This window comes from Mesorhizobium sp. M7A.F.Ca.MR.148.00.0.0, assembly GCF_003997735.1.
Lineage (GTDB): Bacteria > Pseudomonadota > Alphaproteobacteria > Rhizobiales > Rhizobiaceae > Mesorhizobium.
The window spans coordinates 1-46745 of record NZ_RZTB01000041.1 but is presented as its reverse complement, the minus strand read 5'-3'; the positions used below and the strand labels follow the sequence as shown (position 1 = coordinate 46745).

General features: G+C 63.4%; 45 protein-coding genes and 1 pseudogene. 17 read left to right on the top strand and 29 right to left on the bottom strand.

From position 1 onward, the window contains the following. Positions 1-924, top strand: a 924-nt coding sequence (locus EOB49_RS17185) for a glutamate synthase subunit beta (RefSeq protein ID WP_164781709.1), incomplete at its 5' end; no start/stop codon positions are given. 21 nt (positions 925-945) lie between these two features. On the opposite strand, the gene EOB49_RS17180 is transcribed toward EOB49_RS17185, so the two are convergent. Beyond that, on the bottom strand, positions 946-2154 hold the full coding sequence (locus EOB49_RS17180) for a DUF459 domain-containing protein (RefSeq protein WP_127381664.1): 1209 nt from the start codon (positions 2152-2154) through the stop codon (positions 946-948). A gap of 98 nt (positions 2155-2252) precedes the next feature. After that, on the bottom strand, positions 2253-3473 hold the full coding sequence (locus EOB49_RS17175) for a lytic murein transglycosylase (protein ID WP_127381663.1): 1221 nt from the start codon (positions 3471-3473) through the stop codon (positions 2253-2255). 209 nt (positions 3474-3682) lie between these two features. Here EOB49_RS17175 and galU point away from each other — a divergent pair, with 209 nt between their 5' ends. Beyond that, positions 3683-4588 carry a UTP--glucose-1-phosphate uridylyltransferase GalU gene (gene galU, locus EOB49_RS17170; protein ID WP_127270261.1) on the top strand — a complete coding sequence of 302 codons (906 nt, stop codon included), beginning with the start codon at positions 3683-3685 and terminating at the stop codon, positions 4586-4588. 71 nt (positions 4589-4659) lie between these two features. Here galU and EOB49_RS17165 read toward each other — a convergent pair whose 3' ends face one another. Further along, positions 4660-6438, bottom strand: coding sequence for an outer membrane beta-barrel protein (locus EOB49_RS17165; protein ID WP_164781708.1), 1779 nt, complete (start codon positions 6436-6438; stop codon positions 4660-4662). 249 nt (positions 6439-6687) lie between these two features. Between EOB49_RS17165 and EOB49_RS17160 the strand changes: the two genes are divergently transcribed. After that, positions 6688-7689, top strand: a complete 1002-nt coding sequence (locus tag EOB49_RS17160; protein WP_127381661.1) for a KpsF/GutQ family sugar-phosphate isomerase — start codon at positions 6688-6690, stop codon at positions 7687-7689. A 166-nt stretch (positions 7690-7855) separates the two neighbouring features. Here the strand turns inward: EOB49_RS17160 and EOB49_RS17155 are convergent, their stop codons facing one another. The 8 genes and pseudogenes from EOB49_RS17155 to EOB49_RS17120 all read right to left on the bottom strand — a co-directional run bounded on the left by EOB49_RS17155 (position 7856) and on the right by EOB49_RS17120 (position 17443). Next, a complete protein-coding gene (locus tag EOB49_RS17155) occupies positions 7856-8320 on the bottom strand; it encodes an NfeD family protein (protein WP_127269754.1) in 465 nt (154 codons plus the stop codon). Positions 8321-8331: 11 nt separating this feature from the next. Next, positions 8332-9282: an SPFH domain-containing protein gene (locus EOB49_RS17150; RefSeq protein WP_127269753.1), complete on the bottom strand. Its 951-nt coding sequence runs from the start codon at positions 9280-9282 to the stop codon at positions 8332-8334. Between the two features lie 121 nt (positions 9283-9403). After that, positions 9404-10562, bottom strand: a pseudogene (locus tag EOB49_RS17145) (FAD-binding oxidoreductase). Positions 10563-10613: 51 nt separating this feature from the next. Further along, complete coding sequence (gene hemH, locus EOB49_RS17140; protein ID WP_127381660.1) at positions 10614-11678, bottom strand: ferrochelatase; 1065 nt, start codon at positions 11676-11678, stop codon at positions 10614-10616. Between the two features lie 234 nt (positions 11679-11912). Beyond that, a complete protein-coding gene (locus tag EOB49_RS17135; RefSeq protein ID WP_127381659.1) occupies positions 11913-13985 on the bottom strand; it encodes a bifunctional metallophosphatase/5'-nucleotidase in 2073 nt (690 codons plus the stop codon). 187 nt (positions 13986-14172) lie between these two features. Further along, complete coding sequence (locus tag EOB49_RS17130) at positions 14173-14550, bottom strand: hypothetical protein (protein WP_127259982.1); 378 nt, start codon at positions 14548-14550, stop codon at positions 14173-14175. Between the two features lie 183 nt (positions 14551-14733). Continuing rightward, on the bottom strand, positions 14734-16179 hold the full coding sequence (locus tag EOB49_RS17125; RefSeq protein ID WP_127381658.1) for a homospermidine synthase: 1446 nt from the start codon (positions 16177-16179) through the stop codon (positions 14734-14736). A 232-nt stretch (positions 16180-16411) separates the two neighbouring features. Further along, positions 16412-17443 (bottom strand): substrate-binding domain-containing protein, encoded by a 1032-nt coding sequence (locus EOB49_RS17120; protein WP_164761990.1) that lies wholly within the window; start codon positions 17441-17443, stop codon positions 16412-16414. Positions 17444-17758: 315 nt separating this feature from the next. Here EOB49_RS17120 and EOB49_RS17115 point away from each other — a divergent pair, with 315 nt between their 5' ends. Together EOB49_RS17115 and EOB49_RS17110 are read left to right on the top strand one after the other, a co-directional pair. Further along, positions 17759-17980, top strand: coding sequence for a hypothetical protein (locus tag EOB49_RS17115; protein WP_127381657.1), 222 nt, complete (start codon positions 17759-17761; stop codon positions 17978-17980). 128 nt (positions 17981-18108) lie between these two features. Continuing rightward, on the top strand, positions 18109-18552 hold the full coding sequence (locus EOB49_RS17110; RefSeq protein ID WP_127268297.1) for a hypothetical protein: 444 nt from the start codon (positions 18109-18111) through the stop codon (positions 18550-18552). Here the strand turns inward: EOB49_RS17110 and EOB49_RS17105 are convergent. The 5 genes from EOB49_RS17105 to EOB49_RS17085 all read right to left on the bottom strand — a co-directional run bounded on the left by EOB49_RS17105 (position 18549) and on the right by EOB49_RS17085 (position 24432). Further along, the gene (locus tag EOB49_RS17105; protein WP_127381656.1) at positions 18549-19490 is read right to left on the bottom strand and encodes a DUF3445 domain-containing protein; all 942 of its coding nucleotides are present in this window, start codon (positions 19488-19490) and stop codon (positions 18549-18551) included. The genes EOB49_RS17110 and EOB49_RS17105 overlap by 4 nt on opposite strands. A gap of 12 nt (positions 19491-19502) precedes the next feature. Next, complete coding sequence (locus EOB49_RS17100; protein WP_127381655.1) at positions 19503-20165, bottom strand: aminotransferase class IV family protein; 663 nt, start codon at positions 20163-20165, stop codon at positions 19503-19505. After that, a complete protein-coding gene (locus EOB49_RS17095; RefSeq protein WP_127326647.1) occupies positions 20114-21259 on the bottom strand; it encodes an aminodeoxychorismate synthase component I in 1146 nt (381 codons plus the stop codon). The genes EOB49_RS17100 and EOB49_RS17095 overlap by 52 nt, the downstream gene beginning before the upstream one ends. Positions 21260-21440: 181 nt before the next feature. Then, complete coding sequence (locus tag EOB49_RS17090; protein ID WP_127381654.1) at positions 21441-22238, bottom strand: proton-conducting membrane transporter; 798 nt, start codon at positions 22236-22238, stop codon at positions 21441-21443. Between the two features lie 361 nt (positions 22239-22599). Beyond that, a complete protein-coding gene (locus tag EOB49_RS17085; protein WP_127381665.1) occupies positions 22600-24432 on the bottom strand; it encodes a M3 family oligoendopeptidase in 1833 nt (610 codons plus the stop codon). Positions 24433-24609: 177 nt separating this feature from the next. Between EOB49_RS17085 and EOB49_RS17080 the strand changes: the two genes are divergently transcribed. The 3 genes from EOB49_RS17080 (at position 24610) to EOB49_RS17070 (ending at position 28743) form a co-directional block, all read left to right on the top strand. Beyond that, positions 24610-26145 carry a sigma-54 dependent transcriptional regulator gene (locus EOB49_RS17080; protein ID WP_127322720.1) on the top strand — a complete coding sequence of 512 codons (1536 nt, stop codon included), beginning with the start codon at positions 24610-24612 and terminating at the stop codon, positions 26143-26145. A 399-nt stretch (positions 26146-26544) separates the two neighbouring features. After that, entirely contained in the window at positions 26545-28386 is a 1842-nt protein-coding gene (locus tag EOB49_RS17075; protein ID WP_127381653.1) for a DUF882 domain-containing protein, read from the top strand. A 165-nt stretch (positions 28387-28551) separates the two neighbouring features. After that, a complete protein-coding gene (locus tag EOB49_RS17070; protein ID WP_127381652.1) occupies positions 28552-28743 on the top strand; it encodes a hypothetical protein in 192 nt (63 codons plus the stop codon). A 73-nt stretch (positions 28744-28816) separates the two neighbouring features. Here the strand turns inward: EOB49_RS17070 and EOB49_RS17065 are convergent, their stop codons facing one another. After that, a complete protein-coding gene (locus EOB49_RS17065) occupies positions 28817-29455 on the bottom strand; it encodes a 2-dehydro-3-deoxy-phosphogluconate aldolase (RefSeq protein WP_127320189.1) in 639 nt (212 codons plus the stop codon). A gap of 311 nt (positions 29456-29766) precedes the next feature. Here EOB49_RS17065 and EOB49_RS17060 point away from each other — a divergent pair, with 311 nt between their 5' ends. The 3 genes from EOB49_RS17060 (at position 29767) to EOB49_RS17050 (ending at position 32556) form a co-directional block, all read left to right on the top strand. Then, positions 29767-30687, top strand: a complete 921-nt coding sequence (locus tag EOB49_RS17060) for a rhodanese-related sulfurtransferase (protein WP_127381651.1) — start codon at positions 29767-29769, stop codon at positions 30685-30687. A gap of 117 nt (positions 30688-30804) precedes the next feature. Continuing rightward, the gene (locus EOB49_RS17055; RefSeq protein WP_127381650.1) at positions 30805-31542 is read left to right on the top strand and encodes a tellurite resistance TerB family protein; all 738 of its coding nucleotides are present in this window, start codon (positions 30805-30807) and stop codon (positions 31540-31542) included. A gap of 258 nt (positions 31543-31800) precedes the next feature. Next, positions 31801-32556 (top strand): SDR family oxidoreductase, encoded by a 756-nt coding sequence (locus EOB49_RS17050; RefSeq protein WP_127381649.1) that lies wholly within the window; start codon positions 31801-31803, stop codon positions 32554-32556. On the opposite strand, the gene EOB49_RS17045 is transcribed toward EOB49_RS17050, so the two are convergent. Then, positions 32557-32922 carry a YciI family protein gene (locus EOB49_RS17045; RefSeq protein ID WP_127320181.1) on the bottom strand — a complete coding sequence of 122 codons (366 nt, stop codon included), beginning with the start codon at positions 32920-32922 and terminating at the stop codon, positions 32557-32559. 151 nt (positions 32923-33073) lie between these two features. Then, entirely contained in the window at positions 33074-34258 is a 1185-nt protein-coding gene (locus EOB49_RS17040) for a pyridoxal phosphate-dependent aminotransferase (protein WP_127381648.1), read from the bottom strand. An 83-nt stretch (positions 34259-34341) separates the two neighbouring features. Between EOB49_RS17040 and EOB49_RS17035 the strand changes: the two genes are divergently transcribed. The 4 genes from EOB49_RS17035 to denD all read left to right on the top strand — a co-directional run bounded on the left by EOB49_RS17035 (position 34342) and on the right by denD (position 37318). After that, complete coding sequence (locus EOB49_RS17035) at positions 34342-35028, top strand: GNAT family protein (protein WP_127381647.1); 687 nt, start codon at positions 34342-34344, stop codon at positions 35026-35028. Between the two features lie 10 nt (positions 35029-35038). After that, positions 35039-36022 carry a cation diffusion facilitator family transporter gene (locus tag EOB49_RS17030; protein WP_127381646.1) on the top strand — a complete coding sequence of 328 codons (984 nt, stop codon included), beginning with the start codon at positions 35039-35041 and terminating at the stop codon, positions 36020-36022. Positions 36023-36111: 89 nt separating this feature from the next. Further along, complete coding sequence (locus tag EOB49_RS17025) at positions 36112-36324, top strand: hypothetical protein (protein WP_126071175.1); 213 nt, start codon at positions 36112-36114, stop codon at positions 36322-36324. Between the two features lie 16 nt (positions 36325-36340). Further along, on the top strand, positions 36341-37318 hold the full coding sequence (denD, locus tag EOB49_RS17020) for a D-erythronate dehydrogenase (protein WP_127381645.1): 978 nt from the start codon (positions 36341-36343) through the stop codon (positions 37316-37318). A 23-nt stretch (positions 37319-37341) separates the two neighbouring features. Here the strand turns inward: denD and EOB49_RS17015 are convergent, their stop codons facing one another. From EOB49_RS17015 to EOB49_RS17000, 4 genes are all read right to left on the bottom strand, one after another. Further along, positions 37342-38520, bottom strand: coding sequence for a nickel/cobalt transporter (locus EOB49_RS17015; RefSeq protein WP_127381644.1), 1179 nt, complete (start codon positions 38518-38520; stop codon positions 37342-37344). Then, positions 38517-39185: a DUF1007 family protein gene (locus tag EOB49_RS17010; RefSeq protein ID WP_127381643.1), complete on the bottom strand. Its 669-nt coding sequence runs from the start codon at positions 39183-39185 to the stop codon at positions 38517-38519. Before EOB49_RS17010 ends, EOB49_RS17015 begins: the two co-directional genes overlap by 4 nt. Before the next feature lie 89 nt (positions 39186-39274). Beyond that, positions 39275-40174: a LysR family transcriptional regulator gene (locus tag EOB49_RS17005; protein ID WP_023810038.1), complete on the bottom strand. Its 900-nt coding sequence runs from the start codon at positions 40172-40174 to the stop codon at positions 39275-39277. Positions 40175-40176: 2 nt separating this feature from the next. Beyond that, on the bottom strand, positions 40177-41373 hold the full coding sequence (locus tag EOB49_RS17000) for an amidase (RefSeq protein WP_127381642.1): 1197 nt from the start codon (positions 41371-41373) through the stop codon (positions 40177-40179). A 540-nt stretch (positions 41374-41913) separates the two neighbouring features. On the opposite strand from EOB49_RS17000, the gene odc2 reads away from it, so the two are divergent. Continuing rightward, complete coding sequence (gene odc2, locus EOB49_RS16995) at positions 41914-43047, top strand: ornithine/lysine decarboxylase (protein ID WP_127381641.1); 1134 nt, start codon at positions 41914-41916, stop codon at positions 43045-43047. Between the two features lie 171 nt (positions 43048-43218). Then, a complete protein-coding gene (locus tag EOB49_RS16990) occupies positions 43219-43788 on the top strand; it encodes an N-acetyltransferase (protein ID WP_127381640.1) in 570 nt (189 codons plus the stop codon). 94 nt (positions 43789-43882) lie between these two features. Here EOB49_RS16990 and EOB49_RS16985 read toward each other — a convergent pair whose 3' ends face one another. The 6 genes from EOB49_RS16985 to EOB49_RS16965 all read right to left on the bottom strand — a co-directional run. Next, positions 43883-44167 carry an SCP2 sterol-binding domain-containing protein gene (locus EOB49_RS16985; RefSeq protein WP_013529756.1) on the bottom strand — a complete coding sequence of 95 codons (285 nt, stop codon included), beginning with the start codon at positions 44165-44167 and terminating at the stop codon, positions 43883-43885. A 198-nt stretch (positions 44168-44365) separates the two neighbouring features. Then, the gene (locus EOB49_RS16980; RefSeq protein WP_127270032.1) at positions 44366-44881 is read right to left on the bottom strand and encodes a hypothetical protein; all 516 of its coding nucleotides are present in this window, start codon (positions 44879-44881) and stop codon (positions 44366-44368) included. 97 nt (positions 44882-44978) lie between these two features. Continuing rightward, entirely contained in the window at positions 44979-45404 is a 426-nt protein-coding gene (locus tag EOB49_RS16975; RefSeq protein ID WP_127270030.1) for a hypothetical protein, read from the bottom strand. Between the two features lie 13 nt (positions 45405-45417). Next, positions 45418-46029 carry a rod-binding protein gene (locus tag EOB49_RS16970; protein WP_164748967.1) on the bottom strand — a complete coding sequence of 204 codons (612 nt, stop codon included), beginning with the start codon at positions 46027-46029 and terminating at the stop codon, positions 45418-45420. Continuing rightward, positions 46017-46172: a hypothetical protein gene (locus tag EOB49_RS36505; RefSeq protein ID WP_164748966.1), complete on the bottom strand. Its 156-nt coding sequence runs from the start codon at positions 46170-46172 to the stop codon at positions 46017-46019. The genes EOB49_RS16970 and EOB49_RS36505 overlap by 13 nt, the downstream gene beginning before the upstream one ends. Before the next feature lie 46 nt (positions 46173-46218). Continuing rightward, positions 46219-46745 (bottom strand): carbohydrate ABC transporter permease (locus EOB49_RS16965; RefSeq protein ID WP_164781707.1); only part of this gene is annotated, 527 nt, incomplete at its 5' end.

The following is a 46745-nucleotide window of genomic DNA, read 5'->3' as shown; positions in this document are numbered from 1 at the left end:
AGCCGGCCCGGCGGGCTGATGCGCTACGGCATTCCCGACTTCAAGATCGAGAAGCACTATATCGACCGGCGCATCGAGCAGATGCAGGGTGAGGGCGTGACCTTCCATTGCGGCGTCAATGTCGGCGTCGACAAGCCGGTTGCCGAGCTGCTCGCCGAACATGATGCCGTGCTCTATTGCGGCGGCTCGGAAACGCCGCGCGCGGCCGGCATTCCCGGCGACGATCTCGGCGGCGTGCATGACGCGATGCCCTATCTGGTGCAGCAGAACCGGCGTGTCGGCGGCGAACCGATTCAGTCGGTGGCATGGCCGTCGCATCCGATCATCGCCGGCGGCCAGCATGTCGTCGTCGTCGGCGGCGGCGATACCGCCTCCGACTGTGTCGGCACTGCTTTTCGCCAGGGTGCGGTGCGCGTCACCCAGCTCGACATCCGTCCGCAGCCGCCGGAGAAGGAAGACAAGCTTTCGGTCTGGCCCTATTGGGCGACCAAGATGCGCACCTCGTCCTCGCAGGCCGAAGGCGCGGAGCGCGAATTCCAGGTGGCGACACTCGAATTCATCGGCGAGGAAGGCCAGCTGACCGGCGTCAGGTGCTGCGAGGTCGACGACAAGCGCAAGCCGATCGCCGGCACCGAATTCGTCATTCGTGCCGATCTCGCCTTCATCGCCATCGGCTTTGCCGGGCCGGCCGCGGCCGGTGTGGCGAGAGAATTGGACGGGCAGATGAAGATCGCCACCGACAGCCGCCGCTCCAGGAATGTCGAGGCCAATGACCGCGACTACAAGACCAGCGTGGACAGGCTCTATGCGGCCGGCGACGTGCGTCGTGGCCAGTCGCTGGTCGTCTGGGCGATCCGCGAGGGCCGCCAGGCGGCACGCTCGATCGACGAGGCACTGATGGGGTCAAGCGTTCTCCCGCGCTGAGCCCAGGAGCGTGCGGCGATACTAACGATTGATCGCGGTCGTGGTATCGGTCGCGGCCTTTGGCGGCCATGAGAAATCGTCGGCGCGGCCGGGCGATGCAATCGGTGCCTTGCCCTCGACCACAAGCTTTTCACCGGGCAAGTCCGGATTGGCCTTCGCCGGCGGTGCCGCGCCCAGCAATTCGGAGCCACCGTCGAGTGCCGGATCGCTGAGCAGCATCGGCGCGGTGCGGTCGATAACGATGGGGGCCGCGGCCGGCGCCGGCGCCTCGACAGGTGCGCCCGCCGGAGCGGACGGTGTAATCACGCTTCCAGGCGCGGTCAGGCCGAGGATCTTCAGCAGCGGTTTTTCGGTGTAGAAGGCGAGTTTGCGCTTGCCCGCCCTCGAGACGTTGATGCCGTCATCGGCGCGCAGCCGAACCGGCTGGCCGTTGATGTCGGGGCCGCTGGTGACGAAAGCACCGTTCTCATCGACGAAGCCGTCCCAGACGTCGACGAATTCACCGCCATGGCTTTCAGCGGCCTGATGATAGATGTCGTTGAAGGCCAGCATATCGGAGGTCATCTTCGACACCCGGAACGCCGGCATGCCGACCCAGAGGAAGGGTACCTTTGCCTCCGCGACAGCTTTGCCGAACGCCTCGGTCCGGCGCTCATATTCCTTGGTCCAGGTTTCAGAGCGGGGCTGCTCGCGCACGTCACCCACCTTCATCTGCTGGCGGTCGTTGGAACCCAGCATGACGATCACGGCGGCAGGTTTTTCGGTCTCGATCAGCAATTTGATCTGTTCGGGCCAGTTGTAGAAGTCGTCGCGTACGAAGCCGGACGAGCCATTGCTGCGAACGACGATCCTGACGCCGGCATTCTCGGCAAAGGCGGTGTCGAGGCCTTCGGCGAGGCCGGCCGCCATGAAGTCTCCGACCACCAGCACGGTGCGAGCGTCCGGTGCCTTGTCGACCACCGGGATTTCCGGTTCCGCGGGCGGGCGCGGGGCGCGGGGTTTTTTCGCCTTGGGCCTGGGCCTCGGCTTCTGGATGTCCTGCGGCGGCTCGATGCGCTCGCTGCGGCGCGGGAACAGAAGGTCTCGCAGCGACCAGCCGCGGTTTTGCTGCTCCTGCGCCATGGCCGGCGCATGGAAGGCGCCAGCCACACCGACGGCGAGCACGATCACGGCCAGGATGAGCACCGGCATGCGACGAACAAGCCCTGCGATGCGCGCAGCCGAAGCCAATCGTTTCCTCCATCCCTTGGCGCAGCAAATGCCGCGCCAACCAGATTGCTACAGTGTCCTTTGCGCGCCCGAAAGGCCGCGCGGCACCGCAGGCGGCTCTATTTCTGCCGGAGCCACTTCAACACTTCCATGCTCGGGTAACCGTCCTGGGTCAAGCCGGCCTTGGCCTGGAAGGCCAAGATGGCTGATTTCGAGCCGTCGCCGATCTTGCCGTCGAACTTGCCGTCATAAAGGCCATGTTGGGAAAGCCGCTGCTGCAGCTCCTGCCTTTCCTCGAAAGTGAGCTTGGTGAAAGGCCGCTTCCAGTCCTGCACGAGACCGCTGGAGCCGGCGATTTCGTCGGCAAGAAGGCCGACGGCCAGCGCATATTTGTCGGCGTTATTGTAGGCTTTGATGACCGTGAAATTCTTGATCATCAGGAAGGCCGGCCCGTTGCGGCCGTCCGGCACCTTCAGCGTCGCCTTGTCGGAGCCGTTCTTGAACGGCTTGCCGTTGGCCCTGACCACGCCGAGCGCCTGCCATTGCGACAGTGTTTTCGAGCCGCCGGGAAGCTTTCCAGCGGGCAAAGCAACCTCATAGCCCCAGGTCTTGCCGGCCTGCCAGCCATTCTTCTTCAACAAATTGGCTGATGTCGCCAGCGCATCGGGGATCGAATTCCAGATGTCGCGTTTGCCATTGCCGTCCATGTCGACGGCATAGTGCAGATAGCTGGTCGGGATGAACTGGGTATGGCCCATGGCGCCGGCCCAGGATCCGCTCAGATGGCTTTCGTCGATGTCGCCGGTCTGCAGGATCTTCAGCGCGGCGACCAGCTGGGTGCGGGCGAATTTCGCCCGCTTCGGATCGGCATAGGCCAAGGTCGCCAGCGAGCGCACGACATTGCGCATGACGTCGTCGCGCTTGAGGATCTCGCCATAGTTCGATTCCATCGACCAGATGGCCAGCAGGATGTAGCGGTTGACACCGAACCTGGCCTCGATCCGGTCCAGCCACGGCTTCCATTTCCTGGCCATCTGCTGGCCGACGGCGACCGACTGGTCATGGACGCGGTTGTCGAAATAGTCCCAGGCAGGGGCCGTGAATTCAGGCTGCGTACGCGCCTTCTCCAGCACCACCGGATCGATATCCCTGATGTTCCTGAAGGCCTGGTCGTAGAGGGCGCCGGAAACGCCGCTCTGCACGGCGGTGGCGCGGAAGCCGGCGACCCACTGCCGGAAACCGGCATCGGCGAAAGCGGGGCCAGGCATCAGCAGAGCGAGCGATAGGCTGGCTGCCGCCATGACGCTGGTAAAAATTTTTGCGGCATTGCGAACGGACATCTTTTCCTCCTTCTCTGTCTCAGGAAAGACCATTCATCGCCGAACCAGGTTAGGAATTAGTTTACCATAGGCGCCACCGGGAACGAAAAGACGCTTCGAAGCTTTACCGGTGGACATTCCTCTCAGTTGCCCAGTAGTCCCGAATTCCGGCGTGAAAATGTCTTGGAACGGGGATTGCGGAGCTGGCCCTCAAACGGATAATTGAAAGCATGAAGAGAGTTCGCAAGGCAGTCTTCCCGGTCGCCGGTCTCGGCACACGGTTTCTCCCGGCCACCAAGGCTGTCCCCAAGGAAATGCTGACCGTCGTCGACCGGCCGGTGATCCAGTATGTGGTGGATGAGGCACGCGAGGCCGGCATCGAGCATTTCATCTTCGTCACCGGCCGCAACAAGGCCGTCATCGAGGACCATTTCGACATCCAGTTCGAACTCTATGACACGCTGGCCCAGCGCGGCAAGGACGACCAGCTCGCCCGCCTGCAACGGCTGCAGCCGGCGCCGGGGCAGACCAGTTTCACACGCCAGCAGGTGCCGATGGGACTTGGCCATGCCGTCTGGTGCGCCCGCGAGCTCGTCGGCGACGAGCCCTTCGCGCTGTTGCTGCCCGACATGATCATGCAGTCGGAGAAGAGCTGCACGAAGGCAATGGTCGAACTCTACGAGGAGACCGGCAACAACATCATCGCGGTGCAGGAATGCGCTCCCGCCGAAACCCACAAATACGGCATCGTCGGCCGCGGCGAGGACACGCATCACGGTTTCCGCATCACCGAGATGGTGGAAAAGCCGAAGGCCGGCACCGCGCCGTCCAATCTTTACATCAACGGCCGCTACATCCTGCAGCCGGAGATCTTCAAGATCCTTGAAGGCCAGGAAAAAGGCGCCGGCAACGAGATCCAGCTCACCGACGCCATGCTGAAGCTGGAAAAGCAGCAGCCTTTCTACGGCTACCACTATCGAGGCCGCACGTTCGACTGCGGATCGCCGGAAGGCTTCGTCGAGGCCAACGTCGCCTTCGCGCTGTGGCGCAGCGACATGAACGAGAACATGGCCGGTGTGATCCGCACGCTTCTCGATGAGATGAAGCCATCCGAGCGCCGCGGCGCCGCATCTTAAGTCGATGTCGATGTTCAGCCGGTCTGCGGAAGGGCCGGTCTGATCTCAACGCACGTTTGGCACGCAAGTCCTCAGCGCTGGACTTTCACGCCGAGGAAGATGCTGTTGGCGGTGTAGTCCCGGCCCGGCAGATTGCTGGTCAGCTTCTCGGTCCTCACCCTTGTGGTGAGGCCGGCGTAGCGGTTCAGCCACCAGGTCAGTCCGGCCTCGGCGCTCAACACCCTGTCATGGCCATCGATGCCGATGTAGTCACGCCAGTCGAGGCCCAGAGCCGCATTGGCGGTGAGGTTGGCGCGAATCTGGCGTTCGCCGGTCAGGCGACCGGAATAGAGGATGTCGCCGCTTTCGCCCGATGTGGTCGTGGGCTCGACGGTGGTCCGCCCGGTCAGGCCGATCGTGGTGCCGCGCTCCGGTGACCATTTGAGGTCGGCGTTGACGGTGGCGCCCGAGATCGCATCAAGGTTTTTGTCGTCGATCGCTTCCCTGAGCCAGCCGGCCGAGAATTCGCCCGACAGCTTCTCGCCCATGTCGAGTGCAAGGCCAGCGCGGGCGCCGAGCCGCGTCGACGAGCGCTCGAAGCCTTCATTGTCGATGCGTTGATCATAGGTCCGGCGGCCGACCTCGATTTCAGTGAACGGGGTCAGGGCAGGGGAGATCTCGTAGCCGGTGCGCAACGTCGCTGTGTAGAGTGTGGAGTCCTGATCCTTCTGCGACAGCGAGGTGCCGTCCGAGAGCTTGGCGTCGCCGTAAAAATCGTGCGAGACCGCGCCGGTTAGCGTGTACTGCATCTTGCCGAGATGCTTTTCGACGGCGAGGCTGCCATCGATGGTCTGCCGCAGCGGTTGCTTGCTGACGCCGGCAATGGCGTCCGGTGATGATGCCGATTCCGGCACGGCCTCGTAGCCGAGCTTGGCGATGGCGCGCAACTCATTGTCGAGGTCGACATTGAGCTGGCCTTCGATGCGCCCTTGCGCGTCGTGAACCGGGTAACCGGAGACGGTCTCGCGAAAAAGGCCATAGCCGTCGATCGTGGCTGAGTTCTCGCGCCAGTCGGAGGCGGCGGAAAAGCGCAGCGCTGTCTCGGACAGCAGCGCCGACGTGCCGGCACTGCTCGAATCGCCATTCGAGGTGGCGGTCAGGCCCTGTTCGATCGTCGGCCGGATGACGAAGGAGCCCCATTTCACGCCGGTGGCGGCAAACGGATCATCCTCCGGTTTCTTCTTCTGGCCTTCGATGGCGTCCGTGCGCTCCGCGCCTGGGTCGAGCTTCTGCCTGTCGGCACTGTCGATGGTGAGGGCGCGGCGGTTGGCCGTGTCCGCATCGGTGTCTTCACCATCGGTGGCGTCCGTCGTGGAGGCGGTGATGTCGGAGGTGTCGGCCGTCGATTTCTTCTTCTTTTTCGACTTGTCGGCAGCCTTGTCCTTGGCCTGGCCAGCAGCATTCTGCCCGGCAGTTGATGAGCGGCGGCGAGGCTTGGGCGGCGCCGCGATGTCGGCGGACGTGTCGTCAGTGGCTGCCGGCTGGTCGAAGAGGCTGCCGGTCGCGATGGCATCGCCGGTATCCGTATCGTCAGGCACAGCACCGGCGCTGGCCGGCAGATAGGTGCGGGCCGGCGCATTGTCCTGCGCGGCATTGGCCGGCTGTTGACCCTGCGCTGCCAGGGCCAGCTGTCTCGCCTTGCGCTGCTGGTCGGACAGGATCGCCGATTCCGAAACCTCGCCGCGCAGTTCGGTTTCCTGGGCATGGAGCGCAGTCGGGCGCAGCAAGGCAAACATGCTGGTTGCCAGCAGCAAGGCGCAGACCGCCTTGCCCTTTCTTCCTGTCGAATTTTCTGGCTGGGCCCCGGACATCGCCACCACTGCTTGCGCGGCGCACGCGCGCCATACTTACCGAACCGTAAATGGGGATGGTTAACGGAGGGTTGAGGCGGCGGCCCGTCAACCAGCTGAAGCGCTGATTTCCGAAGGGATTCATATCGCCTGCGTCAAGCTTTTGGTTTTGGCGCCTGCCGTCGTCAAAACCACCGCGCACGTTCGGGCAACATGCCTTGGGCCATTTCTGTTGGACAGCGCGCCGGCAAAGCGCTAATCGCATCAGCCATGCATGCGGGATCCCTGGATAAGAAGCCTTCGGACAGGCAAGCCTCGATCGCTTCGGCGCTGAGGACGGTGGCAACCGAACAGGCTGGGGTTGCAGCCCTTGCCGAGGCCTTGGAGAACGGATTGGCCGCGCCTTTCGCGCAGGCGGTCGAGATGATCTCCGGGATTGAAGGCCGGCTCATCGTCACCGGTGTCGGCAAAAGCGGCCATATCGGTTCGAAGATCGCCGCGACGCTGGCCTCGACCGGCACGCCGGCTTTCTTTGTCCATCCCGCCGAAGCCAACCACGGCGATCTCGGCATGATCGCCAGGGACGACGCCATCATCGCTATGTCGTGGTCGGGAGAAAGCAAGGAACTGATGGGCATCGTCGCCTATTCCAGGCGCTTCTCCATTCCGCTGATCGCCATCACCGCCGGAGAGACATCGGCGCTGGCGCGGGCCGCCGACGTCGTGCTGCTGCTGCCGCGCACGCCCGAGGCCTGCCCGCATGGCCTGGCGCCAACGACATCGACGCTGCTGCAACTGGTGATGGGCGACGCGCTGGCGATCGCGCTGCTCGAAGCACGCGGCTTCACGCCGGATCATTTCCGCACCTTTCACCCGGGCGGCCAGCTCGGCGCCAACCTGACGCAGATCCGCGAGATCATGCATGTCGGCGACAGGCTGCCGCTGGTGGTTGCGGGCACCGGCATGCAGGACGCGATCCTGGAACTGTCGCGCAAGGGATTTGGCTGCGTCGCGATCACCGACGTCGAGGGTGCGCTGGTCGGCATCATCACCGATGGCGACATCCGCCGTCACATCGGCAGCAACCTGCTGGCGATGACGGTGGATCAGGTGATGACAAAAGGCCCGAAGACCGCGACGCCGGAGACGCTGGTGGCAACGGCGCTGCAGACCATCAACAATTCAGCCATCACCAGCCTGATGGTGGTGGAGGGCCGGAAACCAGTCGGCCTCATCCACCTGCACGACCTGCTGCGTATCGGCGCCGCCTAAGGTGTGCTGATCTTAAGGTGATGCCGGCCTGCAAACGACGGTTTCCTGCGCTTCCGGTGCTCACGTACCCAAAGTACGCTCCGCTCCGGTTCTCGGAACCCACCGTTTTCGACTCGGCCTGACCTGAATCTCAACACACCTTGTCCAAGCGGTGGGTTTCAAGAATTCAGACAGCCTCGACGGTCAATTCCAGATCCGTATCGGCCGCGCCCGTCACGCGCACTTGCGTGCCGGCCGGCAAATCCGGGCCGGAGACACGCCACAGCGTATCGCCCAGCTTGATGCGCCCGCGTCCGTCCCGGATCGGCTCGGCAAGTGTCGCCATCCTGCCGACCATTTGCGCGCCGCGCCGGTTGAGCAGCGGCTGGTCGGTCGGGTCGTTGCGGCTGCCGACCAGCTTCTTGCCGACATAGGCCGAGACCAGCGACAGCGCCAGGAAGGCGAGGACCTGGACCTGCCAGGTCCAGAAGCCGGCGTCCCAGACCAGCAGCGACACGGCGCCGATGATCAGCGCGGCGATGCCGATCCACAGCATGAAGATACCCGGCGCGATGACTTCCATCACCAGCAGGATGAAACCGAGTACCATCCAGTTCCACGGGCCGAGTTCGGAAACGATGCGGTCGATCATTGGTTTCGACCTCAGTTGTCGGTTGGGCGAACGACCGGCGGGCGCGCGGCCTGCCTCTGCGAGCCGGTCGTGCCTTCGCTGCGGAAGACTTCCTTGGCGATTTCGCCAATGCCGCCGAGCGACCCGATCAGCGACGATGCCTCGAAGGGCATCAGCACGATCTTGCTGTTGGTGGCCGTGCCGATCCTGCCAAGCGCTTCAGTGTATTTCAGCGCTACGAAGTAGTTCAGCGCCTGCACATCGCCTTTGGAGATCGCTTCCGACACCACCTGGGTGGCGCGGGCTTCCGCCTCGGCCGAACGTTCGCGCGCCTCGGCATCGCGGAAGGCGGCTTCCTTGCGGCCCTCGGCCTCGAGGATCTGCGACTGCTTGAGGCCTTCGGCGGCAAGGATCTGGGCACGCTTGTTGCGTTCCGCGGTCATCTGCCGGCCCATCGATTCGATAAGGTTGGCCGGCGGGTTGATGTCCTTGATTTCGACGCGGGTGATCTTGATGCCCCACGGGTGGGCTGCCTCATCGACGACACGCAGCAGGCGCTCGTTGATGGCGTCGCGGTTCGACAGGAGTTCATCGAGATCCATCGAACCCATGACGGTACGGATGTTGGTCATCGTCAGATTGAGGATGGCGTTCTGCAGGCCGGAAACCTGGTAGGCGGCCTGCGCCGCGTTGAGGATCTGGAAAAAGGCGATGCCGTCGACACCGACAATGGCGTTGTCGCGGGTGATGATTTCCTGGCTCGGAACGTCAAGCACCTGCTCCATCATGTTCATCTTGGCGCCGATACGGTCGATGAACGGGAAAATGAAATTGAGGCCTGGGCTCAGTGTCTTGGTGTAACGGCCAAAGCGCTCCACCGTATAATTGTAACCTTGCGGGATTGTCCTGATGCCTTTGATCAGCAGCACCAATACCAGAAGTGCAAGTGCACCAATCGCAATATCGAAACCACTGAAATCCATTTGGCTCTCCCTCAGACGAAGGCCGCACAAGCCATTCTCGCGCCGCCGACTTCACCAAAGACTTAAGTGTATTTCAGATGCGTTACAATCAGGTGATGATGGATTGTTTATAGGGTTGCACTCAGCGGTTGAAGGCGAACAATCTTGCATCCATGTCATCCAGCCCGTTGATCGAAGCCGGGACAATCTCGGAAGCGACCTGCGAGAAGGTGATGCCGTTGCCGCCGTAGCCCATCACCGCATGGATGCGCGGGTGGCGGGGAATGGCGCCGATATAGGGCAGGCCGGTGGTCGTGGTGCCGAACGAGCCGGTCCAGGCAAAATCGGGCCTGGTGTCGAGATGCGGAACTATCAGGCCGAGCTTCTCGGCGATGCGTGTGCTCTTGTCGGCGATCAGCGCGTCGCGCCGCGCTTCGTCGATAAAATCCTCGTCCTCGCCGCCGCAAATGACCCGGCCGTCGACCGTCGTGCGCATTTCGCGGTTGCGGGCGTGTCGCAATCGCCCATGTCGAGATGATCCGGTGGGCGGTGGCCGGCACGATGTCGACAAGTTCGTAGCCGGTGGCCAGAACAACATGTCGTGCGGTTATGGTCGGGCCATCCCTGGTCCCGACGACAACAGCTTCGGCGCTGTCCTCGATCATTGTGGCTTCGACGGGGGCATAGAAGCGTGCCTTGCGCTCCAGGGATTTCAGCAGCAGCCCAGCCGTCAGCTTCCGTGGGTCGAGGGCGATATTGCCGTGGCCGAGAATGGCGCCTTCGCGGTCGATGCCGAATTTCTCGGCTAGCTGTTGTCGGGTTAAGCAGATGGCGCCGATGCCGGCCAGCCGACGTGCCTCGGCCTCGTCGCGCAGTTCCGGCGGACCAAGCATCGTGCCGGCCAGATAGAGTGACGGCATGCGGCTTAGGCCACAGTTGATGCCGAGTTCGGCAATGCGTCCGGCGAGATTGGAAACGGCGAGCCGCGAGCGTCGCCAGGCCTGCTGGGCCGAAGCTCTGCCGACCATCTTCGAGAGCGTGGAGAGAGGCTGGTCTATTTCGAATGCCACCAGTGCGGTGGTTGCGGCCGTCGAGCCCTTCAGCGGGCCGCGCCGGTCGATGCAGATGACCCGATGGCCATCGGCCGTCAGCGCCTCGGCCATCATGGCGCCGCTGATGCCCATACCGACGACCAGCACATCCGTGTTGACGTCCCGGATCAGGCCGTCCGTCGGCACCGCAGGCGCGCGATAGGCCGACCAGACGGGCTGGCCAGTTCTGAGGTCGAGTTTGCGGGGCATCGCATTCTCCGGAGGCGCGCCTTAACGCCCCGGAGCTTGTGTTGTTCCGGGTTAGACCCAGCCGGACAGTTCGCGCCGCACCATCGCCTCGATCACCGCCATCCCTTCCGCGCTATCGTTGAGGCAAGGTATATGGGCGAAATTTTTGCCGCCGGCATGGTGGAAGGTTTCAGCCGCCTCGCGGCCGATCTCGTCCAGCGTCTCGATGCAGTCGACGGAAAAGCCGGGATTGACGATAGCGATCGACTTGACGCCGTCCTGCGCGAGTTTTTCCACCGTCTTTTCGGTGTAGGGCTGCAGCCATTCCTGCGCGCCGAAGCGTGACTGGAAGGTGATGATCAGTTTCTTGTCATCCCAGCCGAGCCGTTCGCGCAACAGCCGCGTCGTCTTCTGGCAATGGCAATGATAGGGGTCGCCCTTCTCGAAATAGGGTTTTGGAATGCCGTGATAGGAGGTGATGACCACCTCCGGCTCGAAGTCCAGCGTCGCCAGATGCCGTTCGATCGAGCGCGCCAGCGCTTCGATATAGACCGGCTCGTCATAGTAGGGCGGCACGCTGCGGACGGCCGGTGCGCGGCGCATCTTCATCAGCGCGCGAAACAGCTGGTCGTTGGCGGTTGCCGTGGTCGTCGCCGAATATTGCGGATAGAGCGGAAAGGTAAGGATGCGGTCGCAGCCCTGGTCGACCAGACGCTGGGCAATGCTTGCAGTTGAAGGGTTGCCGTAGCGCATCGCCCAGTCGACGACGACATCAGGCAGGTCGCTCAGCGCTTCGGCCAGCTTTTCGGCCTGGGCGCGGGTATAGGTGCGCAGCGGCGACTCGTCCTTCTCCCGGTTCCAGATACGGGCGTAGTTGGCGCCCGACTTCTTGGGCCGCCTGGTGAGCACAAGGCCATAGAGGATCGGATACCAGATCGCCCTGTTGAGCTCGATGACGCGCGGGTCGGACAGGAATTCACGGAGATAGCGCCACATCGGCTTGAAATCGGTGCCGTCGGGCGTACCCAGATTGACCAGCATGACGCCGATCTTGCCCGCCTTGACCGGCGGATGCCCAGCGGGCAACGGGCCGGGCGCCTTTGCGGCCTTGGGTTCGGCAGGGGTGGGAAGCGTCATAAGGGTTCTCCGGAAGACGCGAACCTAACCATCTTGCGCGCGCATTCAATGCAGCGTCTGGCCGCACCTTAAAGCGGATTGTCTGAATGGATTCAGACGACCCGCTTTAAGTCTTTGTTTTATGCACGTCGTTCTCCCAAAACCGAGGTCACTTTTGGGCGACATGCATTAGTCCGAAAACAGGACGCCCGTCCGGTTTTCGGACGGGCGGTGTCATTCAGGCATATAGCGGGGCTATTGCGGCGGGATGGTCAGCGTTGCGCCAACAGGAAGCCGGCGCGGCTCATAGCCCTTGTTGGCGCCCGAAATGACCTTCCATTTGGCACCGTCGCCATAGACCTTCTTGGCCAGATCCCAATAAGTGTCGCCGGCAACGATGACATGGCTGGCTTCGGCCGGTGCGGCCTCCGCTGGCTTTGCCGGCTCGGCGGCGGGAGCCGGTGCCGCCGGGGCGGGGGCTGCTTCTGCCGGTTTTGCCGCCTCTGCCGGTGGCGCCGGCGGGGGTGGCGCTCCCTCTGTCGATATGGCCGGGGGCGTGTTGGCGATGTCGCCCGAGTTGGCCGGCAATTCGGGCATTGCCGGCGCCGCATCGGCAGGCTTGGCGGCTTCAGCCGGTGCGGGCGCCGGCGTGGCCGGCGCTGCTTCGGCTGGCTTGGCCGGATCGGTTGCCGGGGCCGCAGGCGCCGCGGCGACGGTCGCGGCTATTTCGGTGATGCGGCCGTCGAGCTTCGGCGTGTAGGGACGATGGGCGCCGAGATAGTCGGCGACCACCTGTTCGAGGCCGGGGCCGTAATCGTAGGCATTCTTGGCCTTGTCGGCGAAGATCTTGTAGCCGTCGCCGCCCTGGCGGACATAGTTGTTGGTTGCGACCAGATAGTCCTTGTCCGGCTTGATCGGCGTCCAGGCGCCGCCCTCCATGACTTCCACCGACTTGACGCGGCCGGCATTGGGCGCGACGGATTTGTCGAAGGAATATTTCAGGCCGGCGACCTGGGGGAAGCGCCCGGCGCCGTCCTCGACCTGGCTGAGGCCGCCCTCGAGGCCGGCCACCAGATCCTTGCCCGAAATCTGGAAGGTCGCCAGCGTGTTCTGGAACGGCAGCACGGTCAGCACCTCGCCCATGGTCACGGTGCCCTTGTCGATCGAGGCGCGCAGGCCGCCGCCATTGGAGATGACGATCTCGACGCCCTGTCCCTTGACGCGGTCGAGGATGGCGTCGGAGACGAGATTGCCCATCGCGCATTCGCGGGTGCGGCAGCTCTCGCGACTGCCGTCGATGACGTCGGTGGTTTCCGCCACTTCCTTGTTCTTCAACGCCTCGATCGGCGCGCCAAGCTCCTTGATACGGGCGAGCACGGCCGGGTCGGGGGTGATCGACTTGTCGAGATAGATCGGGTCGCCGCCGGCCGATTTGACGACGCCATTGTCGTCGAAAACCACCTTGAACTCGCCGAGGTATTTCGAATAGGACGCCGCCTGCACCACCGGCACCTTGTAGCCGTCCGGATTGTCGACCATCGTCGGGTAGGGGCCTTCCGCCTTGGGGTCGGTGTTCGACAGCAGCGAATGGCTGTGACCGCCTACGACGACATCGATGCCCGGGATCTTGGCAATGACGTCGCGCTCGCGCCTGTAGCCGATATGGGTCACGGCGATGATCTTGTTGACGCCTTCGCCCTTGAGCTTCTCGACCTCGGCGGTGATCGACTTGACGTCGTCCTCTATTGCGACGTTGGGTCCGGGGGAAGCGAGGTCCGGCGTGTCGTTGGTGATCGCGCCGATGATGCCGATCTTCTGGCCGCCGACCTCGACGACAACAGATGGCTTGACGCGGTCGCCGAGCTTGGATTGCGCATTGGCCTTCACATTGGCGCCGAGCACCGGGAACTTGATCATGTCGAGGAACGGCGCCAGGGCCACCTCGCCGTCGTCGAATTCATGGTTGCCAAGGGCCATGGCATCGAACTTCATGTCGTTGAGGAATTCGCCTTCGACCTTGCCCTTGTAGGTGGTGTAGAACAGCGAGCCCTGGAAATTGTCGCCGGCGCTGAGCAGCAGCACGTTCTGGCCTTCCAGCTTCTTCCGCTCCTGGGCGATCGCGGTGATCAGCCGGCCCGCGCCACCGATGCACTCGCCCTTGGTTTCCTCGTCCGCCGAGCAGGTGGATTCATATTTGTTGTTGCCTTCGATGCGGCTGTGCCAGTCGTTGATATGCAGGATGTTAAGCGTGTAGTCGGCAAAGGACGTGCCGGCCGACAGACCGAGGGCTGAGGCTGACAGGGCTGCAATGGCGGCAAGCTTCTTCATCTTCGTCTCCCGGAAAGCTGATCAGAGGCCATTAGCGCTCTTGCTTGACTGGAACATAACAGCCGGCGCTTCGGCCATGTTCCCATCGCGTTCCCGATGACGCAAGCGGAATCCGGGACCCTTTGCCGGCATAAAAAAGGACGGCGGCCAACCGGTCGCCGTCCTTGAAAAACGAATGGTCGTGGGTTCAGACGCGCCTTGTCAGCACGAAATTCTGACCGCTGGAGCTGGTGCAGTTGAGCTGGCTTGTCGACACCATCAGGCAGTTGAAGCTGACCGCGGTCTGGCGGATCAGCGAGGTGCCGTTGATCTGCACCGATGTGGCGCCGGTCATCGTGTAGCTGCCGTCGGCAAGCTTCTGGCCGGTGTCGGTGGCGACCGTCGTGAAGGTACCGCCGGCGAAGGTCGACAGGCCGGTGCCCTTGGCGTCGATCCATGAGCCCTCGACACCTTTCGGCGCCGCTGCCATCGGCGGTTCATCAGGGCCGCTGGTCGCACAGGCGGCGAGCATCGTCGCAATGGCACCCGCCACGCTCATCGAAAGAATTTTGCGCGCAATGATCATGTGAAAATCCTCTCCTCTCGCATCGGCCCGAAAATCGGAATCGATTTTCGACAAGCACGAGGCGTGCATCCAAGTTTCCAGAGCGACATGCGTCCAGATGAATGCGTGTCGTTGTGGTCCGCATCCCTTCAATCGCCCGATTTCCGGGCGATTGCAAGGCGGTGAGGCAGGTAGGCGGTGCTGCTATCGCACAAGGATGTTGCGGAACTGCCACGGGTCGTTCCGGTCGAGGTCATCCGGGAACAGGCCGGGACGGTTATCGAGCGGCGTCCAGTCGGTGTAGTAGCCCTTGACCGGTCCGAGGTACTGGGACTGCACTTCCAGGCACCGCCTGTAGTCCATCTCGTCGGCTTCGACGATGCCGGCCTCGGGGTTCTCCAGCGCCCAGACCATGCCCGAGAGCACCGCCGAGGTGACCTGCATGCCGGTGGCGTTCTGATAGGGCGCCAGCTTGCGCGCCTCGGCGAGTGACAGCTGCGAGCCGTACCAGTAGGCATTCTTGTCGTGGCCGTAGAGCAGCACACCGAGTTCGTCGACGCCGTCGATCAACTCGTTCTCGTCGAGCACATGATGCACCGGCTGAGGCTTGCCGGCGGCGCCGAACATCTCGTCGAGCGACAGCATCGCGTCGTTGCAGGGATGGTAGGCATAGTGGCAGGTCGGGCGGTACTGGACCTTGCCCTTCTTCGAACGCACGGTGAAGAAATCGGCGATCGAGATCGCCTCATTATGCGTCACCAGCAGGCCGTATTGCGCGCCGGGAGTCGGACACCACGAGCGCACGCGCGTGTTGGCGCCAGGCTGCTCCAGATAGATGGCTGCCTTCGAGCCGTGCTTGTGCTTCTTGGCGTTCTTCGGCATCCATGTCTCGTGTGTGCCCCAGCCAAGTTCCGCGGGCTGCAGGCCCTCGGAGATGAAGCCTTCGACCGACCAGGTGTTCCAGAACACATCCATCGGTTTCGGCTTCTTGGCGCGCTGGGTGTCGCGTTCGGCGATGTGGATGCCCTTGACGCCGGCCTTCTTCATCAGCTTGGCCCAGCCCTCGCGGTCGTCCTGCGCGGGCTCCGAGAACTCCAGGCCAAGATCGGTGGCGAGATTGACCAACGCCTGCTTGACGAACCACGAGACCATGCCTGGATTGGCGCCGCAGGTGGAGACCGCCGTGGCGCCGCCGGGCTTGTCGTGCTTTTCCTTGAGCAGCGACTCGCGCAACGCGTAATTGGTGCGGCTGGCGTTGTCCGCCTTGGTGTCGAAATAGAAGCCGAGCCACGGCTCGACGACGGTGTCGATGTAGAGAACACCGAGCTTGCGGCAGAGCCGCATCAGATCCACCGAGCCGGTATCGACCGACAGGTTGATGCAAAAGCCCTGGCCGCCGCCATTGGTCAGAAGCGGGGTCAAGAGCTTCTTGTAGTTCTTCTCGGTCACCGCTTCCTGGACGAAGGCGATGCCGCGCTCGTCGAGCAGCTTGCGGTCGGTGTCGCGCGGGTCGATGACCGTCATGCGCGACTTGTCGAACTGGAAATGGCGTTCGATCAGTGGCAGCGTTCCCCGGCCGATCGAGCCGAAGCCGATCATCACGATTGGGCCGCTGATCTCACCGTAAACGGGCCAGTTTTCATTCGCCATTTTATCGAGCACTCCTTCAAAACCCAGGAAACTGGGAAAACATGCGCAAGCCGGGGATTTTTTGCCCGGCGGCCATGCGCTACATCACAGATCATTGTCACAAACCAGCGAAAAGCGCCAACCAGCGGCTAGCTGCGTTGGCTACGTGGTTAAGGCTGAAACCGTGGATGAATGGCTCTACCCGAACCAAAGTTAGCTCATTTGCCAAGCGCAAGCGACGTGCCCCGTCCGTTCAACGGATTTTTGCCCTCGGCGCAGCTGTGGACGCCCGAACCACCAACTCCACGGGCAGAACGACTTGGCGGGGCGGTTGGTTGTCAAGAACCATGCGGGCGGCGAGCCTGCCTTTTCCGATCACGTCTTGCGCGACAGTCGTCAGCGGAGGTGTGGTGCGCGCGGATTCAGCAGTGCCATCGAAGCCAATGACCGACACGTGGCCCGGCACCTCTATGCCGCGACAAACCGCCTCGTCGAGTATTGTGATCGCCTGCCAATCCGACATGGTCAGGATCGCGGTTGCTTCAGGCACACTGTCGAACACCACCGCTCCAGCAGATGGATCGCCGGGCGTCGTCTCGATAATCGGGACATCGTCGATCGACAGGTTCGCCTCCGCCAAGCCCTGTTTGAAACCGTCAAGCCTTTCGTCATCGAGTGAGAAGCCGGCAAGAAGCGGGCGCTTTGCCTGTCCGGGCATGTGCACGATGGGAGGGCCTGGAGTTCTCCGTATAGACAGGATGGCAAAATGTCGGTGTCCCAGCCCAGTCAGATGCCGGACGGCAGCGACCGCGCCCCTCCTGCCGTCGATCTTTATCGAATTGATGTCGGGACCTGCGTCGCTTTCGAGAATGACGAAGGGCAGGCGCCGCCGTTGTGCCGATGTTATGAGACCGATGTCCCCGCTGTGACCAAGGATGAAGCCGTCAACGAGGGCCTCGCGGATGCTGGCGAAGCGGGTATTATCGGTGCCGTTTACAAGGCTGAGCGTCGTTCCGGCCTCGTCGCAGGCGAGCGAAACGCCCAGCACCAGCTCGCGGCCATAGGGACTTCTCATCACCTCGGCGATGGCGTAGGCGCCAGGTGGCATGAACCCGATGGCATTGAACTTGCCATCCCGCAGCAATCGTCCCTTTGGATCGGGGCCGCCAAACCCGAGCGCTCGCGCGGCCGCTTCGACACGTTGGCGCAACTCAGGCCTGACCAGTTCCGGCCGGTTGAAGACGTTGGAAACAGTGCCCCGGGAGACACCGGCAGCCTTGCCCACGTCGGCTAGCGTTGGCATTGCGATTCACCCATTTCCCTTCAGTTAGACCATTTTTTGGAGCGCTCCAAGAATTTTGTTGACTCAAAACTGGAAAGGGCGGATCGTATCACTTGGAGCGCTCCAAGTAGGCGTATCTGGCATTTTCGCGACTGAAACCTCGAAGTTCGTCAATGGCTTGGTCCCAACGGCCACGCCCAGGGAGGGTGTTATGGCAGAAACCAATGTTTTTCCCGCCTCGCTTGTCGGTAAGACTTTCGACTGCGTTTTCGGCCCGTTCGTACCCGGCTGACGTTTTTCTCGCCGGAAGAACTACATGTGCATGCGTCGATCGGAGCCACCAAAATTGACGAGGTGGTCAAGATCGACATGACCAGCGTACGCCCGAACCTCGTGCTCATGAGCTGGACGGAGCAGAGCGGCAACTTCATCGTGCAGTTGCAGGATCATGAGAAAGGGATCGTCCACAATTATGCGCGGCTGGCCGACGGGCAGCTCTTCTGTGCCCAAGGCGTCATTCAAGCCGTTGCGCCTGCGTGACGCTCCCGCGTCGGGGCCCGGCAAAGTGCGGCATCGACCGGCATACTGCTGTTTCCTAGTTGAAGTACTTCGGATTACGATCTGCTGAATTGCCGTCATCGATTTCCCTATTGAAGGAGGAAAGTGCGATGGAACTCGCTTACGACAGTCATCTGCTTGCCCGAATTCTGCTGAGCGTCGCGACCGTGGGCTACGGTGTGGTGACGATCAAAGCCGACCTCAACGCCACCCACGCCACCAATCCGCTGTGGACTCCGCACGCCCGGTTTCACGTCGTTTGGCAGGTGCTGAGCTACACCGGAGTCGCGCTGATTGCGCTGGGGCTTATCTGGATTGGAGGGCCACTCCAAGCCGAGCGGCTCTATCTCGCCGGGGGATTGGGCGTGGCCATGTATGGAGCGTTCTTCGTGGCCATGCTCTCACGACCGATCTATGGCGGCGTGCTCTACGACGAGAACGGCTACCTGCCATTCCGACCGCCGTTCGGACCGGCGGGTTGGCGGTGGGATGTCAACGTCACCGTCTTTACCGCGATGTCCGCGATCCTGCTGCTGGGCTTGGCCGCGATTTAGGACAGCGCCAGCACCCCGAGCCGGTCGACCAGCCGATCGCGGTCTGATGTCAGGCCCTTATAGTCGAGCTGGGCGAGATCGAGCGCTTCGAGTTGGGCGGCGAAAGACGCCGCGAGCTTCGCCCGATCCGGGTGCCGGGCCAGCACGGCGAGCGGATCGAGATGGATGCGGATGGTGAACAGGATATTGCGTGAAACAGGCAGTTTGCGCAGGGTCTGCCGCTCGACGCGGATGAAGGCATGGGCGTCGATGTCGCCATCGGGAAAGCGCGACGGCCGGTTGGTGGCGCGGTCGATGCGCTGCAGGTCGGAGAGCGGATGATAGAGCGCGTTGTCGGACTGGATCGACCAGTTGTAGCGCTCGACCGCCTGCCCCTGGAGGCCATCGAACATCCGGTTGATGAGTTCCGCCGGACGCGTGCCTGGGCCGAAACCCGGCACCGGCGCGTGGATGTCCTGCAGCGGCTTGCCGAATTTTTCCAGGAGCGACCAGGACGAGGGAAAGCAGAGCGAGCCGGCAACCAGCCGCCAGCCGCTGTCGCCACGGCGCATCAGGATGAGGTCTTCCTGGACGAGCTGTGAGGCCTTGGCCAGCGGCGCATCGGCAAGGGAAGCAGGCAGTCGGTTCGCCGCGCCCGCCACCTCGACGCTTGATCCGCCGAGCCGATGGGTTTCGGGGAACCTCTCCAGGAGATGCGCAGCGAGCAAGTCGAGCACTTCCTGCTGGGCATCGCGCGTGCCGTCCTCCTCGACGAAAACTCGCTCTGGGATTTCGGCATAGAGCCGGTGCTTCTCGGCGAGATACGGCAGCAGATGGCCGTCGATCTCGATCCAGTCCGCCGGATCGAGCGGCTTCAGCCCGATACTGAACAGTTTCGACGAGCCGTCATAGGGCGTGTGGGTGGGGAGCGTATGCTCTGGGGGTGTGTGAGTGGGCACAGTCGTCCTGTTTCAGGTCAGTCTTGCGGGGATCAGTCCGCGTAGCGAATTGCCGACGAACAGGGTCCTGGCGGATTTCAGATCGTCCAAGCTGTAGATCGCTTCGCGGGCGCGGCCTTCATCCAGAAGCTGCGCGCGCAATACACCAGGCAGCAGGCCGCAGTCGAGCCGGGGCGTGGCCAACACGCCGTCGCCGAGATCGGCAAAGACATTGGTGATCGTGCCTTCACAGATCTCGCCGCGCTCGTTGGCCATAAGCACCTCGTCGGCCTGGGTGATGAGGTGTTCGGCGCGGGCACGCGTGTAGAGCTGCCGTCGGCTGGTCTTGTGGCGCAGCAGCGTGTCGTGCGAATCGAGCCTCGTCCGCGCCAGCCGCAGCATCCAGACCTTGTCGGCGGCGAGAGGTTCATAAGGCTGCGCCGAGGCCGCCACCTCACCATCGTGCGACAGGACGAGCCGCGTGCGCATGGCAACGCCGGAACCGCTGACCGCGCTGCTCAGCGCCTCGCCGACCTTGCCTGGATCGCAGCGGAAGCCGAGCTCCGCCGCCGAGCCATAGAGGCGCGCAAGATGGCGATCGAAGCGCAGGAAGCCCGGGCCGGGTTCCCAGCGCATGGTCTCGATCAACTGAAAGTCGGCGGTGTTCCCGTCGCGAAGCGCGCTTTCAGCAGACACTCCTGATACTCCTCCTGCGCCGTCGAATCGAAGACGACGCCGCCTCCGACATTGTAGACGGCCTCGCCGCCCGAAAAGAGCGAGATGGTGCGGATCGCCACGGAAAAGCGCATCGGGCCGCCGGGCGCGATCCAGCCTATGGCGCCGCAATAGGCATCGCGGGGCGTGCCTTCCAGATCGCGCAGGATCTCCATGGCACGGATCTTAGGCGCGCCGGTGATCGAACCGCAAGGAAACAGCGCCGCGAAAATCTGGCGGATAGAGAGACCCGGCAGCAGTTTGGCCCTGACGTCGCTTACCATCTGATGCACGGTCGGGTAGGTCTCGATGCGGAACAGCGCCGGCACGTCCAGCGTACCGACCTCGCTGATCAGCGAGATATCGTTGCGAAGGAGATCGACGATCATCCGGTTTTCGGCCTGGTTCTTCTCGTCATTGCGCAGGAAGATCTTCTGCCGTTCGTCCTCGGCTTTGGTGGCGCCGCGCGGCGCCGTGCCCTTCATCGGATGCGTCTCGATCATGCCCTCGGCGTCGATCTCGAAGAACAGTTCAGGCGAGCGCGACAGCACGATGGGTTCACCGAGCGCGATCAGCGCGCCATATTTCACCGGCTGACGTTCCGTCAATGCATCGAAGGCGGCCAGCGGCTCGCCTGACCATTGCGCATGCACGGGAAAGGTCAGATTGCCCTGGTAGCAATCACCTTGCCGGATGTGCTGGTGCAGCCGCGAGAAGCGTTTTTCATAATCCTCCGGCGACCACGTCGCACGGGCGTCGAAGATCGGGCCGTTGGTCGCCGTGGTGTCGCGCGGCGGCACCGCCTCTTCGACCGGGGCATCGAAAACCCCAAGGCACACGAGTGGTGCCCGGCGTCCATTCGGCAGCAGGGGAACGAGCTTGGGTTCGAGCAGGTAGCCCGCCTCATACGAGAAATAGCCGGCAAGCCATTTGCCTGCATCATGCGCGGCTTGTGCTGCTTCCAGAGCCGGTTCGAAATCCTCTGCTTCGTGCGCCACGATGATATCGGCCGGCCGGTCGAAAACGAGCTGGCGCGCGCTTTTGTCATTGCGAAAAATTGCGGCGGGCAGGGACATGGGCACCGAATGCTGCGGTCAATGAAGCATCAACCGCTCTATATGGGGTGCCGCCCGCGCGCAATCGAGGGAACGGCACGCTGCCTCTTAAAGCCGACCTTTGGGCCAACTCAGGAACCAAGAGCAAACGGCGACGCCGATATGGCGCCGCCGCTTGCAATCTTCAGGTCTCGCCTGGCGATCAGCTGTTGCTGGAGGTTCCGGCTGTTGGAAACTGCTTGGCGAATTCCTTCTCGTTGCCGGCTGCGATCAGCTTGGCCTGCTCGATCCAGCGTTCGCGCGCGATACGGCCGTCGAAATTCATGACGTCCTCGATCCGTTTGATATCGGCCGCGGTCCAGGACGCGATCTGCGCGAAGCTGGTGACGCCTTGCGCCTTGAGCAGCTTCTCGTTGACCGGACCGATACCGATCAGCCGGCGCAGATTGTCGGGCTTTCCAGATGCTGGGCCGGCTGCTGGCTTGGCTGTTGCAGACTTGGTTGTTGCAGACTTGGCTGTTGCAGACTTGGTTGTTGCAGACTTGGCTGTTGCAGGTTTGCTCGTTGCGGATTTGGCTGGAGCCGAGGTTTTGGTGGCGGCGGGTTTCGCCGCCGGCTTGGCAGGGACCGCCTTGCCAGGGACCGCTTTCGCAGCGGCCGGTTTGGCCGGCGCCGGCTTTGTGGCGGCGGATTTGGCTGTCGCGGGGGCCGACATCAGGGCCGCCGGCGCCTGGCTTGCCGGCTTTGCCGCGCTGCTTCCGGCGGCAGGTGCGGCCGACGCTTCACGCAGCCGGCGCTCGAGGTCGGCGCGGGTCTTGCCGCATGCATCGAGTTCGCCGGTCAGGCGGTCGCCGTCGGTGCGCAGCCTGTCGCGTTCGCTGCGTGTACGGTCTAGGTCGCCGCGCAAGCTGTCGAGTTCACCGCGCAGGCGCCCCCACAGGAACCAGCCGACCAACACGCCTATCAGGAACGCCAGGACCACGTAGAAAAAAGTGCCCATTGTCTCTCTCCAGTCAGATCCGTCTGCCGTGGGTCATGACCTTCGGCGAAGGACTACTCTTGGTGGTTCCGCGGTAAGCAGAACAGCCGGCTTCGGTTCGAGCTGCGGCGATCGGCTTTGCTTGCCCATGGCCAACGGCCGTTGTCGCGTTCGCCTGAGCGACACGGCCGGCTGAGATTTCTCCTCGCCGATCCGCATGCGCTCCGGCTGAGCTTGGAGCGAAGGCTATCATAGAGCTTGTGGAAAGCTATCGGAAAACTTCGGTGGAGAGTACTTCAAGAACAGATATTTAGGGTGATAGTAGAGCTGTCCCAACATGCATTCCGGCTAAACTGTTAGAGCGATGCCTGAGGGACGCGTTTCAAGCGTCGAGCGCTTCCAGCTCGTCGATCAGGCCGCTGATGACGCCAAGTCCGATCTGCCAGAAGGCGGGATCGGTGGCGTCGAGCCCGAAGGGCGCCAGAAGCTCGGAATGATGTTTGGTACCGCCGGCGCGCAGCATTTCGAAATACTTGTCCTGAAAGCCGCGCTCGGCGTTCTGGTAGACCGCGTAGAGCGAGTTCACTAGGCAGTCACCGAAAGCATAGGCATAGACATAGAAGGGCGAATGGATGAAGTGCGGGATGTAGGTCCAGAACACCTCGTAGCCTTCGCGCAGCTTGATCGCGGGACCCAGACTTTCGGCCTGCACTTCGAGCCAGAACTGACCGAGCCTGTCGGAGGTCAGTTCGCCGTTCTTGCGTTCGGCATGCACCTTGCGCTCGAATTCATAGAAGGCGATCTGGCGCACGACCGTGTTGATCATGTCCTCGACCTTCTGGGCGAGCATGGCCTTGCGCTCGCGCCGGTCGGTGGTCTGGTCGAGCAGCGAGCGGAAGGTCAGCATCTCGCCGAAGACCGATGCCGTCTCGGCCAGCGTCAGCGGCGTCGAGGCCATCAGTGCGCCCTGGCCGCCGGCCAGCACCTGATGCACCCCATGGCCAAGCTCGTGCGCCAGCGTCATCACATCGCGCGGCTTGCCCATGTAGTTGAGCAGGACATAGGGATGCGCCGACGGCACGGTCGGATGCGCGAAGGCGCCAGGCGACTTGCCGGGCCGCACCGGCGCGTCGATCCAATTGCGGTCGAAGAAGGTTCGCGCGATCTCGGCCATGTCGGGCGAAAAGCGCTGATAGGCGGACAGCACGGTGTTCCTGGCCTCGTCCCAGCCAATGATCGCCTGGGGCGTATCCGGCAACGGCGCGTTGCGGTCCCAGTGGTTCATCACCTCCATGCCCAGCCAGCGTGCCTTCATCGCGTAATAGCGGTGCGACAGGCGCGGATAGGCATCGCGAACGGCGGAAGCCAGGGCGTCCACCACGCTGCGCTCGACGCGGTTGGCGAGATGGCGTGAATCGGCGATGTCCTCGAAGCCGCGCCAGCGGTCGGATATCTCCTTGTCCTTGGCCAGCGTGTTGGTGATCAGCGTGAAGGTGCGCAAATTTTTGCGGAAGGTCGTGGCCAGCGCCTCGGACGCCCGGCGGCGCACCTCGCCGTCGGCGTCCTGCAAACGGTTCAGCGCCGGCTCCAGCGTCAGTTCCTCGCCGTCGATGTCGAAGCGAAGGTCGGTCATCGTCTCGTCGAACAGGCGGTTCCAGGCGCCGCGCACGGTGATCGACTTTTCGTGGAAGAGCTGCTCGACGCGGTCCTCAAGCTGGTAGGGCTTGTCCTTGCGCAGATCGAGCACCCATGGCCGGTAGTGACCGAAGGCGGGATCGCCGGCGAGCGCGCCTTCGATCGACGCATCGTCGATCAGGTTGAGTTCGAGCGCGAAGAACAGAAGGTGCGCGCTGGCGTCGGTCATCTTCTCCTGGACGTCACCATAGAGCTTGGCGCGCTGGGGATCAGCGGTGTTTCCGGCATAAACCAGACCCGCATAGGAGACGATGCGGCCGATCAGTTCCTCCAGCGCTTCGTAGGCGACGAGCGCCTCGCCCAGCCTGCCGGCGCTGCCGCGCTCGGCCTCGGCGGCCAGCGTGCCTTTCCAGCGGCTTTCGAAGCTGACCGCATCAGCGGCGGCCTTGGCGATGTCGCGCTTCAGTTCTGGCGCGTCCATGCCGGCATAGAGGTCGGCAAGGTTCCATTCCGGCAGGTCGCCCAGCTCGGCCGCGCCCTGACCGGACGCCGGCGCCGCAAGCCGCCGAGCAGAGACCATGTCGCCAGAATCCTTATGCATTGCCGACACCTTCCGTGGCCAAGGTTCGAGGAGAAACGAGAAGCCGGTCAAATCCTAAGGAATTCATTCACCGGGTTTTTTGAAACCTTATTTAGAACCCTGTGCCAAGATGGTCCACAGGGCAGGATTCCTCGGGCGGGCATAGTCGTATCAGTCATGACAGGTTCCATACTCATAGTCGATGACGATCCGGTGCAACGCCGGCTGCTCGAAGCGGCGGTGACGCGGTTCGGCTACAGCGCAATCGTCGTCGACGGCGGCGCGGCCGCTCTCGATATCCTCGATGGACCCGGCGCCCGCGAGGTGTCGGTGGTCATCCTCGATCTGGTCATGCCCGGTCTCGACGGTATCGGCGTGCTGAAGGCGATGCGCGAGCGCGATATCCACGTGCCGGCCATCGTGCAGACCGCGCAGGGCGGCATCGAGACCGTGGTTTCGGCGATGCGTCATGGCGCCTTCGATTTCGTCGTCAAGCCGGCGTCTCCCGACAGGCTGCAGGCGTCGATCGGCAATGCGCTCAAGGTCGAGGCCGTCGAGGGCGAGGTCAAGCGCACGTCGCGCCGGCGCGGCGGCCTCCTGACCTTCAAGGACATGATTACGCACAGCCCGGCCATGGACAGGGTGATCCGTCTTGGCCAGAAAGCGGCGGCATCCAACATCCCGATCCTGATCGAGGGCGAGTCCGGCGTCGGCAAGGAACTGGTGGCGCGCGCCATCCAGGGCAGTGGCGACCGCCGCTCGAAACCCTTCGTCACCGTCAATTGCGGCGCCATCCCCGACAATCTGGTCGAATCGATCCTGTTCGGCCATGAGAAGGGCTCGTTCACCGGCGCCACCGACAAGCACACGGGCAAGTTCGTCGAAGCGCATTCGGGCACACTGTTCCTCGACGAGATCGGCGACCTGCCGCTCGACGTGCAGGTCAAGCTGTTGCGCGCGGTCCAGGACGGCGAGGTCGATCCGGTCGGCGGACGATCGACCGTGAGGGTCGACATCAGGCTGATTTCGGCGACGCACCGCAACCTCCTGCAGCAGGTCAAGGACGGCAAGTTCCGCGAGGATCTGTTCTATCGGCTGAACGTCTACCCGATCTTCGTGCCGCCGCTGCGCGACCGCCGCGACGACATCCCCTATCTGGTCACCCATTTCATGGAGAAGGTGGCGCCGGCCGACCCGCACCGTCGCCTGCAGGGTATTTCGGCGGCAGCGCTCGCCGTGCTGCAAGCCTATGACTGGCCTGGAAACATCCGGCAGCTCGAAAATGCCGTCTTCCGGGCCTCGGTGCTTTGCGAAGGCGATGTGCTTTCCGCCGAGGACTTCCCGCAGATACGGGCGCAAGTGGAAGGCACCGTCAACCTGGATATGGACGGCGATGCGCCGGCGCCCTCGCAGTCTTTGCAGGAGCGCGATGACGAAGCCTTGCCCGGCGAGGGCGGCCCAGCAATCGCGTTCGATCCGCCGGCAAGGCTGCAGCCTCGCTTCGGCACGTTGCGGGCGCTCGACGAGCGCGGCAATGTGCGGGCACTGGCCGATGTCGAACTCGAGATGATCAAGCTTGCCATCGATCACTACAACGGACAGATGAGCGAAGTCGCCCGCCGACTCGGGATCGGTCGCTCGACGCTCTATCGCAAGCTCAAGGAACACGGCATCGATCCGGAGACGGGCCGCGTAGACCGGCTCGCCTCCTAAGGGCGATGCCGGGCTGAGCTTCGGAATCCTGCTTGCCACAAAGGCCGACGCCAGCTTGCAATGCCACAGCAGGCCTTGTATCGACGGCGGCATTGTGGCTGTGTCATGGACAGCTCTGTTCACGCATTAAGGCCAACGGTAACAGATCGTGTTCGGGCCGAAGGCGGAAATCTGATCTAAACCAGCGGTTTACCAAGAAACCTTGTGAACAATTTTTGACGGGATATCGCCACGCTGTTACCGCATTTCGGCTTCAATAAGCGATGATTAACCATTAGGATCGATATTCGGGTGTGCTAATGCCACATCCGTTTGGACAAATCCGGGGACAAACGGCAGCCTGCAAGGCCTTTTGATTTGAACAGAATCGAACGACACACAAACAGGCGGCACCATCATTTGAGCGTCTGGCCGAAGTGGCTGGCAGTGTTGGTTGTCGCTTTTGGTTTTGTTGCCGCGGCTGCGAGCGGAGCTAGCGCCGAAACACGGTCGCTGAAGCTTTATCATCTCCACACCCACGAGAAGGCCGAGATCGTCTACAAGCGCAACGGCCGCTACGTTCCCGAGGGTCTCAGGAAGATCAACATCATTTTGCGCGACTGGCGTCGCAACGAGCCGACCAAGATGGATCCGCGCCTGCTGGATCTGGTCTGGGAAGCGTATCGGGAAGCTGGCGCCACGGACTACATCCAGGTCATCTGCGGCTATCGCTCGCCGTCGACCAACTCGATGCTGCGCGGCCGCAGCAGGGGCGTCGCCGAGAAGAGCCAGCACATGCTCGGCAAGGCGATGGATTTCTACATCCCCGGCGTGCCGCTGAAGAAGCTGCGCAACATCGGTCTCAAGATGCAGGGCGGCGGCGTCGGCTACTATCCGTCATCCGGTTCGCCGTTCGTCCACATGGATGTCGGCAATGTGCGCCATTGGCCCGGTATCAGCCGGCAGGAACTGGTCAGCCTGTTCCCCAACGGCAAGACGCTGCATGTGCCGAGCGACGGCAGGCCGCTGCCCGGCTTTGAGCAAGCGCTCGCCTCCTACAAGGCGCGCAAGGGTTCAGGCTCGCCGGCGATCGAAATGGCCAGTGCTGGCGGCAGCGGCAAGAAATCAGGTGGCTTCCTGTCGGCTTTCTTCGGTGGCGGCGGCGACGACGAGGCCGACGACAGCGCCGATGTTCAGACCGCTTCGGCCGCCCCTCCGCCCAAAGCGAGAAACCTGAAGCCGGCAGCGGCAGCCAAGACCAGCAACCTCCCGGGCATTGCCATCGTGGCGCCGGAGAATGCGCGGCGCGCCGAGATTCCGCAGGTGGCCGAGCAGCAGGCCCCGGAGCCGGAAGAGGACACGCCGGAGACGATCATCGCCGCATTGCCGGCCCGAAGCGTTCCGCTGCCGGATTTCGCACCGCGGCCGAAAGCCGATGTCGGCGCTCAGCAGCCTGAGAACGTTCCTTTTGCGATGGCGGAGGCGACAGCCACCACCGAGCAGGCCGTGGCGACCGCGCATGCGCCGGCGGGCGTTCCTTTCGGCGTGGCCGATGCAACGGCTTCGGCTAATCCGGCCCAGGTCGCGGTCAACAACATACCGTTGCCGACATGGCGTCCCGACAATTCGCTGCCGGCCGCTCTGGCTGCGCCGCCCAGCAAGGATGTGCTGATGGCGCTGGCCGAGACGGCTGATCAAAGCAAGACGGCGACCGATGCGTTCTCGGTGCTGCCGACGGCGCGGCCCGAGATGGCCCAGCCGGATGCGGTCAAGCCGGATGCGGTCAAGGCCGTGCTCGACGAGGCCAATGCGCAGGTCGGTGCGGCCGATTACCAGCTTGCTTCCCTGTCGGGATCCGAGCCGCGTTCGGCGTTCAACGATCCGGACACCAACGCCGCATCGCCGCGCGATGCTGTCGTTGCCCGCCCAGTCGGTTCCGATCCGGCCGCCGCGATCGGCGCCGGCGTCAAGACGACCCGCAAGGAATCGAGAGCCACCGCCCGCGACCTGAAGCCAGGCCCCAAGGCCATGGTGGTTGCAGCCGCACCGCAGGCTGCCCGCTGGGCATTGACCAGCGGCGAGCATGTCGCCACCGTTTCAAGCGCGACGACGGCGCCGGGCTACGCCTACAGCATCGTGCACACGCCGCCGAGCGAGGTCTACACGGCCGGCTTCCAGCCGAGCAGCCAGCTGGCCGATGCCAATCGCTTCACCGGCAACGCCGTCAAGTTCATGTCGGTAGCCCGCTTCCAGACCAAATGACGACCAATCGATCGACAAAGCCGCGCCGGGCAACCAGCGCGGCTTTGTGCTGTTCAGCGAACCGGGCCAGCCCGCACGGTCACGCGCGGCTGAACTTCTCGTGAAGCCGGAACGGTCGGCCTATTCCCCGGGTTAATACAGGTTCGTTCAAACCCGGGGAGATCCATGAAGAACATCCTATTGGCATCGGTCATCGCATTGGCAACCGCTTCGGCGGCCATCGCCCCTACGCAGGCCGAGACCGTTGTCGTCAAGACTCATGACCATATGCACATGAAGAAGCACTGCCGGACCAAGGTGGTCACAAGCTGGAAGCATCACCACAGGGTGGTTGAAAAGGTTCGGGTCTGTAGCTGATCCGGTTCGGAGCCGATTTGGCAAACCCGGTCGACGCGAGTCGGCCGGGTTTCTTCATCCCGTGGCCGAGGCCTTATTTCGCAAGCTTGCTCGCCGCGCGCGCCAGGGCTTCGATCTCGTCCCACTTGCCGGCCTTGACGAGGTCGTCGGGCGCCACCCAGGAGCCGCCGACGCAGACCACGTTGGGCAGGCTGAGATAGTCGGCCGCGTTCTTGGCCGAGATGCCGCCGGTCGGGCAGAATTTCACATCGGCGAGCGGCGAGGCGAAAGCCTTCAGCGAAGCGATGCCGCCCGACTGCTCGGCCGGGAAGAATTTCAGGAAGCGCAAGCCGGCTTCCCGTGCGGCCATGATCTCGCCGGGCGTGATGGCGCCGGGCAGCAGCGGAACATCGCTGCCGGCGGCTGCCGACAGAAGCTCGCGGGTGATGCCGGGGCTGACGATGAACCGAGAGCCTGCGCTGGCGGCCTCTTCGAACTGGCCCGCATCGAGGATGGTGCCGGCGCCGACGATGGCGTCCTCGACTTCACCAGCGACCCGCCGGATCGCTTCCAGCGCATCAGCGGTCCTCAGCGTGATCTCGATTGCCGGCAGGCCGCCACGCGCCAGCGCGCGCGCCAGCGGCACGGCATTGGCGATATCAGAGATCTTCAGCACCGGGATGACCGGCTGGCCGTTGAGGAGCGACAGGAGTTTTTCGGTCTTGCTGGGCATGTGTCTCTCCGTGGCATGGGACAATTCAACCGATTAGCAGAAGGCCGTTTTCCTGTCCACGAAACCGGCCGTGTCGCGATGTCACGCGTCGCCCAGGCTCGCCAGGCTTAGCTTAACAAAAGCGGCTGCCAGCCCGGCGGTGTCGGCAGCTTTTGTGCCGATAGCTTTTCAGGATAGGAATTTTTTCTTGACTCCCTGACCTCAGCTATGGTACAAATTCGCCCATGGTGCAGATTTGCGCCAGTGGCCAGCCGAACAGCATGCCTGCTTTGCCTTGAATCGGCTTGCTCGAGCGTCTAGTGGCTTCGGCAATGACATCACTTCCACCCCTTCGCGTCGCAGCACTCTACCGGTTTGCCCGGCTCGACGCTTTCGAAGAACTGCGCGCGCCGCTCGCCGCCTTCTGCTGCGGGCGCGGCATCAAGGGCACGCTGCTGCTGGCGCATGAAGGCATCAACGGTACCGTCGCCGGCAGCGAGACGGCAATTGCCGAACTGATCTTGTATCTCGAAGCCATCGAAGGGCTGGCGGGCCTCGAGGTCAAGTACAGCGAAGCCGCGGACATGCCGTTCCACCGCATGAAGGTGCGGCTGAAGCGCGAGATCGTCACCATGGGTGTCGATGACATCGATCCTTCGAAAAGTGCCGGCACCTATGTCGCGCCGGCCGACTGGAACGCGCTGATTTCGCAGCCCGGCACTGTCATCATCGACACGCGCAACGCCTACGAGGTGTCGATCGGCACATTCAGGGGTGCGATCGACCCGGCCACCGCAAGCTTTCGCGAGTTCCCGGCCTGGGTGGAGGCGCACCGGGCGGAGCTCGAAGGCCGCAAGGTGGCGATGTTCTGCACCGGCGGTATTCGCTGCGAGAAGGCAACCGCCTATGTCAAATCGCTCGGCCTCGAGGATGTCTTCCATCTCAAGGGCGGCATCCTCAAATACCTCGAAGAGGTTCCGGCCGAACAGAGCCTTTGGCAAGGCGAGTGCTTCGTCTTCGACGAGCGCGTTTCGGTGTCGCACGGCCTCGCCGAGGGCGAAGCGGAACTGTGCCGAGCCTGCCGCCACCCGCTGGCACCGGGCGATCTGACGTCGCCCAAATTCGCCGCCGGTATTTCCTGCCCGCATTGTCTCGATGCGCGTTCGGACGAGGACCGCCAGCGTTATGCCGAGCGCCAGCGCCAGGTCGAGCTTGCGCAGGCGCGGGGCAGAGAGCCGCATATCGGCTCCTGATCCAGGCATCGAGCTGCTGCAAAGCGGCCGCCTGTCATTGCAATGTCAAGTTTCGGGGCCTACGTCTTCGACGTTCGAAACCTGCCCGTTCGGCCGGGCAAATCCTGGAGGCACTGAATGTTCGATCCCAAGAAGCTTCTCGACGATCTGCTCGGCTCGCAAATCCCCGGCACCAGCGGCACCGTCCGCGACAAGGCGGGGCAGGCCGTGCAGATGGCCAAGGACAATCCGCTGGCCGCCGGCGCACTGGCCGCCGTGCTGCTTGGAACTGGTGCCGGTCGTAACGTGACGGGCGCCGCGGTGAAGCTTGGCGGACTGGCTGCCATCGGCGGCCTCGCCTACAAGGCCTACCAGAACTACAAGGCCGGCAACGCACCCGCCGAAGCACCGGCGGCCGGCGAACCGGAATTGCTGCCGCCGCCCAAGGACACCGCCTTCCACCCGTCGCAGGCGCCGCAAGGCGAGGACGAATTCACGCTGACCCTGATACGGGCGATGATCTCGGCGGCGAAGGCCGATGGCCATATCGACGATGAAGAGCGCCAGAAGATCGCCGGCAAGCTCAGCCTGGCCGGCATAGACTCCGATGCCGAAAAGTTCCTGATGGCGGAGCTGGCAAGCCCGCTCGACCTCGACACGCTGGTCGCCGACGCCAAGACCGACGCGCAGAAGCTCGAACTCTACACGGCGTCGCGCCTGACCATCGATCCCGACACCCGCGCCGAGCGTGGCTATCTCAACCTGCTTGCAGGCCGGCTCGGCCTGCCGGACGCGCTGGTCGACCATGTCGAGGCAACGGTTTCGGCGGCCAAGGTGCCGGCCAAGGCAGGGACGTCACCCAATCCGCGCTGGTAGGCCAAAACGGCACAGGAGGCGCTTTCCAAGTTAACCTCTCGTTAACCCAGCAAGCGCATCATTCAACACAGTCGGATCGGCTTTTCCTCCTCCCAAGCCCGGTTCAGATCAGGGGCGGTCGCCAATGGCCGCCCTTTTTGTCGGCCCGATCGGATGGACACGCTTGCCATCGCCGCCGTCATTTGCGATGCCTTCCTTTTTCGAGCCAAACCCCGAAAATCAGTCGAGCAAGCGCAGCGCTGCCGGAGGACAACAGCCATGACCGAGCAAAGAACCGCCATCGTCACCGGGGCCGGCACGGGCATCGGCAAGAGCGTCGCCACGGCGCTGCTCAAGGCGGGCTGGAACACAGTGTTCTGCGGACGCCGCAAATCCGTGCTGGATGCAGCCGTGGCCGAGGCCGGGTCCACCGACGCCAAGGCCCTGGCGGTTGCCTGCGATATCAGCAAGGCAGGCGAGGTCGACGATCTGTTCGAGACCGTGGCGGCGGCCTTCGGCCGTGTCGACCTGCTCTTCAACAATGCCGGCATGGGCTACAAATCGACGCCGATCGACGAGATACCGGTCGAAGTGTGGAACGATATCGTCGGCGTCAACCTCACCGGTTCGTTCCTGTGTGCCCGTGCCGCCTTTGGCGCCATGCGCAAGCAGAAGCCGATGGGTGGCCGCATCATCAACAACGGTTCGGTGTCGGCCTATGCGCCACGCCCGGGCTCGGTGCCCTACACGGCGACCAAGCATGCCATCACAGGACTGACCAAGACGCTGGCGCTCGACGGCCGGCCCTATGACATCGCCTGCGGCCAGATCGACATCGGCAATGCCCTGACCGACATGGCGCAACCGATGACGGTCGGCGTGCCGCAGGCCAACGGCTCGATATCAGCCGAAGCGGTGATGGATGTTCAGCGCGTCGCCGACGCCGTCGTCCACATGGCCAGCCTGCCGCTCGACGCCAACGTGCTGTTCATGACCGTCATGGCGACCAAGATGCCGTTTGTCGGGCGTGGGTAGTTATTCTCCCGGTAGCTCTGCGCCGGGCAGATAGAGCGCGATAGGACGGATCTCGTAGACGGCGGTCGGATTGACGCGACGAAAGTCGCGCGCGATAGCGATGGCATCGTCCCGCGTCGGGCAGTCGACGACATAGAGGCCGAGAAGCTGTTCCTTGGTTTCGGCGAAGGGGCCGTCGACGATCAAGCCGCCGCGCAAGGTGCAGGCCGATTGTGTCGCGCCAAGCCGCGCCGACGGGCCAAGGCTGCCGTCGGCATAGAGCCCTTCATGGATCTTGAGCAAGTCAGCCATCAGCGCCGTATCTTCCTGCGGCGTCAGCGCCTTGATTGCGTCTTCCACATGATAGGCAAGGATTGCATAGAACATCCGATGTCACCCCCCTTCGATCCTGATCCGAGGACCGTAGCCGTTCTCGACATGCACGCCCAGTCTTGCCCGCGCGCCTCCGGACGGCTCATGACACCGTCATGCCACAGCCGCAAATTGTCCGGAAGAGGACAGCGGGCCGCTTTCAGGCTTACTTCGCCAGGAAGGCCCCGATCCGTTCCAGCGCCCGCAAGATGTTCTCCTCGGAATTGGCGTAGGAGAGCCTGATATAGCCTTCGCCGAGAATGCCGAAATCGGGACCGCCGATCAGCGCCACGCCGGCCTCGTCGAGCAGCGCCGAGGCGAGTTTCTTGGCTTTCCAGCCGGTCTTCGAGACGTTGGGGAAAGCGTAGAACGCGCCTTTGGGCGTGATGCAGGACATGTTGGGCAGCGCGTTCAGCCCCTCGACGACGATCTTCCGGCGGCGGTCGAAGGCGCCCATCATCTTGTCAACATCGTCTTGCGGGCCGTCGATTGCCGCGATGCCGGCGAACTGGCTCGGCGCGTTGACGCAGGACCAGCAGTTGACCGCCAGCTTGCGCACCTTGTCGTAGAGATGGGCGCCCTTGTCGCCATTCGGCCAGATCGACCAGCCCATGCGCCAGCCGGTCATCGCCCAGGTCTTCGACCAGCCATTGAGCACGATCAGCCGGTCGCGGATCTCGGGAAAGCCGAGCAGCGAGCAATGCGTCTCGCCATCATAGGTCATGACGTCGTAGATCTCGTCGGAGAGGATGGCGACGTGCGGATGCGCCTCCAGCCCCTTGACCAGTTTCTCGATCTCGGCACGCGGCGTGACGCCGCCGGTCGGATTGGCGGGCGAGTTGAGGATCAGCAGCCTGGTCTTCGAAGTGATCAGCGCCAGCGTCTCCTCGGCGGAGAAGGCAAAGCCGTTTTCCTCGCGCATCGGCACGGGAATAGGGGCTGCACCGGTGAACTCGATCATCGAGCGATAGATGGGGAAGCCCGGATCGGGATAGAGGATTTCGGCGCCAGGTTCGCCGAACATCAGGATCGCGGCGAACATGGTTGGCTTGCCACCGGGCAGGATCATTACCGTTTCGGGCGATACTTCGACACCGGTTGTGGTCAGCGTGCGGCGCACCACTGCCTCGCGCGTCGCCAGCAGGCCATTGGCCGGTGTATAGCCGTGATGGCCGTCGCGCAGCGCCTTGATCGCCGCCTCGACGATGTGCTGCGGCGTCTTGAAGTCGGGCTGGCCGATGCCGAGATTGACGATGTCGCGGCCTTGTTGGGCAAGTGCTGTGGCCCTCGCGAGCACGGCAAAGGCGTTTTCCTCGCCAAGGCGGTCGAAGGCCGAAATCGTGTGGAGCATTTTTCCCGTCCGTGTGGTTCTTGCTGTTGGGTCGCGTTTTTGTGAGCTTCGGCTGGCAAAAGTCAAACGGATTGGAGCTTTCGGTGTCGGAAAATCTCAGGGATTGGCAACCGCGCCCGCGGCCCGAACGCAAGACCATCGACGGAAGCACTGTCCGGCTTGAACCGCTGAGTGCCGCAAAACATGGCGACGGCCTCTATGAAGCGTCCTCCGTGTCCGACATCGACGGCCGCTTCGCCTGGTTGCCCGATTATCCGCCGGAGACCCGCGCCGCCTTCCAGCCATGGCTGGACAAGGTCGAGGCCAGCGAGGATCCGCTGTTCTTCGCCGTCATCGACAAGGCCAGCGGCAAGGTCGCCGGACGCCAGACGCTGATGCGCATCGATCCGGCGTACGGCGTCATCGAGATCGGCAACATCTATTGGGGGCCGCTCATCTCGCGCAAGCCGGGAGCGACCGAAGCGCAGTTCCTGTTCATGAAATACATCTTCGACGAACTCGGCTACCGCCGCTACGAATGGAAGTGCAACAACCGCAACGAGCCATCGAAGCGGGCGGCCGAACGGTTCGGCTTCAAGTTCGAAGGCATTTTCCGCCAGCATCTGATCGTCAAGGGTGAAAACCGCGACACCGCGTGGTATTCGATCATCGACAAGGAGTGGCCGGCGCTGCGCAGTGCCTATGCGGCATGGCTCGATCCGACCAATTTCGATGGCGACGGCCAGCAGAAGCGACGGCTCGAGGATTGTCGCGCGGAATTCGGCGCTTAGGAGTTCGCCATTGGCACATACCCACGATCACAGCGGGCACGATCATAGCGGGCACGATCACGGCGCTGGTCATGTGCATGGCTCGACCGACAAGAAACGCGTTCTGATCGCAGCCTGCCTGACCGGTGGCTTCATGGTCGCCGAGGCGCTTGGCGGCATCCTCACCGGGTCGCTAGCGCTGCTGGCCGATGCCGGCCACATGCTCGCTGACTCGATCGCGCTCGGCCTTGCCTGGTATGCGTTTCATCTTGGCGGCCGTCCGGCGACCGTTCGCCTCACCTATGGCTTCGGCCGGGTCAAGACGCTGGTGGCCTATACCAACGGCATCGCCATCTTCGTCATCGCCCTGTGGATCGTCTACGAGGCCTGGGGGCGGCTGCAGGCGCCGGCACCGGTGCTTGGCGGGCCGATGCTGGTGGTGGCGATCCTCGGCCTGCTGGTGAACATCGGCGCGTTCTTCGTGCTGCATGGCGGCGACCGCGAAAGCCTGAACATGCGCGGCGCCATCCTGCATGTGCTTGGCGACCTGCTCGGCTCGGCTGCGGCTATCGCGGCGGCGCTGGTCATCCTGGCGACCGGCTGGACGCCGATCGACCCGATCCTGTCGGTCCTGGTCTCACTGCTGATCCTCTACACGGCGTGGTCGCTGATGCGGGAAGCCGCCCATGTCCTGCTCGAGGGGGTGCCGCCAAGCCTCGACCGCGATCTGATCGCCAGGGATCTCGAGGCGACCGTCCGGGGGGTGCGCGAAGTGCACCACATGCATGTCTGGTCGCTTGATGGGACCAGCAACATGGCGACGCTGCATGCTTGTCTCGACGAGGGCGTCGATGCGCATCAGGCGGTGAGTGCCGTCAAGAAGCGGCTTGCCAGCGAGCACGGCATCAGCCATGCCACCGTGGAACCGGAATTCGGCCAGTGCGCCGACGACGGCGACGAGCACGACCACGGGCACGGGCATGAAGCGGCTGCATATCACGACCACCATCACTAGGACCGGATCGATCGATGTCGATTGTCCTGCCTCGGGAGTTGCAAAACCTTGAAAACCAGCTTGATGAACACCCGCTGCCGTGGTGCGGCGTGATGGATCGTGACACCAGGAATGCTCTTATCGCTGCCGTGTGGATCATGCTTCTGTTCGGTATCGGCGCCTATTATCTGCCGACCGTGATGCTGGCACTCGGCAGCCTTTCGACCGTGCTGGCCGGCGCCTTTGGCATCGTTTTCGTGCTGGCGTTCTTCTCGGTGTTCTGGCTGCGGGCCCGCAACCAGCGCAAAAACCAGGGTAAATAGGCAAGGGATTTTCGATATGCGCATTCTGATCACTGGCGCCGCGGGTATGGTCGGCCGCAAGCTCATCGCCCGGCTGGCCAAGGACGGCATGCTGCGCAGCCGCAAGATCACGGCGCTCGATTTACACGATATCGTGCCGCCGCAGGCGCCGAGCCTGGATGCCGTCAGCGTCACGCTGCACACTGGCGATCTCGCCGAAGCAGGGGCCACTGAGCGCCTGGTCGCATCGCGCCCCGACGTCGTGTTCCATCTTGCCGGCATCGTGTCGGGCGAGGCGGAAGCGAATTTCGATCTCGGCTACCGCGTCAATCTCGATGGCACGCGGGCCCTGTTCGATGCCATCCGGCTGGCGGGCTTTGCGCCGCGCGTCGTCTTCACCTCGTCGATCGCGGTGTTCGGCGCGCCGTTCCCGGATGTCATTCCCGACGACTTCCATCCGACGCCGCTGACCTCCTACGGCACCCAGAAGCAGATGAGCGAAGCGCTGCTGGCCGACTATACCAGGCGCGGCTTCTTCGACGGTATCGGCATCCGGCTGCCGACGATCTGTGTGCGGCCGGGCAAGCCGAACAAGGCGGCGTCCGGCTTCTTCTCCGGCATCATCCGCGAGCCCTTGAGCGGCCACGAAGCGATCCTGCCGGTGCCGCGCTCGGTCGTGCACACGCATGCCAGCCCGCGCTCGGCGGTGAACTTCCTGATCCATGCGGCAGGGATCGACGGCAGCGCAGTCGGGCCGCGCCGCAACCTGACGATGCCCGGCGTTGCCGTCACCGTCGGCGAGCAGATCGAGGCGCTGGAACGCATCGCCGGGCCGAAGGCGGTAAGCCTGATCCGCGAGGTTCCGGATGAGACGATCTGGGCGATCGTCAAGGGCTGGCCGACGCGCTTCGAGGCAAAGCGGTCACGGGAGCTCGGCTTCAGCGCCGAAAAGAGTTTTGACGAGATCATCCGCGCTCACATCGAGGATGAGCTCGGCGGCAAGATCGCGGGTTAAACTCCGAACCTCGTGGCGCCGGCCTATCCGCCGCTCGCCAAACTCGCCGACAGCAGCAGCAGTCCGAACAGGAACACAAACGCCGCGCCGCCGATCTCGACGATCGAGTGGATGCGGTTGCCCATGCGGCCGTCGCCGGCGAAATACACCGCCCAGTTCTTGGCGGTCACCGCCAGTGTCGCCAGTGCCGAAACGGTGATGGCCGTGCCAAGCGACATCGCCAGCACCGACAGCAGGCCGCCGAGCCAGAGCCCGTTGAGCAGGGCGAAGCTCAGCACGATCAGCGCGCCGGAGCAGGGGCGGATGCCGACCGCCGCCACCGCCGTCCACGCCGTGCGCCAGTCGAAGCGGTCGCCCGACAGCAGCGCCGGATCGGGTGCGTGCGAATGGCCGCAGGTATCGCAGACTTCGCCCGCCGCGTGATCGTGATGAGCGTGATCGTGTTCGGCATGATCGTGATGATCGTGCGAAGGGCCGTGCACATGGTCATGCGCGTGTAGCGCGTGCGAACGAGCATGCGCCGAATGGCTGTGAGCTGCATGGGAGTGACCGGCATGCGAATGCGCGCCGTGCGAATGACCCCCATGGGAATGACCGGCGTGAGCCGCCGACAGGCTGTAGGCCGGGCCCTTGCCGAACAGACGCAGGACGGCGGGGCCGAGTTTGCGCCACAGCAGCCAGGCGCCGAACAGGGGGACGAAGACAAAGCTCATGATCTCCATGAACCAGGCTGCGTCCGTCATCGAGACGGAGGTGCCGCGCAGGACGAAATAGGCGACCCCCATCACCGCGACCGCGGTCAGGCCCTGCAGCAGCGCCGAGACGAAGGACAACAGGATGCCGCGCCGCAACGCCACCTCATTGGCCACCATGTAGGACGAGATCACTGCCTTGCCGTGGCCGGGGCCGGCAGCATGGAAAATACCGTAGGCGAAGGACAGGCCGACGAGTATCCAGATCTTGCTGCCGTCCTGGCGCATCGCCTTCATCGCCGTTGCCAGCGCGCGGTAGAATTCCTGCTGCCTGAGATTGATCCACATCAGGATATGGGCGAACGGGCCGGTGGTGGGCGCCATGCCGTCATTGACGCCGATGCCGAGCGAACTCTGGGCATGAGCGGCGTCGGCGAAATGCATCATGGCGACAGTGAGGGCCAACAGGCCGAATGCCAAACGCAGGGACGGTTTCGTCACCGGCTTCATCCTTCTGGCTGACAGGTCAGTTCGAGCTTGGTGGCGAAGATCTTGCTCATATCGGTGCCGGTCGGATCGTTGAAAAAGGCATCGGTGAGGGTCTTCTGGTTTTCCTTGATGGCTTCGTCCGGGTCCGGACGGACCACCTTGCTGGTGCAGTTCGAGGGCAGGCCTTCAACCGTGATGTTGGAGTCCTCGGTGAAGTCGATCGCCGTGTAGAATGTCGGATCGTAGACGCCGATATCGATCTTGCCGTTGAGCTTGATCGGCACCTTCGGTTCGGACTCGAACAGGATGATCAGTTGATCGTTGTCGAAATTGGCCATCAGATGCGGCGGCGGCGTCATCGCCACGTCCTTGCCGTCAACGGTGACGAGCTGGAAGTAATTGAACTCGGCCAGCGAGGCATGAACGGTGTCGGCGACTTCCTTCAGCTCCTTGTCATCGAGCTTCAGGTCGGAGTTCTTGTCGAACTCCATCATCACGGTCGAGGAAAACAGATCGTCGAAGCGCCAGAGATGACGCAGAGCCTTCACGCTTTGGTGATCCGGGGAGAGAATCACATCGAGGCGGGCCTCGGCGAAGACATGCGGATGCACGTAAGCCGGTCCAATGGCGGCAAAAGTAGCCGCCAAGGCCGAAGCCAGCATGATTGCGTGCCGTTTCAGGTGCATTCTGGGTCGCGATTCCATAGGCCTCGGAAGAGTTGCCGAGAGTTACCAGAAAGGGGGCGAAATTGGGACCACGAGACTATTGACGCCGGTCAGCCAGCCTCGCGCGTCCTGAACCACTGCACCAGGAAGTCGACGAAGACGCGGACTTTCGCCGGCAGATAGCGACGGTGCGGGTAGACGGCGAAGATGCCGCCGCCCGACAGGATACGGTCATCCATCACCGCCACCAGCCGGCCGCTCGCGAGGTCGGGCGCGGCGATGAAATCCGGCAGGACGGTAAATCCGAGGCCCGCCACGGCCGCGGCTCTCGCCGTCATCGGGCTGTTGACCTCGACCGGACCGGACACCGAAACGCTCACCGGATCGCCATTGTCGCCCTTGAACGGCCAGTTGTTCAGTCCGCGGCCATTGGTGTCGACGATGCAAGGCATGCGGCTGAGATCCTGCGGCCTTGTCGGCATGCCATGCTTGGCGATCAGTTCGGGGGAGGCGCAGAGCTTTATCGAAAACGGCGCCAGCCGCCTGGCGATCAGCGACGAGTTCTCCAGCCGCGAGATGCGCACCGCAAGATCGAAGCCCTCCTCGACCAGATCGACGAAGCGGTCGTCGAGCTGGATGTCGAGCACGATGTCGGGATGCTGCTTGGCGAAGTCGATCAGCGACTGGCCGATCGGCGCGTCGGCGAAGGTGCGCGGCGCCGACAGCTTGATCCGGCCGCGCACGTCGCCGGAGGATTCACGCACCGCGTCGGCCAGGCTGTCGACCTCGCGCACGATCTCCGAGGCGCGCCGGTAATAGGTATGGCCGGCCTCGGTCATCGAGAACTGGCGCGTGGTGCGGTTGAGCAGCAAAGCGCCGAGTTCGTCCTCCAGCTCGCGCACATATTTCGACAGCAAGGCCTTGGAACGACCGATCTTGCGCGCCGCCGCCGAAAAGCCCTCGGCCTCGACCACGTCGATGAAGGCACGCATGCGCGTCAGTGTGTCCATGGTCAGGCCTTTCGTGCCGCGTCGAGAAGTTTCCCGCCGAGCCGTATCAGGGCAATGTCGCTGCCGGAAGGGCCAAGCAGCGACAGGCCGAACGGGGCGCCGGCGACCGAGCCGACGGGCAGCGTGATCTGTGGAAAACCGGACAGGCCGGCCAGGCACAGAAGTTGGAGCGCCCGTTCGCGATAGGCCTGGAACTGCTCCGGCGTGCTGTCCACGTAAGGCGCCGGACCAGGCACGGTCGGCAGGACAAGGAAGCCGTTCCTGCCGAGCAGGGCGTTCAGTTCGCCGCGAAAGGTCAGACGTCGCACCGTCTCGGCCTGGGCTGTCCTGTCATCGACGGCACGGCCAAAGCCGAAACGCTCCTCGACACCGGGGCCGAGGCCGCGCTCGCCGCTGGTGATCCATTCGCCATGCACCGCCCAGGCCTCCCTGGCCTGCAGCCGGCGAAAGCACCAGTAGAGTTCATCGGGAGATGAGGAGAAGCGGATTGCCGGCGTCGCCGGCACGCCGAAGACCGCGCCCGCCAGCCCCTTCATTTCACCATATTCGGCCAGCGCCGGGCGGGCGACCAATCCATCCAGCCAATCCAGCGCCAGCGGCCGGTCCAACACGTGCTGGTGCGGATCGCGGCCGAGCAGCAGCTTGCCGACGGTCTCGTAGGTCTCGATGTCGTCGGCGAACCAGCCGAACGTGTCGAGGCTCGGCGCCAGCTTCATCGTGCCGTCGAGCGGAATGCGGCCATGCGTGGTGCGCAGCCCGATCAGTCCGCAAAAGCTCGCCGGGGCGCGGATCGAGCCGCCGGTGTCTGAGCCGGTGGCGATATCGGCCAGCCTGCCCGCCACCGCCGCCGCCGACCCCGATGAGGAGCCGCCGGTGACGCGGTCGGGTGCCGCCGGGTTCACCGGAAACGAGAAATGCGCATTCTGGCCGAACAGCGCGAAGGCAAGCTCGTCGGTCTGCGTCTTGCCGACGAAGCGTGCGCCGGCATCGAGGATCATCTGCACGGCGGGTGCGGTGCGCGAGGCCGCGGGGCTTTCGGCGAATTTTTGCAAATTGCCGCAACCGGTGCGGTAACCGGCGACGTCGTAGATGTCCTTGACGGCCAGCCGCAGGCCGGCCAGCGGGCCTAGCTGGGCATGTGCCACCGGCATCCGGCGAAGATCGAGAAAGGCGTTGAGAGGGCCGTGCGTGCCTGTCATCGTTCGATATCCGGATACGGTTGCCGCAACATTGTTCGACGCCAGAAATTTTACAACCTGCGATACGATTTTTATTGATTGTGAAAGTCTTCGCCCTTATATCGCGCTTGCCCAAAGTCGCACGTGCCTGTGGGTGTCCGCCGATCCTCGAATGGTGAGGGAAATCGGTAAGGTAACTGGAGCCAACCCCTCCAGTCGGTCTAGCGGCCAACCGCCAGCCCGAGGACACCTTGAAGCAACGACGGTGCGGGCCTTTCTGGTGTTCTGCCGGTTGTCCAAAAACCGGGGTTACTGAAGAGGCACACCTTCATTGCCGGCAGTGCGGACGGGTCTCCCATCCAAGCCAAGGCAGACAAAGCGAACCGAGGCCGGGCAAGGCCAAGGTTCACCGCCGCGAGACGGCGCTTCATGGTTCCGGGGTCTCCACCGGCTGGTTCCATGGATATCCGTCCCGCCTTTGTCCACCGCGTGTTCGCGAGGCTGACAGCCCGCGTCCCGCAGCCTTATTGCGCGCCGAAAGGCGCTGATGGAGAGACCCCGATGGCCACCCAGCGCATCCTTGACTTCCTCGCCACCCGACGTCCGTCCGGCCCCTGCCTCGTCGTCGACCTCGATGTCGTGCGCGACAATTTCCGCGCCTTCGAGAAGGCGCTGCCCGATTCCAGGATCTACTATGCGGTGAAAGCAAACCCGGCGCCGGAAATCCTGCGCCTGCTTGCTGCGATGGGCTCGTCCTTCGACACCGCTTCCGTTGCCGAAGTCGAGATGGCGATGGACGCCGGTGCGCCGGCGGACCGCATCTCCTTCGGCAACACCATCAAGAAGGAGCGTGACATCGCACGCGCCTACCAGCTCGGCATCCGCCTGTTCGCCGTCGATTGCGTCGAAGAGGTCGAGAAGATCGCTCGCGTCGCTCCAGGCGCGCGCGTGTTCTGCCGCGTGCTGACCGATGGCGAGGGCGCCGAATGGCCGCTGTCGCGCAAGTTCGGCTGCGTGCCGGCGATGGCCGTCGACGTGCTGCGCCATGCCAAGGGGCTCGGCCTCGACGCCTATGGCGTGTCGTTCCACGTCGGCTCGCAGCAGACCGACCTGACCGCCTGGGACCGTGCGCTGGCCGACGCCAAGGTGGTGTTCGCGACGCTCGCCGAAGAAGGCATCGTCTTGAAGATGGTTAATATGGGCGGTGGTTTCCCGACGCGCTATCTGCGTGACGTGCCGGCCGCCCAGGCCTATGGCCAGGCGATCTTCTCGGCGCTGCGCAAGCATTTCGGCAACGCGCTTCCCGAGACCATCATCGAGCCGGGCCGTGGCATGGTCGGCAATGCCGGCGTCATCAAGTCGGAAGTCGTGCTGATCTCGAAGAAGGCGGCCAACGACAATGTGCGCTGGGTGTTCCTCGACATCGGCAAGTTCGGCGGTCTCGCCGAGACGATGGACGAGGCGATCCGCTATCCGATCGTCACCCCGCATGACGGCACGGAGACCGCACCTTGCGTGCTCGCCGGCCCGACCTGCGATTCGGCCGACGTGATGTACGAGAAGACGCCCTATCCGCTGCCTTTGTCGCTGACCATCGGCGACGAGGTGCTGATCGAAGGCACCGGCGCCTACACGACCACCTACTCGGCGGTCGCCTTCAACGGCTTCGAGCCTCTCCGATCCTACGTGATCTGACGGCGCTTCCTCAGCGCATTTTCGGACGGCGAACCGGACACAACTTCGCCTGAAAATGCGCTGAGAGAGCCGATCAGATCATCCCAGGTGGGCGCCTGTCGTCCACCCGGGCTCGCCTGTGGAACAGATCTCCGCTCGCCAGGGATTACGGAAATGGAAATGTCAGTTGAAATGGAAATGCCAGTTGAAATTGGGGGCCACGCACCGGCCATTGTGATGGTTGCCGAAATCGCCGCCGATGTTGCGGCGCGCGAGGCGTTGCTCGATCGGGCCATGGGGCCGAAGCGCCGGAAAAAGTCGTCGGAGAAGCTGCGGCGCGGCCGGCGGCCCTCGGAAGGGCTGGCCTTCGTCGCCCGCGATGCTTCGGGCGGCGTGGCCGGCACCGTGCGGCTGTGGGATGTCAGGTTGGGTGAGGGCGGTGCGGCCGCGCTGCTGCTTGGCCCGCTTGCCGTCGACCCGTCGCTCAAGAATGCCGGCATCGGCTCGGCGCTGATGCGCCATGCCATCGCCGAAGCGGCGCGTCTCGGCCATGCCGCTATCCTTTTGGTCGGCGATGCGCCCTATTACGCGCGCTTCGGCTTCTCGGCCGAGAAGACCGGTTCATTTGCCATGCCGGGACCCTATGAGCGGCACCGCCTGCTGGCGCTGGAACTGGTGGAAGGCGCGCTTGGCGGCGTGCACGGCACGCTGAAGGCGGCCGGCCGCAAGCTGAAGGCGCTGGAACTGATATCGGCGGCCTGACACGAAGCCGGCAGCATTTCATGCAAAAAAAAACGCCGCCCGAAAAGGCGGCGTTTTTGCGCTTGGTGGGTGCCGCTTGGGCGGCTGGATGCCTTCAGCCGATCAGCTGGCTGAGCGCCATGGCGACGGTCATGTCGCCTTCGACCTTTATCTTGCCGGTCATGAACGCCATTGTCGGGTTCAGGTCGCCAGCGATCAGCGAATCCAGATCGTCGAGCGAGAGCTTGATGGTGCAGTCGGTGGGTGCATCGGTGTTCGAGACGGTTGCGCCGTCGATGACGATGACGCCGTCGCTGCCGGTGTCGAATTTCACGGAACGATCGAACCCGCTGCTGGCCACCCGCGACTTGATCTTCTCGGCAATCTCCTGAACGCTCACGCTGTTCTCCTTGTCTGGTTGCATCTGTCTCGCAACGGCGCTTCGATCCAGCCGAAGCCCATGCCGCGGTTTCGCGATCACGGTCGCTGCCGCATATAGCTTTGGGTTGACGTTTACGTCAACGCGAATTCGGGCGGTTGGTTCCTGCCGTCGCGGCAGGTGAGCCCCGATGAGGCCGGGACTCCGAGCCGGGGCAACTCAGTGTTCCTTGAACGCCTTGGTCATTTCGCTCGCCGTCTCGCTTTTCTTGCGGCGCAGCCAGTTGTCGCGGATTTCGTCCTTCGACAGGAAATTGACCTGGTCGATCAGAACCTCATGCACCAAGGGCGCGCCGACACGCGCGTTGACGGTATCGCGGATTGCGGCGCGGAAGGCATCGAGATCGATGGTCGCCTTGTTGGTGAAGTCGATCTGCGGATTGGAATAGAGGTAGGAATAGACCTGGTCGGTGATCAGCGCTTCGGCCGGAATGGACAGCTTCTTTATCTGCTCGGGTTCGACGGTGTAGACGAGCTTGGTCAGGAAATAGCCGCCGATCTCAGAATCGCGGATCAGCGGCACCGAAATGATGTCGGTCTTGACGTAGTCGAGACCGCCCAGCATCGGCTTCGGCGTTTCGCCGACACCGCGCTCGCCGGCCGCCTGGAACGAATAGAACACGGCGCCGAGGGTTGCGGCGCAGATCCAGACGGCGATGGCGATGACCTTGATCATCGGCTCTTGTCAGTCCCTTGATCAGTCCCTTGCGAAGGCGACGCGGCACTGCGCCGTTGCTTCGGCAGTATCTCCGAAGTGTCGCTTGTGTTCGGCATCATGCCTTCATCCAGCCGAACTCGCCGGCGGAATAGGTGCCGTCGGTCTCGGCGCGCTGGATGGCGTGCCGCAGCAGGCTGGCGACTTCGTTGACCGCGCTGAGATGCGCCAGGATCGCCGCTTCGTTCTTCGCCAGCTTCTGGCGCAGCCGGGTCAGGCCCTCGCGGTGCTGTTCGAGGAATTCGGCTTCGCTGCCGCCCTTCATGGCGCGCGTCAACTCGTAGAGGTAGCGGCTCTTGCGGGCGTTCGACGCCTTGAGATCATAGTTGGTCGCGTTGCGGATGCCGGCGGTCTCTTCCTCGACCACTTCCTCGATGCGACCGATGATGGCGGCGAGGTTGCCGGGCCGCGCGAACGGGATCGGCGCTTCCGACGCGGTCGTGCGTGCTGGCAGATTGGGGGTGGATTCTGAAAAGTCGGCCATGGCGTTTCCCAGTTTAGATCTTGATGTTTGTTTTTATGGTCGTCTCGTCACCGGTCATCGACCCCGCAGCCTTGCGCTGCAATTGGTGGACCAGCGAGGTCGACAGGCTGTTTTGCTGGTCGATCTCGGTCTTTTCCAACCCGCCCGAGACCGGACCGACCGGAACCACGCGCTTGCCTTCGAGATAGTGGTCGGCAAGCATCGACTTGGCGATGCCGATGCCGCCGCGTTCGGCCATCACGTCGGCCACCCGCTCGGCAAGCTGCGATTTCCACATGTCGCCAGCCAGGCCCTTGCCGTAGACGCCCTCGGTGTCCTTTGGCAGCATGTTCTGGATGAAGGTCTGCAGCACCATCGCCTCGAACTTCTTGAATTTGTTGGCCGGGTCGGTTGCAGCGGCGGCCTTGTCGGCGGTGGCGCGCGACAGGATCGAGCCGGCATCGACCGAAGCGGCGGTGTCGAGTGAAAACGTGCCCGCAGCGCCGCCGGCCCGCTTTGCCAGCGCGGCGCGGGCGGTCTCGATATCCGCCGGGTCGGCGGCTCGGGCCACATCCATAACGATGTCGCTGGGTGGAGAAATCGCCAAGAAAGTCCGCCTTTTACCGGTTTTCCTTAGCCAGACCATGCCTCAACAAGCTTGTGGCAGGCTTGCGGGAAGGAGAGGGAGCGGAGTGCGCGGATCGGATCGAAGCTGCCGGCTTCGCGCCATCGGGCAGATTTTTCCATCGTCGCCTTTGGCCGGAAGCTGACGATCAGCTTGGCACCCACGAGCTTGCTTCGATGGTCCGCCGAGGGTGGGATTTCCGCCTCAGCTTCACTCCTTGACCGCCCCCGTCATCGAGGAGACGTAGTGCTCGACAAAGAATGAATAGAGCACCACCACCGGCAGGGAGCCGATCAGCGCGCCTGCCATCAGGGCTCCCCATTCATAGACGTCCGAACGTACGAGCTCGGTAAGCACGCCGACCGGCACGGTCTTGTTTTCGGACGATTGGATGAAGGTCAAGGCGTAGATGAATTCGTTCCATGACAGGGTGAAAGCGAAGATGCCGGCGGAAATCAGGCCGGGCACCGACAGCGGCAGAACTATCTTGGTCAGGATTTGCCAGCGGCTCGCGCCGTCGATCAGCGCGCATTCTTCCAGTTCGAAGGGTATCGAGCGGAAGTAGCCCATCAAGAGCCACGTGCAGAATGGAATGAGGAAGGTCGGATAGGTGAGGATCAGCGCGAACGGCGTATCGTAAAGCCCGAGGTTGAACACCATTACCGACAGGGGAATGAACAGTATCGAGGGCGGCACGAGATAGGCCAGGAAGATCGCCAAGCCGACCTGCCGCGCCC

Excerpts from the sequence above, each read along its gene's own strand:
- EOB49_RS17050 (WP_127381649.1), top strand. The coding sequence starts at position 31,801 with ATGACCGAGCAAAGAACCGCCATCGTCACCGGGGCCGGCACGGGCATC.
- EOB49_RS17005 (WP_023810038.1), bottom strand. The coding sequence starts at position 40,174 with ATGGACACACTGACGCGCATGCGTGCCTTCATCGACGTGGTCGAGGCC.
- EOB49_RS16975 (WP_127270030.1), bottom strand. The coding sequence starts at position 45,404 with ATGGCCGACTTTTCAGAATCCACCCCCAATCTGCCAGCACGCACGACC.
- galU (WP_127270261.1), top strand. The coding sequence starts at position 3,683 with ATGAAGAGAGTTCGCAAGGCAGTCTTCCCGGTCGCCGGTCTCGGCACA.
- EOB49_RS17160 (WP_127381661.1), top strand. The coding sequence starts at position 6,688 with ATGCATGCGGGATCCCTGGATAAGAAGCCTTCGGACAGGCAAGCCTCG.
- EOB49_RS17000 (WP_127381642.1), bottom strand. The coding sequence starts at position 41,373 with ATGACAGGCACGCACGGCCCTCTCAACGCCTTTCTCGATCTTCGCCGG.
- EOB49_RS16990 (WP_127381640.1), top strand. The coding sequence starts at position 43,219 with ATGGAAATGCCAGTTGAAATTGGGGGCCACGCACCGGCCATTGTGATG.
- EOB49_RS17010 (WP_127381643.1), bottom strand. The coding sequence starts at position 39,185 with ATGCACCTGAAACGGCACGCAATCATGCTGGCTTCGGCCTTGGCGGCT.
- EOB49_RS17040 (WP_127381648.1), bottom strand. The coding sequence starts at position 34,258 with ATGCTCCACACGATTTCGGCCTTCGACCGCCTTGGCGAGGAAAACGCC.
- denD (WP_127381645.1), top strand. The coding sequence starts at position 36,341 with ATGCGCATTCTGATCACTGGCGCCGCGGGTATGGTCGGCCGCAAGCTC.
- odc2 (WP_127381641.1), top strand. The coding sequence starts at position 41,914 with ATGGCCACCCAGCGCATCCTTGACTTCCTCGCCACCCGACGTCCGTCC.
- EOB49_RS17060 (WP_127381651.1), top strand. The coding sequence starts at position 29,767 with ATGACATCACTTCCACCCCTTCGCGTCGCAGCACTCTACCGGTTTGCC.
- EOB49_RS17155 (WP_127269754.1), bottom strand. The coding sequence starts at position 8,320 with ATGATCGACCGCATCGTTTCCGAACTCGGCCCGTGGAACTGGATGGTA.
- EOB49_RS17055 (WP_127381650.1), top strand. The coding sequence starts at position 30,805 with ATGTTCGATCCCAAGAAGCTTCTCGACGATCTGCTCGGCTCGCAAATC.
- EOB49_RS17175 (WP_127381663.1), bottom strand. The coding sequence starts at position 3,473 with ATGTCCGTTCGCAATGCCGCAAAAATTTTTACCAGCGTCATGGCGGCA.
- EOB49_RS17070 (WP_127381652.1), top strand. The coding sequence starts at position 28,552 with ATGAAGAACATCCTATTGGCATCGGTCATCGCATTGGCAACCGCTTCG.
- EOB49_RS17130 (WP_127259982.1), bottom strand. The coding sequence starts at position 14,550 with ATGATCATTGCGCGCAAAATTCTTTCGATGAGCGTGGCGGGTGCCATT.
- EOB49_RS17165 (WP_164781708.1), bottom strand. The coding sequence starts at position 6,438 with ATGTCCGGGGCCCAGCCAGAAAATTCGACAGGAAGAAAGGGCAAGGCG.
- EOB49_RS17080 (WP_127322720.1), top strand. The coding sequence starts at position 24,610 with ATGACAGGTTCCATACTCATAGTCGATGACGATCCGGTGCAACGCCGG.
- EOB49_RS16970 (WP_164748967.1), bottom strand. The coding sequence starts at position 46,029 with ATGGTCTGGCTAAGGAAAACCGGTAAAAGGCGGACTTTCTTGGCGATT.
- EOB49_RS16980 (WP_127270032.1), bottom strand. The coding sequence starts at position 44,881 with ATGATCAAGGTCATCGCCATCGCCGTCTGGATCTGCGCCGCAACCCTC.
- hemH (WP_127381660.1), bottom strand. The coding sequence starts at position 11,678 with ATGACGCTTCCCACCCCTGCCGAACCCAAGGCCGCAAAGGCGCCCGGC.
- EOB49_RS17110 (WP_127268297.1), top strand. The coding sequence starts at position 18,109 with ATGGAACTCGCTTACGACAGTCATCTGCTTGCCCGAATTCTGCTGAGC.
- EOB49_RS17015 (WP_127381644.1), bottom strand. The coding sequence starts at position 38,520 with ATGAAGCCGGTGACGAAACCGTCCCTGCGTTTGGCATTCGGCCTGTTG.
- EOB49_RS17125 (WP_127381658.1), bottom strand. The coding sequence starts at position 16,179 with ATGGCGAATGAAAACTGGCCCGTTTACGGTGAGATCAGCGGCCCAATC.
- EOB49_RS17135 (WP_127381659.1), bottom strand. The coding sequence starts at position 13,985 with ATGAAGAAGCTTGCCGCCATTGCAGCCCTGTCAGCCTCAGCCCTCGGT.
- EOB49_RS17095 (WP_127326647.1), bottom strand. The coding sequence starts at position 21,259 with ATGTCCCTGCCCGCCGCAATTTTTCGCAATGACAAAAGCGCGCGCCAG.
- EOB49_RS17090 (WP_127381654.1), bottom strand. The coding sequence starts at position 22,238 with ATGGGCACTTTTTTCTACGTGGTCCTGGCGTTCCTGATAGGCGTGTTG.
- EOB49_RS17065 (WP_127320189.1), bottom strand. The coding sequence starts at position 29,455 with ATGCCCAGCAAGACCGAAAAACTCCTGTCGCTCCTCAACGGCCAGCCG.
- EOB49_RS17045 (WP_127320181.1), bottom strand. The coding sequence starts at position 32,922 with ATGTTCTATGCAATCCTTGCCTATCATGTGGAAGACGCAATCAAGGCG.
- EOB49_RS17085 (WP_127381665.1), bottom strand. The coding sequence starts at position 24,432 with ATGGTCTCTGCTCGGCGGCTTGCGGCGCCGGCGTCCGGTCAGGGCGCG.
- EOB49_RS17150 (WP_127269753.1), bottom strand. The coding sequence starts at position 9,282 with ATGGATTTCAGTGGTTTCGATATTGCGATTGGTGCACTTGCACTTCTG.